Here is a 45,556-nt window from a genome sequence, read left to right on the forward strand (position 1 = left end):
TGCTTTACTGGGTGATCGAGTTCTCGGGTATCGACTAATACTTCATCGCCGTCACTCAAAGTGTCTTCCATTGAGTCGCCGTGGCAAATGATGATACGAGCATCTTCTTCTGTCAGGCCGAAACGTTTTAGCCATAAGCATGGTAGGAATTCAGTTCTAAGTTGGTACTCGGTATCGTTTTGAGCACCAAACCCACAAGACGCATAAACGTTGTACACAGGTACAGCACACATATCGCCTATTTGAGAAGTCGCTTTCACAGACTTAACATTCGAAATCTCTGTGACATTGTCATCGATGACGTGATGAGATTCACTTAACCAATTGTTTCTCATGGTTTTATCATTCCAACAGAAAATGGACTTAGCAATAGCCTGTCTCCACAAACTCACAACCCTGTCTCCTTAAAGAGACTAAAGCGCACATTAAAGCGTATCACCCTAGTAACGAAGTCATCGCATAACAAACTATAGCCGCAGTTTAAGATCGGTATTGTATATGACTACCTGCGATAAACTGCAAACCGCTAAGAACTATAACACGCCATTACTGTGGTGGATATGATGCTAAGCCTTTGAATATTAGACATGTGTTAGACGCTGCATTTAATTTTCAATATTTTAGCTCTCTAAGCAATATTTGAGAATTAAGCTCACAGCAATCACAGCCAGAATAAATGCCGCTAAAGTCACACTGAACACTGTTTCGATTCGTAAAAAACAGAAGCGAACAGAGTGGTAAACATCTTTCTAAAAATAGCCAGCCTCTGCTGGCTATTTTTTTACCCGCTATTCAGAGATTTAAGGTAACATTCCCTCACTATTTCTATCTAAGACACCCTATCAATGGCTCTCAAACCAACAATCTATAAGTTTCACTAAAATACGTCACTCCCCGCCCTACCTAGTAATAGCCACATACACCATTATTTTCAAACACTTAATATAAATAACAACCTAGAAGAACTTTCATAAACTGCTATAATCTCTGAACCTTGGTACACCTTTTGTACCCCTCAAATCACCCTTTTGGTACACCTCAGAGGCACACGTTCATGGCATCTTATAGTATTGAAAAGCGAACTCTAGCGAGCGGTGAATCTCGCTATAAAGCCACCATTACCGTGAAACATCGAAGCAAAATTGCTCAACGTTTTTCCAAAACTCATAAGAAGAAAACGCTCGCTACTGCCTGGGCAAAAAATGAAGTACGAAAGATAGAAGAAGGTGAAACCCAAGATCGTTCTGTACCCATTGGCCAGCTGCTAGACATGTTCATTGAAAACAATAACCTCTGGGACAATACAGGCCGATCTAAACAAACCGTATTAAAAATGTTGCGTGATTGCGACATAGCAAAAATCTATTCCGATGAGCTAACCACTAAAGACTTGATTGTGCACTGCCAAAATAGATGCAGTACGGGAACCAAGCCCTCTACCGTTTATTCCGACATCTATTTTTTACGTTCGGTATTCAAACGAGCTAACCCTGTGTTCAACGTTGCCGCGAACGTGAACACATTCTTAGAAGCAACACCCATTCTGTATGAAATGAAGCTCATCGGTAAATCAGAGAAACGAACAAGGCGCCCTACCACCGATGAAATAGACCTGTTAAAAGAAGCACTAGAAGAACGTGAGCAACGTAGAGAAAACAAAATCCCCTACTCTATACTTTTAGACTTCAGTATCCTGAGCTGTATGAGGGTAAGCGAAGTGTGTGGTATTCGTTGGGAAGACTTAAACGAAGAACTTAAAACAGTGATCGTACGCGACCGAAAAGACCCACGTAAGAAAGAAGGCAACCACATGGTCGTTCCTCTACTTGGTGAAGCGTTTGATATTGTAATGAGGCAAGAGCGTAAAGGTGAGTTGATATTTCCATATAACCCACGCTCGGTTGGCCGAGGCTTCGTTGAAGTGTGTCAAAAGATTGGGATTGATAACCTGCGCTATCATGACCTACGCCGTGAAGGTGCAAGCCGTTTGTTCGAGAAAGGCTTTACGATTGAGGAAGTTGCTCAGGTAACTGGTCATAGGAACCTAAATACCTTGTGGCAGGTTTATACCCAATTGTTCCCGCATAAATTACACGACCGTAAAATATAAAAGTGATTAATGGTTTGTAGTGAATATAAAAATATTGACTCGAAGGGACCTATTTGTGCTCACAAATAGAATCCCTTCCCAGTGGTGAACAAAAGCTATTCAACCTATCAAGGTCCTGGACAGAAGCAATTTAGGAAATCACCTTAAATCGTGACTATCAGATTATTAAAAGTATCTTGAGACCCCAAGCTCTTGTTATATTTTGGAGCCAAATGGTACTAAATACGGAGCATAATCGAAGTATTCAGGGTGCGTGACCTTAAGGGTATCACCGTTATACATAGAGGATGCCCTTTCACTTGATACGCTTTTGAACACTTTCCCCTTATAAAAATAGAGAAGGCGGTAATCTGCTTTAACAAGTAATATATCTTTATCCTTTGCATATCTGTAAGGGGTTGCGTCGTAACGTTCATTGCGAACATCTATCCGCCTAGGGCTTTTTCCATTCTCACATTTCCAATAAATCATGCCATTTTTATATACTGAGTATTGGGGATTATATTCGGTTGATGTCGGAACAGCACCCCGAGAGATCTGAGCCTTCGTAAGGGTACGACATTTGCTTATATCTTTGGTATTCATATCGCCAATTTCAATTTCAGTATGATAAAAAGCACAGTATGATTGTGGTTTTTCATTGTATAACTCAACGATACCATCCTTAGACTCTTGGTAACTAAATGACCTCTCTATAGAGCCTTGAATAGCATGGCAAACGCTCAGTTTTTCTTGCTTAGACAGCTCATAAGCAACAACTTGATCAAATCGTAGAGCTTCTCTTTCTTCCTTTTTTTGCATCTGCCCAATAATTAGGAGCACAATGAAAAATAAAAGGTAATTCAACCATTTTTTGATAGTCCCACTCCTTCTGCTCGGTAAAAGTATCAACAATTCAACCTAAATATACCACGTAAGACTTAAGTTCCATGTAGCAAATATGTAGCCTTTGAATTTTGCTTACTCGTTCCCCTTTTTGCTTTCAAGCTCGCTTTTGGACAGAAACGTGCTAGAGATTTGAGATATAACGCGCTCGATATCGATTAGAAAAAGTATCTTGAAGTCTTAAATGCTTGTTAGCTTTGTTTCCTAGCAGTGACACCATAGTTATAAGCGTCAAAAAACACTAGTCCAAGATTTGAAATACTATATCGCTCAACGTGAGTCCTTTGCGGGTTTTCTGTTCTAGCTAAAAGAGGAGTAAAAATCATACTGTAGACTTTTTTCTCTATAAGTTCGGTGAGAGTTAAATCGACGATGCCGAAGCCTGTTGAAAGAAAGCTCTCTAAATCTGTAGTGTAAGATTTATCGATAACTTCCAAAGTGACTTTGAATTCTTCAACAGTTAGGTAACCTTCAATATAACCAATAAATAAATTTGCAATTATAGTAGGCTTTTTGTTATCACTAACCTTATCTAAAACGTTAATTAACTTCTCAGATACTTCATTTGCATCACAGCTTAGTGCGAATTTTTTTATTTTATTTAAATCCCGTTCACTAACATCTTTTATGCTTAAAAAAAACTGCTCCAACTTCTTAGCAAACAACCCATCTCTAATAGATGTCGCTACCGATAAAATATTGAAAATATTATCTAATACAGGTATTTCTCTAATCCATTCATTTTCTGAAATGTGATCTAACAAAACCTCTGTATTATCTTTGATTATGGCCAACCCACTATCTTTCATTTTAAGCCTCCAAAAAGCCAAGCATTAGGAGTCACTCTTAAATGCTTGCATGCCTATATATCGCTAAGCTCACGCCTCATTTGGTAAAGAAGAGAGTTAGACTGTTTTTTTATCTGTGCAGCTAAATCTGACGCTTTTTTTTGAAACGCTTCGGTTTCACCATGCTTTTGATTCAATACAATATCGGTGAAATTGCTCATGTAATCATTTGAACAATCCATGGACTCTTGTGTTAAGCCCTCCAATTTGTCGAATGTCTGAAGCATCTCATCTGTTGCTATCAACTTTAAACGATTTGACTCACTTTTAAGTATTAGAACATCCTTTAGCCCTTCTTGCATCAGCGCAGATACTTGCGAGCTAAGCCAACCAATGACTTGATGTTCTCTCTCTTTATCTCCCGCTTGAGTTGCGGCCAAGTAGCTTTGTAAATACTCATCGAAAATCGGCTGCATACGTTTTGGAAGTTCTATCTCGTTTTTACGTCCAAAATTGTCCAAGTCAGTCACATACTTTGCATATTCACGTGCTTTTAAGTCGAAAATTTTTAATCGTCTGTCAGCCTTATACCGAAGGTCTTGCTCTAGTTGCTTCAGGTTTCGCTCGTGTCTTTGCTTATTGAAGTATACAAACAAAGCCCAAAGCACATTTATGATGCCAAAGACCCACGCATAGAATTCGGGATTTTCTTGTATTACTTCGTAAATTGACTCCATAAGTCTCCTTTAGGCATAACGCAACATAGACGGAACTCTTCCTTCTATGTTGCTGCCATTTATTATGAAACTCAACTGCTATCAACCTGTTGTGTTAATAGATATAGAATTAAGCGGGAGAAATACGGGAAAAGTCCGCGTAGGAGACCAAAGTACGGATTAGATTAACTTGGTCTATTGGTGTTCTGACTAGGTCGCCCTATTGCTGGTTCTGAGAAGCTTTGGGGCACAAACGTTCTAGCTGTCATGTTCACGTTGATCGTATTGGCACATATCTGGACAGCTTAATAGCGCTTTTCTTACAGTTCAGTATTGATTGTGTAAGTTGCTTTGGAGATTTACCTGTTTCTTATATCAAACCAGTGACATAGTTAACAGATTGATATTGATTAATATACCTAATAAAAACGCGGAGTTATCATTCACCGATTACTTTACGTATTTCAGTAGGACATTCTCATGAAGTTAAATTTGGTTCTTAACCACACAAATCAAGTCGAGCGATCAAAGTTTGTAAATTGCATCGATAAGCTATGCCAAGACAGCAAAGGAGATTCTGATTTAACCAAACAACTCGAGAAAATCGATGGCCAACTTAAAGCAGCATCAGGCAATGAAATCACGCAATTATTTAGTCTAATTCAGACTCTTTTCCAAAAGCACCTAAAAGAACAAATCGCTATCGGCGGACCTCAAGTGTCTTTACTTATCAATATCCTAGTCAGAGATGGGAATTGCATTGCTACCATTCCTTGGATTGAAAATCTTTATGCCAAAGAATATACCGAAATTGATGAGCTAAGCCAAAGCCTCATCAAAGAGATTGAAGAAAATGACTCAAGCGACTTTGAGCGATTGAATCGCCTAGATATATACCGTGAGTGCATGAAAACAGCATTTAACAACGATTTAAGGTCTAATCGCACCGCAAAGATATCTGAAGATGAACGAAGCATCTTAAATGTCTTAGCTGAACGTCTAGCGCTTTCAAGAGAGGAAATTCATGCGATTGAACACTCTGTCGACCCAATTCCAGAACTAGGTATTGAAAGTGCATTAGAGTACCTTCGAGAAAACGGTGTCATCCTTATCAACCGCCGTCGCTCTGAAATTATGATTGCCGATGAAGTTATCGAATCTCTTCATGACGTTCTTGGCAAAGAGCTGCATGATAAATATGTCCTTCGCATTCTAAGGTCACTTTCTGATGCTGATCTTTCCAATATACTCAAAAACCACGGCTACAAAATTCGTGGCATTGAAAGACAAGACAAAATAACCACAATTTCGCACTCTGGCTTATCAATCAGAAGTATTTTAATGACAGATCTTCACGCTGAAGATGCCACTCAAAATCAGAGAAAAGAACGAATCAAGCAACTCATTGAAGATATGGACCTCGATATTTCAAGAATAGGGACAAGGCTACAAGACCGCATTGATGTTTTAATTGAACACCTAAGGTCCTCAGAAGAAGAAGAGTTTAACGTACTTAGTGTAAGTGGCTATAAAGAACTACTCGAAGCACTGTCTCAAAACGAATTAAATGTTGAAGATAGGATTCGAGCAGACTTCGAAATTGAGAACAAAGAGACGCTCGACCCTGAACGCCTCAAAGCACTAAGTATCACACCATTGGATATCCTTTATCTCTATAGTAATGATGAGATTAAGACTATCCGCAATGATATGAATTTGCCTCGACGTGGCAACCCTAGAAGCCAAATTATCGAGAGCTTTGCCAGTGCCAATGATCGACTCATCGAAAACTATCATCTTTTGGCCTGTCGTGACCTTCAAGGACTTCAATCAGCAGGTATTGATATCAAAGAAGCAGATATCGGTGTGAAATTTGAGGAGGCGACTCGTTCGATTCTAGAGCAACTAGGCATGACTGTTGATGAGGATTTGAGAAAAGATATCAACACAGCTAAAGACAAGGCTGACATCATCATTTCGTTAGAAAATGATGATGTTATCGTTGGTGAAGCAAAGTCATTTAAGAATGGACAATTTTCCAAATACTCTTCAACGTCTAGACAAGTTAAAGCATATGTTAAGCGCTGTGAAGCCAACGGGCATCGGGTCGCTCAAGTACTTATTGTTGCACCTGCATTTTCTGATGACTTTGTTGACGCAGCTGATATGGATACAGAGATAAACATTTCTTTACTAGAAGCTGAGGGATTACAGAAAATTCTAGCCGCATTTAAACAGCGTAGAAACCCCAATTTTTCACCTAAATTATTGACTAAAGGTGGGCTACTGAAAGCTGACTTGATCTCCAAATCAATCTAAACACTGTTTATTGTCCGTTGAGACCTAGGGGTTACCGCTAGGTCTTTAATTTCTCTATCATTTTAAATCCTTGATGAACTAGAGCCAGATAGTTCACCTTCGTTAAGTCTAATATTGAGGTATAGGCAGGCCTGAAAAAGCTAGACATTCTACTGGCATGAGGAAAAGTCAGTCAAATGACGCTAAGCAGAAGTATACGGTCAACCCGTCGTAAGAAGGTTTGGGGCACTTTCGTGCTAGAAAGTACCACGGGTAGAAATTCAACCTGAGCAGTTTTCTGGACAATTCCGTTTTAGAAAAATAGGTAATTTAGCAAAGCGTGAATTATTAAACATATGGAAAAAGTCGCTTAGCTTTGTGTCCAGGTTGATTGGAGCAGATCAATGCAGTGCAATCCTCTCATAAATTCGGTGTTGGTATTTTTAAAACACTAAGCTAACTGAATAAGTTATCTATTTGAGGAGTTATCAATAGCTGCTTTTAAGTCGGCAATATCACTCTTTAGGTCAGAGATTTCATTGCGAAGATTTGTGATCACATGCGTGTCTTGCTTTTCAGTGTCTTCTTCTAAGAACCAAGATGCGACAAAACCTGTAAACGTGCCGAATAAGCCTACCCCTGCAGTCATAAGGACAGCCGCAACAATTCTTCCTTCATAGGTCACCGGATAGAAATCGCCATAACCTACTGTCGTAATCGTAACGAAAGCCCACCAAAGCGCATCACCAGCATTATGGATGTTAGAACCATCGGTACCTTTCTCAAGCTGAAGCATGGCGATAGCACCAAAGATAACAAGTATTACTGACACCGCGGACACTAAAGAAAAAGTACCCTGAGTCTTGTTGCGAAATAAATAGTAAATAATCATTTTCGTTGATCGAACAGCCCTTAATAACCGAAGGACTCTCACCACTCTTACAATTCTTCCGTAACGGAACATGTCAAGCATTGGGATACTAGATAGCAGATCTATCCACCCCCATTTCATAAAAAGTTTTTTACTTTCAGCCCTCTTTAGCCGAATGAAGAAATCAGCAAGAAACACCAAACATATAATGTTGTCGGTAATTGCAAATATTTCAGTCACATAGTGTGGTAGCTTGAATATGCTCTCAGCAAACAATGCCACTAATACGTATATTGAGAGAACCAAAGTAAAGAATTGAAAGGGACCAAAATCAATGGCCTCCTTTTCTATTGATTTATTTATCATTTGCTTAACCAATAAAAAAGGCGACCCTGAGGTCGCCTTTGCTTTTCTAAATCACCGCCTTCATGACGGTGGTAATAACTTTCCCGATTACCGCGAACTCGTCTAGTTTCTCCTCATTCACGATAAACGAATCATATTCTTCTTTGTTGTCTGAGATGACGTTATAGCCCTCGGCCATGATGTCGTACTTCAGGCGTTTTATATAAACGTGCTTACCAATGCGAACAACATAGACACCATGCTTTACTGGGTGATCGAGTTCTCGGGTATCGACTAATACTTCATCGCCGTCACTCAAAGTATCTTCCATTGAGTCACCGTGGCAAATGATGATACGAGCATCTTCTTCTGTCAGGCCGAAACGTCTTAACCATAAGCAAGGCAGGAATTCGGTTCTAAGTTGGTATTCGGTATCGTTTTGAGCACCAAACCCACAAGACGCATAAACGTTGTACACAGGTACAGCGCACATATCGCCTATTTGAGAAGTGGCTTTCACAGACTTAACATTCGAAATCTCTGTGACATTGCCATCGGTATTGCGAGAAGCTCGACTAGCAACTTGCTGGCTAGTTTGGCTGCTACCAATATCAACGCGCCCTACTGACGTCGAAGTTTCGCTAGGTGTTGATGCAGTTAATAGATATTCCGCTTCATCAAGATCCGTGACGTATTTCTCAATCAGCTGTTTTTTTACATCTGGGTGGAAATTAGAAATATGGTATTCAAATACTTTGCTAGAAGTAGCACTTTGTCTTGATAACCAATTGTTACGTCTACCTTTTTGGGAGACGCCAGTCACTGATTTAGGCATTCCATCCAAACCCACTAAATCCGAACTTAGAAACCACTCTTTCACATAAACACCAATAAACACCGATAATCACTTGACATAGTCACTATCTGGGCGCACCATTCACATAAACACGAACAAACAAGATGTTTATCTAACACATTCGCCAAGAACAAAGATAAACACCAATTAACTAAGAACTATAACACGTCAGTGCTGTAGTGAGAATGAGGATAACTATATGAGCATGGATATTCACTACGGGCTTCAAGCAATGTTTGGTAAGCCGATTGTTCAATTAAGCGAAGTTTCAGAATCATTTTTCGGAATGAAGTATGCGACGGCTAAAGCCAAAGTTAGCAGCCATGAATTCCCTATTCCTGCCTTTCGTCTCCATGAAGAAAGTGAAGCTAACAAAGGTACGAAAGTTCCGTTGTTGATTCGAGTTAACGACCTTGCTGATTACGTTGTAAGAAAACACGAGGAAGAGCGAGCAAGGATGGAATCCATCTACGGAAAGTCTCACCGTCATTAAATCACCTTCGAAGCTAACCACTTTTCTTATGTTTCATAGTGAGTATCAGACATGGAAGTGAACCAGACAATGTGCGTCTTTTTAGCGGATGTACAAGAACAGTACAACGAAGCATGTAGCTTGTTTCGAGCACGACACCGAAACGAGCTAACAGACATAGCCAAAGCTTGTGGCCTTCGTTCAAACATGTTGCGTAACAAGCTGAATATCGAGCAACCGCACGTACTTTCTTTACCTGAAATGATGGCAATTTCTAAAGCTACGGATGACTACGTAATTTTAGAAGTTGTACTTCGCCAGTTAGGGCTAGTGACCGCTCATATTCCTGAGGGTGAAAGAGAAACGTTTATTAAACGTGCTCTAGACAACTCTGTGATTGCAGGAGAAATCTCTCAACTAGCGTTAGACACTGCAGGCCAAAGAGCCCTGCCTCGCTCAACTCGAAACTCAATTATCAAAACGGCACAAGCTGGCATTAACAACTTGGTGCTGCTCATTAACGACCTAGAAGACCGCACAAGTGGTGCACACCCTTTCTTATGTATGGGTGTGGACTTGATAGCCAACGGTGCGCCTTTACCCGGTCTTACTTAATTACGGGGTGTAATTATGAAAAAACCATTTATCGCGATTCAAATCAACTCATTGGAAGAAGCACTCAACATCGAGAATGTTGCGGCACTCACTATCACTAAGTATCAAGAGAACGACGTAGAAGGCCAAGAGCAACTTCAGAATAACTTGATCGCAATGTGGCGCGGCATTCACAAGCAAGCGGGTGACGCTCTCGACCAGTTCAAGGTTTGCCAGAAGGAATCAGTATGAAAACTCTACTCAAAACCATCATTTCAGGTGAAGACAAGATTTATGTCTACGAGGCTGGATATGTCGATGGCGTGAAAGCTGCTGAAGCTTATTTAGCAGGCCCTGACGGATGGGGAGCTTCTATGTACTTCCCTTTGTATAAGGTCGAAGACTTCGCTCAAAACCAAGCTCAGATTGCCAAGTTCCTTGAGCTTGCCAAAGAGAAACTCGGGATGGGGAAAGAACCATGCAATACGTAGCGGTTGCACTGAACAGCGGTGGCGGCGTGGTTCGTGATGATGAAACTAGCGAAGTTAAGAATCTTCTTATCGGTGAGTTTGATTCACCAGAGCCAGCAATCGAAGCGGCTTGTGAACACCTCAACTGTCAGCACGTTATGAACGGCGTGATCATCAGAGGTAATTACACTGGCGGTCACATGATTATGGACACACAGGAGTTTAGCGAATTATGAGTTTTTACAAGCAAGCGCAAAAACAAGCAGTAGCGATAAAAATTGGTGATCGCTTCTTCTGTGATTTTGGGAAGAAGCAGCGAGTTCAAACAGCTTGGAGCCTTGCAGGAGCAAGCCTGTATTTGAGTGTTTATGACGACAAGGTAAAAGAGATTCTCGCTACGTTAGAAGAAAAGAAGAAGAAACCAGAAGTGATATTTGTTGAGGTGGCAGCATGAGTGATGTGACTTTTAGACCTGCTAAATCGACGGCTGACTTGCCTATCACTTCTCCAATACATAAGCCCTGCCCTGATATGGCGGGAATGGAGAATCCAGATCCAAAGAAACGAGAGCGAGCGCGCTTTTTAGTGTCGAAGTTGCGCGAAAAACACGGCATTAAAAAGCGTGTTAAGGGCAACTCTCAGCCAATGAATTATGTGTGTAGTGAAAACGGGTGCGCTGAACCTTGGGGCTCGGTAAGTAATGCGAATCCAGGGGATGTGAAGCAATAAGCGATGAAGATTGAAACTCTGTACCATGTGGCCGGAGCCGTCCGGCCTATTGATGAAGTTAAATTTGCTAATGCCAGCTATGAAGCTGGTTTTTTAGGTTCCAAAATTCCTCACTACACAGAATACGAGCAACAATTGCTCGATTCTGGCGTAGTTAAATCTCTTCCTGTTTACGACCGCGTTTTTAATCAAAAATCAAAACACGTAACAGATGTTAAGTTAGCAACTGAACATTTCAAAAGGCTAAATTCACACTCCAAACCCAACCGCGAAGCGGCGGCCGAAAGGCCGGAGACACTAGGCTTGTCCAAGGGCGCAAAAGTCCGACACGAGAAAAAGCGCTTAAAGTTGGCTCGAATCAACAAGCGTGTGAAGGTTATTGGGCAGCCCATTGGCACCAAGACAGAGCTTGATAGCCGAATGGGCCATGAAAGCTTTGATGCGTTATACGCAAGCACAGAGCGAAATACCGCGCGAGTTTTGCCACTGAAACATGAGAAAAGGCCCCCTTTCGAGAGGAAGCTCTCCCCTATCTCTCTTCAACTGCAAAAACGAGATTGGTCTGGGCAAATGCGCGCTCAAATTGTTACCCAGACGCCTGCAGGAAATGCACCCGAGGCTAATTCGGGTACTCGTTATACGGAAAAGCTAACACCAAAGAGCGTTTCTAACATGTTCGAGAGCGGTGCATATGTTGCTCAATGCCATGAAGGGTTTACTACATTTCTAACTTTGACTTTTACACCGGCACAACGTCACGCCATTTTTGGCGCAATGGACGAAGGCATCGATGCTGACGGCCCGTTCACTCCAGTAGAGTTTGAACGAGATAACGGTGATCTTATTCCTGGCAAAGACGGCCTGTATACACAATTACCTAAACAACCATTCAAAATCATTAAACCACTCGATACCAGTATTGGGCGAGAAACTTCCCGCTTTCTCGATGGCAGCAAAAAGATGTTTCACCGAGGTTGGTACACGGAAGATGGTGACTACGTTCCTGGGCAGTTCAAAGCGAAACCTTCACCCTTTGGCCCTGATAGAGAGAAAGCTGATTTTCATTATATGTGGGTAGCCGAAAGCCCAATGAATGAAGATGGCGAACCCAACCCACACGTTCACTTATTGTTGAAATGGACGGTCGATAAAGAGCATTTCAAAGATTGGGCTAAACGTTTGGAATCGCTCTGGGGTCATGGTATGGCTCACATCGAAAGAATTAGACAGCCCAAAGCAGCCAGTACTTATCTCATCAAAGCGGTTGGCTATGCGGCCAAAGGTAATAACGCAGACCAGGGTTTAATTAAGGGGAATCGCTACAGCATAGCGAGGGTCTCACGCGCACCAAGTTGGGAAACTCTTGCCTCGTTTGAAGCTGACAATATTACGGCTGTTATCCGTGAATTGGGTTACAAGCTTGAGCAGTGGAAAAAGCCTTTGCTGCGAACTATCTCACGTATCAATAAGCAAAAAGCTCAAACCGTGAAAGCGTCGAGTATCGCCAAGCAACAAGGCAAGCCTGAAGACCACCTCAAAAAACTGCAGTCACGAATTATTCGCTTAGAACATGCGGCTAAGAAAACAACGCAAGAAATGAAGTCTCGCCAAATGCATGCTTCTAGTGGTAACCGGTTCTCGATAACTTTTGACGGCGATGAAGCCAAAGAACGAATGGATAACTTCTTGATGTGGGCAGCTGGAGCCAGAGGTTGGTCGATGACTTGTCGTGATATCGATTGTAGCGATTTAAAGCAAGAAGCAGATGAAACTTATCAAGCACAATATCACCACTTCTTAGAACGGCGGGCTTATTGGCGATCGGTTCTTGGTGAACCTTACATACCCGAAGAACCCGATGAGGATGAAGTGAGTTATTGGCAAAGTGCCAAAGCAGATTATTTAGAAGGGAGATTACAATAATGCTAGTGACATGCCCCAAATGTGAAAGCAAAACTCGTATTGCGACCTCGCGTTCCATCAGTTCAGAAACGCGAGAGCTGTACTGCCAATGTTTAAACCTGAATTGCGGAAAAGTGTTTGTAGCGCATACGTCGTTCTCGCACTTCATCGAACCGACGGGCCAAAAGCCAAGCTCAGAACTACAGCCCGAGCTGTGCAAAGGTGATTTGAACCAAATCGATATATTTGAATCAGAACAGCCAAGCACTTAAAACAAGCAGTCTAGACTACGGATACTTTGAATAAATGAACCTTATTCCTAAAAAGCGCCTTGATGCTCTGCTTAAAGTGATCTCAAAAAGAGATATACCAGAACAAACTCGCAAAGCCGTGAAGCTGGTGTTCGAGTCTGGTTATTCATACGAGCTGGCTTCACTAAGAACTGGCGTATCAAGCAAGCGCGTTTCATTGGCCGTGCGCAAGCTGAACCAAATGGATGAGATTTTACTGAAGGCATATAGGGTGTGATGATGAATAGAAAAAGTTGATGTAATAGTAGTATGGCTTATCTAAAAAAGTGAGAAAATCTCGAATTTTCAATTGTGTATAGTTTTTTTTATCTATAAATTACAGAACACTAGGTTAATACAAAATTAAGAATATAGATGGATAATGAACAAGAGTGGTCACTGACCGGGTTTTTAGATGAACTTAAACGTATTCACGAAACTATGCCTGACCGCCGTTTTGTCTTCATATTAGGTGCTGGTGCTTCTATTGAGTCTAATGTTAAAGGAGCTGCTTCTCTTGCCAAGGAATGGATGAAGATTATCTTTCGCCGTAATAACAATGAAGATGAGTATGATAATTGGTTGCAGGGTAACCCATTACAGATAAAGGGCTGGGACGCAAATAATTTAGCTGCTCATTATCCACAAATATTCAGTTTCTGCTTTAATGGTGATCATGAGTCAGGATACGCAGAGTTAGAAAAAGCAATTGATCAGGGCAGCCCTAGTTTTGGCTATGCAGTGTTAGCTTGGGTACTCGCTCAAGACCGTCATAATATGGTAGTAACTACCAATTTTGATAACCTAGTGGCTGATTCTATGTATATCTATGGAGGTAAAACACCGCTAGTTATAGGACATGAAAGCTTGGCAAGCTACCTAAAGCCTATGTCGCGTCGCCCTATGATTGCAAAAATCCATAGAGATCTTTTTACAGACCCAATCAATGATGAGAAAGGTGTTGGGGAGTTAAAATCTGATTGGGTAGATGCATTGAAGAATATATTCAGCTTCTATACTCCCGTCTTTATTGGCTATGGTGGTAATGATGGTAGCTTGATGAACTTCCTAAGCGACCTCGAAACTAACGATATTAGCGGCCGCCCATTTTGGTGTTATTACGAAAAAGGTGACAAACCAAACGGGGATATCAAAGAATTGATGGTAAAACATAAGGGTGTACTAGTTCCTACCCCTGGTTTTGATCAACTTATGTTTAAGATTGGTTCTACGTGGGGTTATGAAAGAGGTACACAACGTGGAGCAGTAGCAGCTCATACAACAAAAATGCTGGACACTCTAGACCAAAAGATCCAAGAAGTTTATAACGATAGTCCGACAGAAGTACGAGAGAAGCTAAGAGAAGTAAACTCTCAAGAAGAAAAAAGTTGGTTAGACTGGGAGTTTGAAGCTGCCGAAAAGAAATCTGACCAAGAAAAATTAGAAGTTTATAAGCAAGCTCTACTTATACTCCCTACCTCTTACCAACTGTTGTATAACTACGCTAATTTACTTATGGATCTCGACATGGATGACGAGGCTGAGAAAAGTTTTTCCGACGCACTAAAGGTGGAGCCCGAAAACACTTGGATACTAGGCAATTATGCAGGTTTGCTAGAAAAATTAAACAGAGATGAAGAAGCTGAGAAATATTACAAAAATTCACTAGCTGCTGATTCTGTACATATCAACACTATTGGGAATTACGCAAATTTACTCCACAAGTTAGATAGACTTGACGAAGCTGAACAATATTATAAAAAAGCACTAGAGATTGACCCTAATAACTCCAATATCCTTGGAAATTACGCTAACTTTCTGGACCTGTGCGGTAGAGTTGAAGAAGCCCAAAAATATTATCTAAATAGCTTAGAAATCGATCCTGACAGCCCGTATCATTCGGAAAATTATAATAACTTTTTAGCAAGGCTGAACAAAGACACATAACGAACAAAAACGATCTCGGACGATCTCTAAATCCCCTATCTAAAACAGCCCTCGGTGTAGATACATCGGGGGCTGTGTTCCAATACAACTACCGAAATGAAATGCGGTTCTAAGATCGCATAATTGCAGTGTGGAATTTTGGTGTGGAGGGGTGGGTGAGTCCGAACAGGGCCTGAGCGCCCTACTCCATCACTCATTTTATTCTCGCTGCCTAATTCTGATTTTCTTCTGTAGTTGGTGGCTTTTTGATGTGGGAACGACAGTACGAGCACGCTAGATGGAATGGGCTTAAGCTCAACATCCTCTCGATCGCCTTTGATGGTGGTAAGCGCTTGCAAGTAAGCGAAATCCCGTACGCAGAGCTACCACACGTCAAAGTTATGGGAACGAAAGCCCGTACCTACACGATTGAAGCTGTGTTCGTTGGCTCTAGTTCTCTGGCCGATGCAAATGCCCTCATTGAAAACCTAGAAGCAACACCAACAGGCGAGCTAGAACATCCTTGGTTGGGTGAGCTGCCGCTTGTCTTTGAAGATGTATCGCAAAGCATCAGTACCAAGAAAGGATTGGTCACGCTGAGCCTGAAGTTTGCTCGCGCTGGCTCTTCCCCTTCAATCACTGCACCGACATCCGTTCGCACAAAAACGCAGGCCAACATGGTCGAGAGCTTATCGAAACGTTCTTTCGCAAAACAAGTTAAAGGCTTGGATGTATCGAACATTCACCGGGTTCAAAATCATGCCATCAGCGCCCTGAACGTGTTGGTCGACATCACCAACCGCTTAAAGCTTGAAGATGAAAGCCTTCAAGACATTAACCACACCATTAATAAAGCATTCTCGGCAGTGAGTAGTCTCAGCACCAACCCAACTGAGTTCGCTGATCTGTTTTCTACGTCAGTGGATGCGGTAGCCGATGGTGTTCAAGCTGAGCCAAGCTCTGGCAATGAAGCGGTAGACAACTCGCGCAGTGCTCAAGCTTTACTACTAGGTGAAGTGAAACCGGACACGCCAACTCAGCACCATAATGTGCAGATGGTGACGGGCGCAGTGAAGATGAACAAAGACATCACACACTTAGAAAAAGGCGACCGCTTTGATATTACGAAGTCGGCTAAGCAGCCTGAAACCATTAAGAATGATCTGTCGACTTTGATTGTCGGTATCGATGAACGCATCAAAGACACCACCAAAGTGTCGACGCTTGAAAGCATTGAGTTGTTCGACGCAGTCACGACATTGAAAAGCAATGTGAAGGTTCAGCAAGATAAGGTGGTCAGCGGTACCGCACCCCATAGAACGGTGCAGTCACCACGCTTTCAACCTGCGCTGGCGATTGCGCACGATGAGTTCACTCAAGAAAAAGTCATCACCAAAATGAATGCACTGCAGCACCCGCTCTTCATTCGTGGTGACATTGCCGTAAGGGATGTCTCATGAACACGCTAACGATGCACATTGATGGCAAGCCGCGCACCTTCTATCAAGCGAATCTCAACTACTCCATAGAACAGCTGGCCCACACGTTCAGTTGCTCAATTGAGCCTATGAGTATTGAAAGCCCATTGTCGGTTGAGTTCTTCCTTAACGACAAGCCGATTCTGACTGGTCAGATTGATGGTGTGGATTCAAACACCGATTCAAGCACTCACGCTGTTTCCATTTCAGGCCGTTCAAAGAGTGCCAACATGATTGATTCACGCATCACGATGGATGCGCTTTATAACTTGAACGTAGAAGAGCTGCTTCGCCATGTCGCCAAGCCATTTGGTTTGAAAGTGAAAAGCCTAGTGAAGAGTATGCCGGTCATCCCTGAGTTTCAGATAAATGCGGAATCACCTGTAGAGAACGTGGCGCAACTGATTCGAGAGCAAGGTTTTATGTTGGTTGAACGCAGTGGCGTGTTGACCATTGAAAACACCGCGCATGCAACTATCAGCAACATCGGCCTAGAAACGGGCAATAACATCGACAGCCTGAACATCAAGCGCACCTTCAATCAGCAATTTCACACCATTGATGTACAAGGCCAGTGGGATGACGCAAGCGCACAGGTCATCAATCCAAACGTCGAGAGCTCACGCACCATAGTGATCACCTGTGACCAATTACAAAACCGTGAAGCTTGCCTGTCTCGTGCTAAATATGAGCGCAACCTTGCCATTGCTCAAAGTCTGACAGCATCAAGCATGATTGCCGACATCTTCCCCGAATTGGCCATTGATGGTTTAAACCGCGTGATTCGAGTGGCAGACCAAGAGCAAAGCTTTAGTGAAATGTTGGTGATCAAGTCGCTTGGCCTATCAGTGTCTGAAAGCTCTACGGAAACTTCGATTGAGTTGTTTAGACCGTTTAAGGAGCAAAGCTATGTCTAGTGCTCTGCAGCAACAACAGCGATTAATGGCCAGAATCAAAAACGTGATTGGCACCGGTACTGTCACGGGTGCAACCACAGGCCGATTACAAATCAAAACCGCGACAGGCCGAACCAACGACAAGATAAAACGCGTGCACAACTACGGGTTTATGAGCCATCCATTACCAGGGGCGAAAACTTACAACCTGTTCATTGGTGGAACCACATCTCGCGGCATCACCGTGAACGTTGAAGACGAACGTCACCAAATAGAGTTGCAGCCTGGTGAAGTCGCGATACTTGATGACAAAGGCAACCTTGTTCATTTCACGCAACAAGGCATCAAGATAAACGCCTGCGCAAAGTTAGAAGTCATATCGGCACAAGAGACCACAGTGAACGCAACGGCCGTGAACGTTACTGCACCTAAGTCCAAGTTTTCTGGTGATGTAGAAATCGGCGGTAATCTGAAAGTAACAAAGAACGTTGATGTCACCGGTTCTGTGGGTGGTTCATCCGGTACGTTCGGCGGAGTGAAAGTCGAGAAACACGACCACGACTACAAAGACGACGGGACAAACAGAACAACCAAGGGGCCAAATAAAGGATGAGTCATTTCAATTTAACCGCCCTGACAGCACCACTCAGCTCTAAAGAAGGATTAACCCATGCTGTGCTTCAGAGTGTTTACAACTATGCCGAATCGACTCAAAACGATCGCGCCCGTATGGCAAGCAATGAGCGTGGCGGCACTTGGAGCAATGAGTTGATAAACGTGGTCGGCTCTCGTGACTGGACACTCAAGCGAGCAAAGCTCACCGACGAAACATTAAGCCTTGCTAAACGGTTTTGTGAAGAGTCACTCGCTTGGCTCATTACCGACGGCCACGCCAAAGCAGTTGAAGTTTCAGTATGGCGAGAGAAGCCAACCCAAATGGGTCGCAATGTGATGATCACCCTAACCGATGGCTCTCAGTTCGATGTTCCACTTTCAAAGGTTAACCAATGAGTACACAACGAAGCCTAGATGATTTGATAGCTCGCGCAGAAGCCAATCTGGTGTCTGCGACAGGGCAAAACAACCCAGCAACCAAAGGGATAGCCGCTGCCATTGCGGGTGTCAGCTATGGGCAATATGGTTATCAAGATTTGCTGTTCAGGCAGCTGCATCCAGAGACTTGCTCTGAAGAGTGGTTATACCTACACGCCAATCGCCATAAAGCCCCTCGACTACTGCCAACATTCGCAACGGGTCGAGTGCAGTTCACAGAGCTTGGCGGAACGGTGGTGATCAAAAAAGGCACCCGCTTAACGCATGCCAATCACGAGTATGAAACCACCAAAGAACAATACAGCAATGCTCCGGTCGAAGTCATCGCGCTTAAATCGGGTATTGATAGCAACTTACCTGCAGGCGCAATACTGACGCTAAGCAAAGGGCTCAGCGGAATTGATCCAAACCGTGTGGTTTCACAAGGCGTGACAGGTGGCGCGAACATTGAAGAACTCAAGCACTGGCGTTCAAGAGTGATCGTAGCGTTTGAGAAGAACGAGCTCATCGGTAAATCAGAAGATTACCAAGCCTGGGCCGTGTCTGCTCACTCCGATGTGGACTTTGCCTGGGCGCTCGACAACACCCCACAGCGAGGCATGGTGGAAGTGTATATCGGTGCGCGAGAAAACAACCCGACCTTAAGCGCAGGAGTGGTCAAGTTAGTGCAAGACACCTTTGAGCGAAATCGACTGGCAGGTTGTCACCCAATCGCTCATCTACCGAACCAAGTGCCACTCAACATCGAGATACAAGGCATTCAAGACCAAGCCAGACGTAATGATGTAGTCACCGCACTGGAGAATCTTGTGAAAGGGAAAATGGGCAAAATCGACCCGGTAACCCAAAAGCCGGAATCGATCACCAACACTGAAATTGTATTAACCACTTCAACCGTGACCAACAACTTCATTGTTCGATCCCCTATTGGTGAGGTCGCCATTGATAAAAACCAGATACATGTACTAGGAGGCGTAACGTGGACACCGCCGACTTAATTATTAACTACAGTGCCGGTGATTTTGAAAACGCCTACCGTGGGCTATTACCTAAAGGCGAATATTGGCAAGACACCGAGAACGTCGAGCTGGCCAACACCATCAAAGGCATGGCCAAAGACTTCAAGCAAACCCATGACGATATTGAACTGTCGCTATTAACCGAGTTTGAAGAGCAGCAGTTTGGTTGGAAGATTTCAGACTATCAACGGCTCTTGATGACGATGGGCTCCCAAGGTGTGGTGTTTGATGAAAGAGCGAATCCAAACCTCATCAAGATAAACCTGTTCAGTTACAACAATGACGCAGCTTTTAAAGCGCTAGAAGAAAAACGACTGCCGCACACCGAGTTTCATTGGATTTATCCGTTTGATGCAAAGACACAATTTGAACTGGCTACGGCCTTAACCATGAAGCCAGAGTTTAGCTCTCAGCTTGAATTAGATGCTGAAGCCCCTTTTCTGTGCTGCACCGCCATAACTTGGCAACTTGAAATAGGAGACATCGTATGAGCACGCTGCAAGGTATCCCAACTCAGCACGGGATCAGCATTCTCAAAAGTAACCTAAAACAGACCGCGAAAAAGTTTCAGCTGATTGGAGCATTAACCCACAACGCGCCAACTGCGAGCTTGTCCGTTTTCCATACAGACACAATCGAAGCCAGTTATTACGATGACAATGGCGTACTGACGTTTGTGTTCAACCTACCGATTGAAACGCACTTCAATGAGTACCTCTATCAAATCAAGATTATAGATACCTCAGACCAATCAATCGTGGATTGCCAAACCCCAGTGATTGCCTTGGCAAGAGGCATCGGCGGCATGGTCACGCTAAAAGCTGCGGTTTCGGGGCAAGCTGGGCAGGTCATTTTTAAGCACAATCAGTACGTGACAGAAACGGAGTTGTTAGGGCTTCACTTTTCCAAGCTCAAAAAGGAGCTGCTAGCGCTGCGTTGCGGTGAAACTTTATTATTTGACGACCCAAACCCAAGGCCGGGGTGGGTTGATTTGGATGGAGCGCCATTATCCAGAACGACCGATGCGTTGCTTTGGGCTCATGCTCAACGAACGGGCTTGTTGATAAGCCAAGCTACGAAAGATTCAGATAAGAAAAAATACGCAGCGTATTGGGGAACTGGAGATGGTTCAACCACATTCACCAGACCTAACCCCCACTTAGTCGGAGCTTACACGCGTGCCACTCCTGCAGGTGTGGCGCATGGTGAGTATCAAGGCGATGCAATTCGGAATTTTACTGGTTCAACTTCTGCGTTTTATCGAGCTGCTGTAGTGGGTTCAAAAGGTATCTTTGGTTCGCCTATTTACGGTAACACGCCAGCTAAGATCGGCACTCCAGGTACAGACCCTGGCGCTAATTATGGTTTAGACATTGATGCATCGAGACAACTCCCGACAGCACATGAAAACCGACCACACTCACTCAACTACGCAGCTAAAATTCACAGAGGATGGATGTAATGAAAACAGCCTATTTCTACGATTGCGATACATTTGAATACATCGGTCAGCGTCCAGTCCATAAAATTGATGGCTATGACGATTATCTATTGCCGCAGCTAGCCACGTTCATTGAGGTTCCTGAGTTCGATTCAGAAACCGAACAAGCTAAGTTTGATGAGCAAAGCCAAACGTGGACGGTAGAACCTAAGTTTGTTGAGGTTACGGCTTATCATAAGCAAACTCACGACCCCAAAGACTTTGATGATGCGTCTTTAATCACAGACGACTACACAAAAGACGAGCCAACCACACAATGGGACGAGTGGACTAACAACGTATGGGTAACCAACCAAAGCAACAAGTACGTTGCCGAATACAACCAAACTGACGAGATAAGACGACAGCTTTATTCTCGTATGTGTGATCCGTTAATTGCAGAAGCTCAAATAAAACGATTAAGCGGCAACAAAGCAGAGGCCGACATTAGCGAGGCTCAAGCCTTAGCTGCGAGAGCAAAGATCCAAACAGAGCACCCTTGGCCGACACCGCTAGCCAACTAAGCCCAACCCTATTCAAACCCAGCTACTGCGCTGGGTTTTCTACATTTTCCATCTAGAATTCGCCCCAATATCCGCCACTTAACCACCACGGTAAACTAAGCCTAGTTCATTACATTAGGTCGCCAGTATGGAAACGTTAGCCACAACACTGATTAAGAAACATGAAGGTCTTCGGCTTAAGCCGTATCGATGCAGCATGGGAAAACTCACCATCGGTTATGGCCGTAACCTTAGTGACAACGGCATTACCCTAGAAGAAGCCGAACAGCTACTTCAACACAATATTGACGAAGTGATTCAACAGGCTCAAACCTTACCTTTCTTCAGTGCATTGAATGAAGTTCGCCAAGCTGTGATTGTCGACATGATCTTCAATATGGGCTTGCCACGTTTTCAGAAGTTCAAAAAGACCATTGCTCTCATTGAACAACAAGCTTGGCAGGCGGCCGCTAATGAAATGTTAAATAGTCGCTGGGCAAGACAGGTGGGTAACCGCTCTCAAACGCTCAGTGAAATGATGCGTTATGGAACTGAACCAACACAAAAGTAAGGAATGGTTATGAACTTTATTACCGGAATTTTAGGTAAAACCCTGTGGGAAGTGCTGAAAGGCTTAATCTTACAAGTCGCATGGAAAGTGATTCTTGAGCGCTTCGCCTCTCGTCTTGTAATTTGGGGCCTAGAAAAGCTAAAAACCCTCACAACGAACGATGTCACACAAGAAACAGTGAATGACATTATCCATTCACTGAAAGGTAAAAAACTCAAAGAGGTCGAACAATGGGAATGACAATAGATCCGAACTGGCTTAACGCAGTGATAGCGTTTTGTACCTTTGTCACCCTTATCCTTAGCTTGCTGATTGGTTATCTGTTTCGACTATCGAAAGAGCTTGGCGAGCACAAGACTCACGTAGCGGAAACCTACGCTACCAAAGATGATGTCAAAGAGCTAGGCGACAGAATAGAACGCAGCATGGTGAAAGAGTTCGACCGCCTACACACCTTACTCCAAGGTAAGGAAGCCGCATAAAAAATACCGCCTCACTATGGGCGGTATTTTTGTTTGTACTTCGCGTTATTCTTGCGGTTATGCCGCATCCAACTTTTTATACTCATTCGGCATAATCACCTCACTATCCACAACATCATTCAACTCTTGCATCATATCAATCAACGGTAGCAGTTCGTTCTTGTGGAACAGCCAATCTACCTTGTTCAAATCGAGTGACGTAATACTCTCGCGTCGAATGCTCATTAACTCGATTGGTACACGGTGAACTGAAAGCACCTCGTTCATGGTTTGGTTCTTCACTTCTTTGTAAGAGTCTTTGGCTTCAACTTGACCAATCGGCTTGAGCTCTGGTGCTTTGGTGTCTTTACCTTTGGCATTCACAAACAAGTTTTTAAATGCCATACCTTCTTGAGCTTGCAGCTGCTTCTTGATCGCATTCTCTTGCGTGTCTGTCATCGAAGGCTCGTTCATATACAGCAAGTAACCTGCATGATTACCGTTACGGTAGTACTGGCGACGAAACAAGGTAGAATCATCGCTCAGCCAAATGGAGGTCAAAGAGCTAATGTGACTCGGCAAACCATACAGCTCTTGAGCAACGTCATAATCACCCAAATAGAACACTTGGTTATGTTTGTAGTCGATACGGCCATCATCATCGTAAGCTCTTGGCTTATACGACCAACCCAAGTCTTCACGCCTACGCATGTAAAGTGTCGGTAAGTGCTTGAGCTTAACGACTTCACCTAAACCTCTATAATCACGAATCACCTGAAGGTGAGCCCCACCAAAAGTGAGGTAGTCTTGAATAAAGCGCTTTGCATCTTGGCGTGAGAGCAATCCACTCAACGCAATGGCATGCAGTAAAGTATTGCGCTTAAATTCAATCGCACTCGAATGCATCGGGTTGGTGCGCAGTGCTTTGGCTAGCGTATCTAAGGCGATCGGTGGTTCGTATAAACCATCAACCAACGCCACTTCTAAATAACTGAGAATGTCGCTGTTCATCACGCTCACGGGTTTAGAAAATTCAATCTCTATCACTTGGTCTCTCCAAAAATTAGGCTAGAAGAACTCGACAGTGGTGTCGGTGTCGTTATTAATATCAATCGGCTCCCAACGCAGAACGTGCATAGACGCCCAGGCTAAATCCGCATGAGAGCCAATTTTGCTGCGGTTGGAAGTAAAGGTAATTTGGTTACTTACTTTGGTGGTTTGCTGGCGAATCATTAAGAACGAGTGAACGAGGTCATCCCACTCCGCTTCAAACTGTAAGCGGCCACTGTTAATGATTTCTCGTGATTTGTACGCCATCAATCGTTTCACTTCGGGCGAGTAATCCAACTCAACCAAAGCGGGATAAAACTTGCGAACAAGCTCTGCAACCGCAGAGCCTACACCACTGGTATCCATAGCCATGTACACCACATTGTATTTATCGGTAATGCTTCGAATCGTGTCAGCCTGTTGCTCATAGCTAGAACCTTTAAGGCGCACTCGCTCAATCAGTCGGAACACGCCGCCTTTTCGTTTAGGTTTCAACGCTACAACGAGGCCTGCATCATCGGCACTTTCACCCGTTCCGCCTCCTCTTGGGTCATAACCAACCAAAACTTCTGCGTTGCCCACGGGTCTTGCTTTGTCGTGGTCGACATCTTTCCACAGTGACGTATCGGCTTTACAGGCCAGTAGTGCTTTCAATGAGAAGAATGAAGCGCTGTCATCCAAAAACTTACAACGCAGTAGGTTGTCGAAAATCTCTTTAACCGGATACTTACGCTTAAGCTTATCCATGCTGAAGAAGGTCGCGCCCTTCTTAATCGCATCATCAACCGTGATCATTTGACGGAAGATAAAATCACCACCTAAAGCGCCGGCTTTAAGTGCCTTGTGGCTGATATCAATGCCGTGCTCTTTCTTGCCTTGCCATTTCGGGTAGGCTTCATGTGCCATGGTGGAAGGTGTTGAAATGTAAGTGGTGCGAAACTGCGCCTGAATCGACATACCGCCTGCATAATCATCCAATTCAGCAAAGCGAGGGATCCAAAACACTTCATCCCAATACATGTGGCCGTTAAAGCCTTGAGAGGTCGCAACATTGGTCGACATAAAACCAAGCTTTGCGCCGTTGCTTAACTCGATGTCGTCCTTACCTTTTAGGTCAACTTCGCCAATCTCTAGCGCAAATTTACGAATGTAGTTCTTGAATATATACGACTGCTTTTTCGACGCAGAGATAAACACCTGGTTGTCGCCAGTCAGCACCGCATCTTCAAACGCCTCAAAGGCAAAATAGAACGTAAGACCAATCTGACGCGACTTAAGATAAAAGCGAGTTTCATTGATCTCATCGTTTTGTTTATGGCCGTGAATTTCCTTTTGATATTCGAAAAAGGTTTTCTCGCGATACTCATCCAACATCTCTTTGGTGATGTGGGAAACATCGTTCTTCACCTTATTCGACTTACGCCCACGCTTTTGCTCACCATCACTTCGGCCAGCTGGTCGGTTGCGTCTTTGCTCAGCTTCATCACGTTTGAATTGCTGTTCGAGCAACATCTTGAGCTCACGCTCTTGGCTCTCAAGCTTTTGGTCAACCCACATCAAGTAAGCAATGCGCTGTCTCATCATTAATTCGACAGGCGCGTCATCCCTCAACGTTTTCCAATCAAACTGAGTTATCCATTTTTGAACCGTGCGTGTGGCTACGCTAACCGCTTCTGCAATTTCAGCAGGCTTACGTTGGCGTAAAAACAGTCCCAAAGCTTTCGTTTGGTCGGCGGTATATAGCGGTTCGCTAACAACATTATTTTCCATGTTTGCATAGTGCTACAGCGCTTGTGATTACTCAGCTTGAACGATTTCTATATCAAGCGTTTAGAACTAGGACAAATACAAAAAGGCGGAGGCATTGGGTAAATTGGAATCATCGAATTTAGGAGAGTTTAGGCATGTTCCAATCAGAGCTAATTTGTATTTTACAGGCAGGAGCAACCATTGATGGTCGAGTCATTGAGCAAAAAATCATTGATGAGATTGCAGAAACTTACAACCCAGAAGTCTATACAGCTCGAATCAATGCAGACCACTACCCGTGGAGCAACAAGTATGGCTCAGTCCTATATGTAGAAAAGAAAGAAGACAAGCTATTCGCAGTACTGAAACCAAACTCAATGCTTTTGCGTATGGCTGAGCAAGGCCAGCTTTTACATACCTCATGTGAGTTCTATGAAAAGTTTGCAGACACAGGGAAAGCCTACCTGACCGGATTGGCCCTCACTGATGAGCCTGCATCGTTAGGTACGACACAGATTCAATTATCGGCTAACAGCAAAGATAAAGCGTGTGTCCCAACGAGCTTTCAAATCACCTTGGAACAACTCTCTAAAAGCACCGAGGAAGAAGAAGCCTCGATGTTCAATACATTTAAACGCTGGCTTAAGGGCGAAAGTGAACTTGAGCAGCTCTCACAACAACAGGAAGACGACGACATGAGTAAAGAACTTGAAGAGCTACTCAAGCAAAGCATTGAGCAAGGCAAAGAGAATCAGAAGCAACTAAGCCAGCTAAGTGAGCAAGTTGAAAAGCTCAACACCAATGGTCAGCCGCAAGAACCTGAAGCCGAAGAAGGTGCTGAAGTGACTGAACTGAAAGGTCAAGTCGAGACTCTTTCGTCACAGGTAGAAAGCCTAACAGGTAAAATCGAAAAGCTCAGCAAGCTAACCGATGAAGATCAGCGCCAGTTAGCAGGTCAAGACGGCGAAGAAGAGCAATACCTATAAGGCATTCTTGCTCACCCATTTACGAATTCAAATAGGCAGAACAATGGAAAGAAATACAGAAGTAAAACTGAGTGCTTACATCAAGAAAGTCGGTGAACAAAATGATGTTACTGATGCGACTCAAAAGTTCAATGTCACACCCAATGGCGCACAAAAGATTATTGCGCAAATCCGAGAGGGAAGTTGGTTCTTAGGAAAGGTCAACATCGTACCGGTTAAGCACCAAAAAGGTGAAGCAATTGGCCTTGGTGTAACAGGCATGATTGCTAGCCGTACCGATACCTCAGGTGATGGTGAGCGTAAACCTCAAGATCATTCAAGTACTGACTCAATGCCATACATGTGTGAACAAACCAATTTTGATACTGCAGTTCGTTACGAGAAGGTTGACGCTTGGGCGCATGATAAAAACTTCAGCAGAATCCTGTCCACTGAGACTCGTAAGCAAATTGATTCAAATAAAGTCACCATTGGTTGGTATGGCGAACGAGTCGAGAAGACAACCAACCGTAAGACATCCCCACATGGTGAAGACGTTAATATTGGCTGGTATCAAGCCATGCGTGCTCACAATGCAGCTCGTCTGATTTCAGAAATCGTTGATGGCTCTAGCGTCATTCGTATCGGTGAAGGCGGTGATGGTTCAGTAGGTAAAGAGAAAGGCGATTTCGTTAACCTTGATCTAGCGGTATTGAATGTAAAAACGCTGCTTCACCCTGCTTGTGAAGATGACAGTAACTTAGTCGCAATCATTGGCTCTGACTTACTTGGCTATGACAAAGCCAAGTTCTACGAAGCGCACGGCAATACGCCAAGCGAAAAAGGCAAAATCCAAGAGCTGCAAGTCATTGGCTCTTATGGCGGTCTGCCTGCTGTGAAAGTACCAGGCTTTCCTTCAACGGGCATCATGGTCACCAGTTACGACAATCTATCCATCTACATTCAAACAGATTCTATTCGTCGCTCTGTTGGTAAGAAGAACGACGCCAAAGACCAAATTGAAAACTTTGAGTCGATGAATATGGCTTACGTGATTGAAGAGCTAGGTAAAGCCGCCGCGATCGAATTCAAAAACGTGAAGCTTTGGATTAACAATGCCTGGCATTAAGCCAAGCGCTAAACACTAACACCCCCTCAATGCAGGCTCTATTGCTATTTCAGGTGCGCTTTGGTGCTAACTGTTATTCGCGATTGTCGGCCTGCATTCCCTAACCCAACAAGGATAAATCATGGAATTTGTCGGCAACAAAAACAAAACGTATCAATCTCAGTTGCCAGCAACGAGCAAATACCCAGTACTGAACATTTCAGAGTTTCAGTCTCTGTACCATTTCCAAAGCAATGAGACAGAGGCAGGCATTCTGCATCACGCGAAGGTGTCACGCATCAAAGTGCATTCCGAGCTTAAAGACACCTTAGTGCCTTTTGCTAGTTTGACGGCGTTATCCCAAAAGCGCTTTGGTGATAATGACTCGGCCGAAACACTTTACAAGCAGGCTGTGTTCGCATTAACCGCCGCTCAACTGATTAGCGTGCAAATGAGTGGTGATGCCACCGCCGATGCGGCAGACAGACAAGAAGCGCTCACCAGTAAGAAAGAAGAGTGCGAAGTCCAGTACCGCCAAGCGGTAGACATACTAATTCACGCAGAAGAAACCTACTGCTTCGAGAGAGTGTAATGAAAGCACTGCAAAGCTTAACGGATTTATTCAAAAGCCATGTGACAGATGCGGCCAAAATGGATGTGTGGGCAGAGGATGGCGCTTTATTTTGTGGACAAGGTGCTTTTGTCGATGGGTTTGAAATTGAATACACCGCAATCGTTTTTTTGCAAAGCGCCAAGTTAGAGCCGCAAGTTTTGTTTATGCATTTAGTCAGCTGGCTTAATAAGTTCGACCCAGAGCGAGCAGAAAAAGGCTTACCCATGCCGACGTTCGCGCTAGAGCCTCTCGACAACGGTGTGTTTGACCTCAAGCTGAAAATTGATGTACGCGAAGAGTTCGACCTTCAAGAAAGCGAACAAGGAAATTGGAAGCAAGGTGATACCCGTTATGAATGTGTCAGTGGTTTTGAAGCGCGAGCCGATGAAGACCAACTCGGTGAATTGGTCCACTTTGTCGGCCACTTAGATGATTTGCCATGAGTGAATTAACACTCGCGACGCCTGAACAACTGACTCAAGTTGTGGAAAGTTTAGTGCTTACGGCCAGTGATAAGTTTGAGCTGAATAAACGAATGGCCAACCGAGCACGGCAGTTCTTTCGTCAGCAAATTCGCGCTCAACGAGATATAGACAACAACCCGTACCAAAGCCGAACGCGGCGAAAGACAACCCAACTATGGGATGGCACCCAAGCGCAGAACACCGTTAACAATAAAAACATGCTGCTCGGTTTTGGTAAGGCATTAAGAACTCACGTAACAGAAGATAGCTTTGAGATTGGCCTAAAAGGTGTCGCGGGTCGCATCGGCCAAGAGCACAACCAAGGCTCTCAAGTGTCATTCACGACTCGCGTTAATGGCCACTACAACAGCAAAACAGGTCAATGGACAGGCGGCATGAGAACCAAGCGCAATTATCAAATGCCCAAACGAACCTTCATTGGTTGGACGCCTGCTCTAGAGCGAGAGCTACTCGCCATGGCAGCGGAACACTTTGCACTAGAGGATGCAGCTTAATGGATAAACAAGTAGAGAAACCCAAAGTACCCACCTTCAAGATTAAGCCCGCAACTAAAGGTTTAATCGTGAAAGACCCGATTACCCGAGAGCCACTGAAAGCTGCAGGTGAAGAAAAGCCTCGTAACGCTTACTGGCTACGTCGACTCGCTGAAGAAAGTGTCGAGGATATCGACAAAACAGCCAAGCCCACAGCCAAGAAGGAAAATAAATAATGACTATTGGTTTTGCTGAAGTACCAAGCACCACTCGCGTTCCAGGTGTCTACATTGAAATTGATAATAGCCTGGCAAACAGTGCAGAAGACTTGCAAGTTGTCTTGGTGATCGGTAATGCGGTCAGTGGTGCAAAGGTCGCTCACAATAAAGTCACGCTTTGTATGGATGAGACAAAAGCGGCAGACTCGTTTGGTGCTAATAGTGACATCGTGGAAATGATCACCTACTTCCGCAAGCAAGATAAAACCATGCCTATCTTTGCAATTAGTGTTGACAGTGGTGATACAGCAAGCGCTTTAGCCGCATTGGGTGATGTTCAGTATCACCACATCATGTGCTCATTGAATGACAGCACCACCATTCGTGAGCTAGGTACTTTCCTTGAAAATCGATACAGCGCATTAGAGCAAGTACCAGGCATCGCGTATCTGCCGAAGAAAGGCACACACGCAGAGCTCATCACCTTTGCACCAACAAGCAATTGCGCGTTAATCAACTTCCTGCCAATCAACAACTTTGGTGACTCTAAAGACCAAGCGTTATCAGATGCAAAAGCGATTGGTGCATGGGTAGGTCAAATCGCCCCGTCATTGGCTATCGACCCTTGCAGACCGCTACAAACACTCAAGTTAAACGGTGTTTACTCACTGGCAACACAGGAGTGGGATTGGGCTGAACGCAACCTCTTTTTGTATGAAGGCTTGAGTACCTACACGGTGAACTCAGCGAATGAAGTGTTAATTGAACGTGCCGTGACGGCTTACACCGAAAACGCAGCTGGCGTAACAGACAACAGTTACCTCGATGTCATGACACCTGCAACCGCCATGTACTTCCGTCAGAAACAGCGCTCGTTGATCTTAAGTACCTACCCTCGTCATAAAGTTGCGAAAGACGGTACCAAATTCGCCAAAGGTCAGCCGATTGTCACGCCGACCATGATCAAGGGCAAGCTGTTGACCTTGTATCGAGATCTGGAATACCAAGGCATCGTGCAAGATTTCGATGGCTACAAAAAGTCGCTCATTGTCGAGCTTGATAAAACCAACAAGCAGCGCGTCAACTACCAAGATTCACCACAGTTCGTGAACGGTTTGATTATCGTTGCGGGTAAAATTCAATTTAGGAAGTAAGTCATGGGAACAAAAATTACTAGCCGTGCCGTCCTTAACGCAGGCTCATTGGGTCGCCTTCCCCTTAAAGAAGGCGCTGAATTCGGTATGGGCAACATGAAGCGCGAAACCATCATGGGTGACGATGGCGTATTGGGTTTCTCTGAACAGTTCTCAGATGCGCCTTTCATCAAGTGCACCATCATTCACGCTCAAGACACCGATGAGAAAGCCATTGCTGATTTTGTGGGTGAGGACATCACCCTAGAAACGAACACGAGCCGCGCATACACCTTGAAAGGCGCATGGACAGTCGACCCACTTAGCGTAGCGGTAAAAGATGGTCAGCTTGAAGTGGTCTTCAACGGTGACGAGCTCATCCCGCAGTAAGGAGCAATACCATGATATCCATACTGATGAAACGAGAGGCTCTGAAGGACAAACCATTAACGGTTGAAACCTTTGAAGCTACCGACAGTGTCGACCTTCTCAACGACGTTGGCGAAATGAACGGGGCAACATTAAGCCAATCCGTTCGCACTGCTTTTGCTGATAAGCCCTGGGAAGAAACACAGAACGTGTTTAAGCAAGACCAAAGCCGCTTGCGTACTTTGTCTGGCTCGAAAGAGAAGGACCCATACAAACAAGAGCTCATTAACAAGTACCGCCCGCTGGTTGAAAAGCTACTGGTTACCCACAAAGGCGACTATGGCAACCTCGATGTGATGTGGTGCTTTTATATGTGGCACTTTGACCTTGGCCAGTTTGAAGAGATCCACGATGACTTTCGAGCGGCCATCAATGGCGGATTAGAAACACCGGCTAATTTCAAAGTGAATGGTCAAACGGGCTTCTGTGATTACGTGTTTAAGTACACGCACAAAGCGCACACCGACAAAAAAGAGTACAAGCGCGAATACCTGCTTAAAGCCGTGAATGATTTACTGGCGGGTGAGATTGCTACCAACGCTCCACTTAAAGTGAAAATGTTCCGCCTAGTCGGTGACTGGCACCTTGAAGCTGGCGAAAAAGAAAAGGCGCACAACCTGTTTGAGATAGTGATGAAACTAGACCCACAGAAAGGCGGCGTGAAGAAGAAACTAGAAGCATTACAAAAGGAGCTTGGTTATGACCAACCCCATTAAAGACGAGTCACAAATCAAGGTCGCTGAACTGGCCTCGCCTATTGAAAAAGACGGCAAAGCGCTTACGCATATTGATATCAGTAAGCCACACTCTGGGCATTTGCGAGGGTTGAGCTTGATAGATGTGTGCGGAATGAAGTTTGAAGCAGGACAAACCCTATTGCCTCGAATCTCTTGCTTGAACGAGCGTGACATTATCAACATGCCCCCAGAGAACTGGGCGCCATTGCTCACGACGCTTGCCTCTTTTTTCGTCGCGACGGAATAGTTATAGATCGAGTTGAAGACTATTACGCAGATATCGCCCTTGTGTTCCATTGGCCGCCAAGCGAAATAGACAAACTCAGCTACGACGATCTATTACTGTTTCGAGAGCTGGCCAGACAAAGGCACGAACAAACACCACAAGAGAGCGAATAAGCTCTCTTTTTTGTATCAACAAAAGGCTATCCAGAATGAAAATGAAACTGTCTGTTCTCATGGACATGAAAGATAAAACTTCGGCCGTTCTCAAAGGGATGAATGGCGAGAGTGATCATTACGCCAAGTCCATTAAGAAAGTACAGAAGACACAGGCTGATGACTCTGCCGCAATGGGGATGATTGACTCGTTCAAAAGCTCACGGAAAGCAATGAATAAGAATGCCATTGCTGTTGCTGCGGTCAGCGAAAAGCTTGAAGAGTTAAAAGTCAAAGCGGCAGGCGTTGAATCCCCAAGTGCGGCTCTAACAGAGAAAATTACAAAGCAACAAGCTAAGTTGAGCAAGCTGAACACCGAGCAAGAGGGTTACAAATCCCATTTAGAGAAGCTCGATACCCAGTTAAAAAAGACAGGCGTGAATACGGGAAATCTCGATGGTGAGTACGACCGACTGAATCGAAGTTATAAGAAACACGGTAAGGAGATAGGAAGACTCAGTAAGCGTTATACCACCTTACAAGGAGTCATGAGCCCGATTCAAAAGCTGAACCGTTCCATCAAGTTTCCAAAAGTCGGCACTGCAGCGGCAGGAAAAGGGGCCGTGCTGTTAAGTGGTTTAAGCTTTGCTGGGTTAGTGACGCAAGTGAATGGTGCTGCAGGTGAAATGGACAACCTGGCAAAGACATCGGCGACCCTAAAATTACCTATTGAAGAACTTCAAGCAATGCAGTCCCAGGCTGAACATGCGGGGGTAAGCTCTGACGCATTGTCTAACTCAATGCTTCGCTTTACCAAACGACTTGGCGTGCTGCAAAAAACGGGGTCAGGTGCGTTAGGCTCTTACCTAAAGAAAAGTGAGAACGCGCTGCATAAAGACTTACAGGGAGCGCAAGACACCAAGCAGGCTTACGAGATGCTCCTTGAAGAGTTCTCTCAGCTTGAAACGCCTCAAGAGCAAATGGCCTTTGCCGATGCGGCCTTTGGACAAGACGGTCGTAAAATGCTGATCATGTTGCGTGAAGGCACTGAAGGACTAACGGCAGCAAGAAAAGAGCTCTATGAATTGGGTGGCGGTGCGACTGCAGAAGATGCGGCAAAAGCTGAAGCCTACAACGATTCTCTGCAAAAAATCGAAGAAAGCGTTCGCTCTATGAAATTTGCAGCACTTGCCCCCATCATGGAAAAAGCAACCCAAGCATTCACCCAGTTTTCTGAGAAGTTTAAGAACACAGCCTGGCGAACCGATTTTATCGAAAAGCTTATCCAAACCGTAGACGGTCTTTATCAAGGCTTTGAACTGTTAGGTAAAGGGCTTATTTGGTTAGCGCAAAACTTCAAGGGGATTCTGGCGACGGTCGCCATTCTAAAGGTAGCGTTGATTGCTTTAAATGCGGCTGTTCTGGCAAACCCAATCGGACTTATGGTGGCCGCAGTTGCCGCTGCAGTAATCGCGATTACTTATTTAATCGATAAGTTCATTGGCTTAGATAAAGTCATTAAATGGATTGGTGATGGCGTTGGTTGGTTATGGGATAAATTCAAAGCCCTAATCAACAAGCTGCCGGATGCGCTTATCCCCGATGGGTGGAAAATTCAAACTGATGAAGCTGGCCAAGAAGTCGATAACTTAGCCGCTAAACTCAACCGTATTGAAGACAAGAGCGCGACGCTTGGCATTACGACCAATGAAACCCAAAACCGAATTGAGCGAACCCAAACCGAGCAAGGTTATTATGCTTATCAAGCAGGTCGCGTTGAGCCTGTTATTGCAGACGCAACGTATGATTCGTTGGGTAATCAAATCGAACAAGGGCCCCATGCTTATCAAACTGGCGGATTCGAATCTACCAAGAAAAATGCAGCATATAGCCCATTGGGCAACCAAACCATTAAAAGTAAATCTGAAGTATCACTGACCATCAAGTCAGATAAACCAGTCGCGATCGAGAAAGCGCAAAGTGAAAAAGGCACAGATTTGAACTTAGATGTGGGGAATATGGTGGCGAGTTTTTAGCTTTCTGTGTTGAACTTCTTGCTCACGCCCAATGGTAGGGCGTGAACTATGAGTTCATGTTTGGGCTATACGATAAAACCGCTCGGTGATCTCAACAAGAGAGCATCTATTCATAATAGATAAATGCCCACAATACGAGTTAAACCATATATTGTGATGATAAAACTGAGTCGACTCTCTTTTAGAAATCAATAAAAGTTCTCAAAGGGTGTCCAAAGTTAACTACCCAACACATTATTCTAATAGTGTGAGCTGTCTTGCATTGTATAAAACTAATGGCACACATTACCCACAAGCAGTGCTTTTAAAAATCATATTAGGCTATGAATTTGCTACATTCCATGCCTACTGACCATGTGTCGACTTTAATATAAAATTAATTTTAATTGTATTTGGATAGGCTTAATAATGTCAAAAAATAAATATTGCTCTTGGTGCTATAGACTTACAGAGCATGAATTGACTGAAAGAAATTTATTATCTAGAAACTCTTTCCGCTGTGTGAGTTGCGGAAATGGGACTATAGAGTGTCGTTATTGCAACCATATGGCAAAAGGCTCCCCGAGTGATGAGACGCTTGAGCAAATAAAGAAGTCTAGATTATTCGGAAATAACGAGAGTAAGCCTCTAAAGCTAGTCGGAAAACTAAACAGCGCGTTAGCCAATATTGATCAAACTTGGAATAATGAACTCTGTGCTGAACATGATGGCACAATAGCTTCATTTAAGTCTTTAACAAAGCGTCTCAATAATATTGCGGATTATGAGTCTCTATTTGAGCGGGAGCAGTTGAATATAGCTAAACCAGCTAAACACGCTGCTTACGCAGGTGTGGGAATCATCGGTATTGGCTCAATGCTAGCCACAGGTGGCGGGTCTGGAGCAGTAGCTGCTGCTTTAGGAAACACAGGGTTACTCGGCGCAGCAGGGTCAGGAGCGACTATAGCTGGATTGAATGGAGCTGCATTAACGAGTGCATCTCTGGCTGCTATAGGCGGTTCTGTTGCTGCTGGCACCACATTAATTACAGCGAGTGGAGGAGCTTTAGGTGGTGTTCTAGGTGGTGTGCTGGCTAATAAATTTCATGGCGACGATGATAGCTTTGGTATAAGGAGTCTTAAGGAAATACCTACAGCAGATAAAACTATTTTTATTAATGGTTTTACCCAAAAAAATGAAATCGATTTCCATGATTGGCAAATGGAACACCTGTTTGCAGGGTATCGACACGATACCTTCGGTGTGAACTGGGATTCTAAAAGTAATGCTCGGCTAGGAGTGGCGTTTGCTGATGGTATAACTAAAAATGCAGCTGTTGGCATGCTTGCAGCGATAGGAAAACAAGGGAGTATACAAGCAGCAAAAAAATTAACACCTATCGGTTGGGCTAGCCTAGTTTCAGATCTTGTATCAAACCCTTGGCATTCTGCAATGCTAAGAGCTGCACAAGCTGGTGCTCAATTAGCTGAATGTATTTCTCGAACAGATAATCAAAAATTCAACTTAGTGGGACACTCCCTTGGTTGTAGAGTTATATTTTATACACTAATGGCATTGGGAACTAAGAAAGAGCGCTACATTAATGATGTTACTTTATTAGGAGGCGCAGTTGGTAAAGATGACTCTGAAAGTTGGCAAATTGTTCTAAATACTATTGATGGAAAGCTATATAACTGTTACAGCGAACAAGATATGGTTTTAAAACGTCTTTATGAATGTGCTAACGCAAAGCTATCGAAGCCAATCGGCTATTATCCGATACTGGCCCCTGAAGATAATCGTTTAATAAATACAGACTGTTCAGATCTAGTTGATTCTCACATGTCATGGAAGAAAAATTATTCAAGAGTTCTTGAACGCATCCATGCTAAACAACCTGAACGAAGGGACTCCAAAGAAGCTGCTATTTAGAATTAGGCACCGCCTAGTGGCAATAATGTAACTTGCTTAAACAAAAGCCCTTATTCATTTGAATAAGGGCTTTGTATTTGTAAAGGCTCGTTATTTGTTAAGTCACTCGGCTCCCCAAACAGATGTGCTTGCGAATTTTTCAATGCCCATAAGAATGAAGCTAAATTAATAAGGGGAGCTAGAATGGTCGTTAACCCACCAGAATTAGAACCGTTTTTCCATTTCGTTCGTGTATCTATTGTCAGTGCACTAGGTGGCGATGAAGAGTCATACAGTTCGAACGAAGCACTAGAGCAATATATAAACGCAACCAATAGCAATATCACTCCGTTACTCTACGACTTCTTCGTAAAATTCGATTACTTGTACGCGCTGCAGCAAGCAAACGCGCCACTAAGTACTGAAGAATCCGAAGTGCTACTTTCAGCCCAAGACTTGATTGACGAAGTACACCTTACTGTCATGTGGTCCCTTTCTTGTTAGTTCGCCATAAGTGCTTAAAATAATTGGGGTGTACCAAAAGTCTCATCTTGCTAGCTAACTGCCCCACTTCGTTTATACTAAGCGCAACTTATCTATAGGCTGTGATTTCAAAAAACGCATTGGTACACCTATAGTACACCTCATCCGATTGGAACCCTTTAATAACATGGCTCTCAAACCCACAATCTATAAGTTTCGTATTTCTTTAACCGATATGAATCGCGACTATTACGACTCTTTTAATCTAACGGTTGCTCAACACCCTTCTGAAACAGAACAGCGTATGATGGCTCGTATCATTGCTTTCTGTATCAATGCATCTCCTGAACTTGAGTTCACTAAAGGGTTGTCTAGCATTGAAGAACCCGATTTATGGCAGAAGTCGTTAGATGACCAAATCTTAGAGTGGATTGATGTTGGTGAACCCGATCCAGAACGTGTTAAGAAAGCGACTCGCCTATCCAAGTCAGTGAGCGTGTTCAGCTTCAACACAAAATCGAACGTTTGGTGGGAGCAGAACAAAGGTAAATTCGGTTACCTGAAAGCTCAGATCGTTCGTCTAGACAACGATGGTATTGAGCAACTAGCAGCGATGACACAACGTACTATGGATCTTTCAGTGATGCTGTCGGGTAACTCTGCGTTCGTAAACAGCGACACGCAATCTGCAGAAGTAACGTGGGAAGAGCTACAGAGTAATGACTGAGACCCAAACTCAGACTGAACCTCAGCGCCAAACTAAGCTCGAAGCGTGTTTGCAGCTCGCAGGTCTCGATTCAGTCAAAGCGCTGACGACTGGCTATGAAAAAGAGTTAAAGTCATTTATTGATGAAAACCATGCTCTGTTTAGACACGCTTGCGAGAACAAGCCGGACAACTCTGCACGTCAGACGTTGCTTGGCCTGTTAACCAAGGTACATATCGATGCAAGCTATCGCTTTGAAAGCAATAAAGAAGCGAATGAGGCAATGCAAAATGTATTCGATACTACAGTGGGCACTGAGCACAGCGACAAGTTTCAAAATTCTAACGCTCAGCAGTTAAAGTTAATCACTCATTTGTGGTTGTTCATTCAAGGACGACTAGGAATGGATTACAGCCTTGCTAATGATCATGCTGCTGTAGCCGCTACTCTGTTGTCTCGCATATCGAGAAGCAGTGATGATGAGATTCGCATAGAGTTTATGGCCAGTTTTTATGATGGTTTAAACCTCTATCAAGCTGAGAATAAGCCGTCCGGTTTTGTTCACCACTTTAAGCGTTTGTTTAATCTTACTTAAGCATTCCACCAGCTGCTGTACCCAAATTTGCGCTTTATAGATTCTGTAGAGCGCATCTAATTTCCGGTCCAACCAACCCACATCGAAAATGCAGATTCCCTATTACGCTCGTTCCTCACTTTAGGGAATGACAAAAGTTAACGAGTCTCTCATTCTGCAAGATCAGCAGCGTTTTTCTCTGAAAAGCTGTCGATAAAATACACACTGAACCCTCACACGCCGTCATCCCCGAGAAGGAGGAACGACTGAGTTGGGGATCTCATACCAAGTCAGAAACTACACAGACAAACAGATTCCCTATTACACTCGTTCCTCGCTTTAGAGAATGACGACATTCTCAGTCATTGCAGTTTACTTCATTGCAAGCACAAAAAAGCCCCCACAAGATACCGCGCTTCAGCACTGTTGTTTATCCGATTGCAACCCAAAAACCATACGTTAGAAACGAACAAAGTCTTGTTGTGATAATGATACTTCTCATAACACGACGAATTAAAGCTACGTATATGGCAAGGTTACTTTGCAACTATAACTTATCAATTTATTCAAAAAGTGCATATTTTTCAGATAATTATTCTCAAATGGAAATGTCAGTTATGTGACGGGCAGAAGCATTTTCTCTTGTGATGATAAGTACACTTAATTTTATAAAATGATAATAAAAAACCTGCAAATACAACTAACGTTAACTTTAAATTATCTTGTTTTATAAGCGGAGAATTAAAATGAAAATATGGTCTGTATCCTTTCTTGCAACTGCAGTAGCTGTCGCTCTAAGCAGTAATGCGATAGCTTGTACTGGGCTTATTGTTGGTAAAGAAGCGTCGAGCGACGGTAGCATTATGATTGCTCGTAATGAAGATTTTAGCATTAACAACTGGAACAAATACCTAAAGTATCGACCTGCGCAAGATAACCAAGAAGGTGACTGGCAGTTAGGTAACGGGTTAATTGTTCCGATGCCAAAGCACTTCTTTGCTTACTCTGCGATACCAGACTGGGATGCGGATACCGTTAATCGCGACGGAAAGTTTTATGAAGAACGTGGGATTAATGAACACAACGTTGCCATTTCAGCAACAACCAGCGCAGAAATAAACGACAAAGTCGCCAAGGTAGATCCTTTAATCGACAATGGCGTAATCGAAGCCATTATACCTACGTTAATCCTTCCTCAGGCAGAAAACGCAAAACAAGCCGTAGAGTTACTCGGTCATTACATCGAAACCTATGGTGCTGGTGAAGGAAACAGTCTCTATATTGCAGACACCAATGAGGCGTGGTTATTTGAAATTGGTTCAGGCCACCATTGGATTGCTGTAAAAGTACCAGATGACAGTTACGCCATGATTGCAAATGGCTTACGTGTACATGGTGTGAACTTGGCACACAAAGAGGTACTGCATTCAAAAGACATATTCGAGTTTGTAGAACAAAACAAACTGCTTGATAACGCAGATGAAAAATCTTTCAATTTTGCTAAAGCATTCGGAGTTATTGGTGATGAGTATAATATCGATCGTGAATGGTTAGGCCAAAAAATACTGACACCTTCGCTGCATCAACAAAGTCGCATGACGCAATACCCTTTGTTTATGAAACCTGATACAAAAATCTCAGTTGAAAATGTGGCAGAGGTACTTAGCGCGACTTATAAAGACACGGTTTTGGAAGGAAAATCGAAACGACCAATTAGAGTTGAACGTCAACTAGAGTCGCATATTATTCAGCTTCGCCCTGAGATGCCAGAAGAGCTTCAAGGTATTATTTGGCAAAGCTTCGGCGTGTTACCAGAATCTGTTTTAGTGCCGTTATACTCAACCCTACAAGATTACCCAAAAGCGTACCAAGTAGGCGATGATAACTACAGTGATGACTCTGCTTATTGGCAGTTCCGTAGTTTAACCGCCCTCGCTTCTACAAACCCAGATAAGTATTTACCAGTACTAAAAGCAACTTGGGACAAAGAAGAAACTCAACTATACAAGCAGGTCGCACACTTAGATAAAACGTTAACAGACATGTATAAAGTAGATAAACAAGCGGCTCTGAACATGGCTGCCGACTACTCATACGGACAGCTTAAGCGTACCTTAGATATGGCAACTGAGCTTAGATACAAAATGATTACAGATTTGACTAAAAGCACAGAGAAGAAATACTCAGAGGAAGAGTTTAAGAAAATAGTAAATCTGTAGGCTTATGAAGCAACCAATAAAAACGGAGCATAATGCTCCGTTTTTTTATCTGAATAGGTTTAGTTCTAACGCAGGCCGTGTAAGAACTCATGGCGCGTTGCTGGGTTTGATCTAAAAATACCCCCCAGAGCTGTTGTTGTTGTTTCGCTGGTTGCGTCCATTACACCACGAGATTTCACGCAGTAATGAACCGCATCCATGGTTACAGCAACATCATCCGTTTCTAGTAGCGTTTGCAATGCTACAAGGATTTGCTGTGTCATGCGCTCTTGAACTTGAGGACGTTGAGCAAAGAAACGAACGATTCGGTTGATCTTCGAAAGACCAATGATCTTACCTTGAGGAATGTAAGCGACTGCGGTTTTACCATCAATGGTGACTAAGTGATGCTCACATGTGCTGGTGACGGTAATGTCTTTTACACGAACCATTTCACGAACACCCATCTTGTTTTCGATCACGGTGATTTTAGGGAAATTGGCGTAATCCAAACCAGAGAAAATCTCATCCACATACATTTTTGCAATACGTTGCGGCGTTTCTTCCAGACTGTCATCTGCAAGATCAAGTTCAAGGAGAGTTAGAATCTCACGCATATGGTGTTCGATTCGTTCCTTTTTCTCTTCTCGGCTAACCTGGTTAGGACGCATTGGTGTCTCTAATCCGCGGCTTGCTAGCGCATCTTTAACCAACTTCGCTGATTCGCTAAGACCTGACATTGAACTTCCTCTTTTAATACCCCTTCTGGATGGCAAACAAGGATACTCGGAATTTTGATTAAATACACCCATATTTTAAGGGAGGTCATTATTTACGGGGCTTAAACTATGCTAAAGTGGCTGCAATTTCGTTGGCGAACAACCGTGATTTGATAATTATCGAGCCACCATTGTCAACCACTAAATCAAAATAATAACGACCAAAGGATTTCAATTATGGGCTGTTGCGACGCTCCGGGCTTAATGCCAATTGAAGAAGCACTAGATAAGCTGCTATCACCAATCAAACCAATCCAAACGACTTTTTCTCTACCTCTTGCTGAAGCATTAGGTTATGTCCTTGCTGAAGATATTCTTTCCCCTATTTTCGTACCTCCTTTTGATAACTCAGCAATGGATGGCTATGCACTGCGCTTAGCAGACCTAGAGAACGGTAAAGTACTACCATTAGCAGGCAAATCTTTTGCAGGCCAACCGTTCGAAGGTGAATGGCCAAGCAACACCTGTATTCGCATTATGACTGGCGCAAAGATCCCTGAGGGCTGTGACGCCGTAATCATGCAAGAAAATACGGCCGAAACTGAGGCTGGGATTGAGATTCAACAAGACGACATCAAGCTGAACAATAACATTCGCCCTACTGGTGATGACATCAAACAAGGTGATATCGTTCTTAGCCGCGGTGAACGTTTAACACCTCGTGACATTCCAATGATTGCTTCGCTGGGTGTGAGCCACGTGACAGTGTTACAGAAGCCTAAAGTCGCGTTCTTCTCTACCGGCGATGAGTTAAAACCACTAGGTCAACCTCTTGAAGACGGTCAGATCTACGACAGCAACCGCTACGGCATTAAACCACTAATTGAAGCGTTTGGTTGTGAAGCTATAGACCTAGGCATCATCCCAGATTGCACTGCAACGCTTAAAGAGACGTTCGAGAAAGCACAGCAAATAGCAGACGTGGTTGTGACTTCTGGCGGCGTAAGCGTTGGCGAAGCAGATTACACCAAAGATATTTTGGAAGAACTCGGTCAAATCGGCTTCTGGAAGCTAGCTATCAAGCCCGGTAAACCGTTCGCATTTGGTGAATTGGATAACGCATGGTTCTGTGGCTTACCGGGTAACCCAGTGTCGGCAATGATGACCATGTATGTTTTGGTTCAGCCTATGCTTGCTAAATTGGCTGGTCACACAGCGTGGACAGCGCCGGAATCTATTCCTGCTATCACCAAGTCTGCATTCAAAAAAGGCCCAGGCCGTACTGATTACCAGCGTGGCATCTACTCGATTGAAAACGGTCAGTTTGTGGTAGAAACAACAGGTAACCAAAGCTCTGGCGCTTTCCGCTCAATGAGTTTAGCAAACTGCTTTGTGGTACTAGAGCGCGAACGCGGCCGTGTTGAAGTCGGTGAAACGGTTCAGATCCAACTGTTTAACTCGACGCTTTACTAACGAGGCTTACTGATGGAAATACTGTCTGACGCAGAGATACTTCGCTACAATCGTCAAATCATTCTTAAGCAGTTTGATTTTGAAGGCCAAGAAGCACTAAAGCAGAGCTCAATCTTAGTATTAGGGGCTGGAGGCTTAGGTTGTGCCTCCGCTCAATACCTTGCGACTGCGGGCATTGGTAAGCTAACACTGATCGATGATGATATTGTCGAGCTTTCTAACTTGCAACGACAAGTCCTTCACACCGATGCTGACATTGGTAAGAAGAAGGTCGATTCTGCCGCTGAGTCGCTGCAGGTATTGAACCCTCATCTGACAATTGAAACTGTCGACCACAGGCTTGATGACCAAGCTCTTGGCAAGTTGATTGAAACTCACTCGCTTGTTCTCGACGCAAGTGACAACGTAGAAACACGTAATCAGTTGAACCGCTTGTGCTACGCATCGAAAACGCCATTAGTTTCAGGTGCTGCGATTCGCATGGAAGGTCAGATTAGCGTATTCACTTATCAAGACGCCGACGCGCCGTGTTATCAGTGCTTGAGTGCTCTATTCGGCAACGCTGCACTAAGCTGTGTTGAAGCCGGTGTGATGGCACCGGTAGTTGGCATGGTGGGCGCAGCTCAGGCTTTGGAAGCTATCAAAGTTATTGCTAAGTTTGGACAACCAAAGCAAGGCAAACTTTTAATTCTCGATGCCATGTCTCACAGCTGGCGTGAAATGAATTTAATGAAGATGCCTAATTGCTCGGTGTGCGGATAGACTAAGCATATCCCCCCCCTAATCGACAACCTAAGCCTTGACTAAAAGTCAGGGCTTTTTTAGGTCTCAACATCAGCTTCTCAAATCGATTTATCAATTTGAAATGATCTATAAAAGATTAGTTTCATTTGAATTCTCATTTTGAGAATATATTGCACATCTCAGTAATTTAGAATATAAACAATAAAAATCAACAACTTAAAAGTGGCACGTAACTTGTAAAAGTATCTAGACCTTCTATGACAAGGATGTAGATATGAGAATTACAACGTTAAGTTTGCTATTAAGTGCGCCTTTGGTCGCCAACGCAGCGCCATTCGATACCTGTCCGAGCCAGGCTTACCTATTCCAATCGACACCCGTACAAGTTTGGGGCGTGAACCTAGTGACAGGCTCAACCACCCTGTTAGAAGACGATACGGGCATGAACGCCAATATCAATGGTGTTGGTTTCGACTTTCAAGACAGATATATTTATGGCTATGACACTACCAACAAACGCTTGGTGCGCCTTGGACAGGATTTCCAAGCAGAAGTGATCAATACCAGTGGATTACCAACCGATCACACTTTCTATGTCGGCGATGTCTATGACCATGTGTATTACCTTTACCGTACAGGAAAAGGCTTGTTCACCGTTGATCTATCGCCGTTAGACGCCGACCCAAACGCAACTGTTACAGTTAACAAAATAGCTGGTAGCCCGGCAACCGTAAAACTGACTGATTTCGCTTTCCACCCAAGTGATGGTTCTTTATATGGTATCGATAATAACTCCGGAGGCTTATACAGCTTCAATCCTACAACCGGTGCCGAAACTTACATCGGTGATACTGGTGAGTTAGGTACATTCGGAGCGGGTTATTTTGATGTAAACGGCTATTACTACGTATCTCGAAATCAAGACGGGAAAATCTACCGTATCAATCTGTCTCCAGACAACGCGAGCAATATCGCAGCAGGAATTGTTCCAGCCGTTGAATTTGTATCGAATGGGCCTTCTTCTAATCAAAATGATGGCGCTCGTTGTGCGAATGCGCCAGTTGTGGATGAAGATTCCAACATCGACTTTGGTGATGCGCCAGACAGCTACCTAACCCTACTCGCCAGCAATGGTCCTCGACATGAACTTGATGGTGTGACTTGGTTAGGCACTGATGCACCCGATGCCGACCTTGATGGCTACGTAACTCCACAATCGGATGAAAGTGTTGGCATTGATGACGAGTGGGCAAACGGTGGTATCGGTTTTGTTACGGCGCTTGAAGCCGGGCTTGATTCAAAAGTGGTGATTGAAGCTTCAACAACCGGTTACCTTTCGGCGTGGATTGACTGGAACCAAGATGGCAGCTTCGATGGTGCTAACGAGCAAGTATTTACCGACTACCAACTGGATGCTGGTGAAAACGATCTGTTCCTAAATGTCGATATCAACGCACTAACGGGGACTACTTGGGCTCGCTTCAGATTCAGCCAACAAACCAACCTGAGCTACTTTGGTGGTTCGACATCTGGTGAGGTAGTTGATATTCAAGTTGATGTTCTTAACGACGGCGCTACAGCCCGTTACTTCCCAAGTGCTTCTGGTTACGCAACCTTGGCGTATGAAGATAACTGGCCTTATAAAGCTGATTACGACATGAATGATGCTGTGATTATGTATCGCATCACAGAGATCTTAAAAGACGGAAAAGTGGTTAAATCCACCATCGATGGACGTCTTGCTGCAGTAGGTGCTTCGTACAGAAATGGTTTTGCGGTTCGACTTCCTAATCTAGACCCAAGCTTAGTGAGTAGCGGAAGTTCTTACATGAAGCACAATGGTGTGTTCACTGATTTAGACTTGGAGCAAGGACGTAGCGAGGCAATCTTTGTTATTGCTAACGACCTTACAGAGAAAATCAGTACTAGTTGTACCTTCTACCGCACCATCAGCTCTTGTAAAGAAGATGAGCAATTCGCTTTCCAAATCGGGATTACTTTAGCTGGCGATGGAGTGAGTACTGACAGTTGGACTGACATGCCTTACGACCCGTTCATCTTCGCAACGCCTGGGTATTATCATGGTGAAAACCTACCTCTACATCCAGGGCGCAGCTGGGAGGTGCATTTGCCAGACCAAGCTCCAACCGAGGCATTTGATACCGCTAATCTCTTTGAAACAGGACTAGGCGTTGATGACAGTAATCCATCAACAGGCAAATATTTCAAAACCGCAGACAACCACCCTTGGGCACTGCTGATTACTTCAGACACGGAATGGCAATGGCCACTGGAATATGTAGATATCGTCACCGCCTATCCAAACTTTGCGAACTTTGCTGAATCCGGCGGTACTCAATCCACCGATTGGTTCCAAACACCTGCCGCTGACCAATGTTACTTGCCTTAGGAGAATGATTATGAATATGCCAATTAAACAGACAGTAACAAACGGTCGCCGGAACTTTAACAATGCTATCTTATCTAGTCTGTCGAATGCTGCACTTAAGAAAAATACGGCTCAGTCGCAGTCAATACGTATTCCATTACTAATCGCATCACTAACGTTGGTAGGGTGTGGTGGCGGAGGCGGCGATGGAGGAGCATCAACTCCTAACCCATCGCCTTCAACACCAGCGGTGACAGTACCAGTGACGTCAACACCAGTGACGTCAACACCAG

52 protein-coding genes and 2 pseudogenes are annotated in these 45,556 nt (G+C 44.0%); 45 read left to right on the top strand and 9 right to left on the bottom strand.

What is annotated here, in order from left to right; all coding sequences use genetic code 11:
- Positions 1 to 335, bottom strand: a pseudogene (locus tag AB4232_RS08080) (helix-turn-helix transcriptional regulator); the annotation flags it as partial.
- Positions 336 to 1,054: 719 nt separating this feature from the next.
- Here AB4232_RS08080 and AB4232_RS08085 point away from each other — a divergent pair.
- Positions 1,055 to 2,110 (top strand): tyrosine-type recombinase/integrase, encoded by a 1,056-nt coding sequence (locus AB4232_RS08085; protein ID WP_372086883.1) that lies wholly within the window; start codon positions 1,055 to 1,057, stop codon positions 2,108 to 2,110.
- A 195-nt stretch (positions 2,111 to 2,305) separates the two neighbouring features.
- Here the strand turns inward: AB4232_RS08085 and AB4232_RS08090 are convergent, their stop codons facing one another.
- From AB4232_RS08090 to AB4232_RS08100, 3 genes are all read right to left on the bottom strand, one after another.
- Positions 2,306 to 2,911 carry a hypothetical protein gene (locus tag AB4232_RS08090; RefSeq protein ID WP_372086884.1) on the bottom strand — a complete coding sequence of 202 codons (606 nt, stop codon included), beginning with the start codon at positions 2,909 to 2,911 and terminating at the stop codon, positions 2,306 to 2,308.
- Between the two features lie 275 nt (positions 2,912 to 3,186).
- Positions 3,187 to 3,804: a hypothetical protein gene (locus tag AB4232_RS08095; RefSeq protein WP_372086885.1), complete on the bottom strand. Its 618-nt coding sequence runs from the start codon at positions 3,802 to 3,804 to the stop codon at positions 3,187 to 3,189.
- A gap of 53 nt (positions 3,805 to 3,857) precedes the next feature.
- Positions 3,858 to 4,520: a hypothetical protein gene (locus AB4232_RS08100; protein ID WP_123924952.1), complete on the bottom strand. Its 663-nt coding sequence runs from the start codon at positions 4,518 to 4,520 to the stop codon at positions 3,858 to 3,860.
- Positions 4,521 to 5,216: 696 nt separating this feature from the next.
- Between AB4232_RS08100 and AB4232_RS08105 the strand changes: the two genes are divergently transcribed.
- Positions 5,217 to 6,818, top strand: coding sequence for a hypothetical protein (locus AB4232_RS08105; RefSeq protein WP_371710826.1), 1,602 nt, complete (start codon positions 5,217 to 5,219; stop codon positions 6,816 to 6,818).
- 448 nt (positions 6,819 to 7,266) lie between these two features.
- Here the strand turns inward: AB4232_RS08105 and AB4232_RS08110 are convergent, their stop codons facing one another.
- A complete protein-coding gene (locus tag AB4232_RS08110; RefSeq protein ID WP_108086276.1) occupies positions 7,267 to 8,034 on the bottom strand; it encodes a potassium channel family protein in 768 nt (255 codons plus the stop codon).
- 46 nt (positions 8,035 to 8,080) lie between these two features.
- Positions 8,081 to 8,893: a S24 family peptidase gene (locus tag AB4232_RS08115; RefSeq protein WP_372086886.1), complete on the bottom strand. Its 813-nt coding sequence runs from the start codon at positions 8,891 to 8,893 to the stop codon at positions 8,081 to 8,083.
- A 175-nt stretch (positions 8,894 to 9,068) separates the two neighbouring features.
- On the opposite strand from AB4232_RS08115, the gene AB4232_RS08120 reads away from it, so the two are divergent.
- From AB4232_RS08120 to AB4232_RS08225, 22 genes are all read left to right on the top strand, one after another.
- Positions 9,069 to 9,362 (top strand): pyocin activator PrtN family protein, encoded by a 294-nt coding sequence (locus tag AB4232_RS08120; RefSeq protein WP_102291321.1) that lies wholly within the window; start codon positions 9,069 to 9,071, stop codon positions 9,360 to 9,362.
- Positions 9,363 to 9,413: 51 nt separating this feature from the next.
- Positions 9,414 to 9,956, top strand: coding sequence for a phage regulatory CII family protein (locus AB4232_RS08125; protein ID WP_372086887.1), 543 nt, complete (start codon positions 9,414 to 9,416; stop codon positions 9,954 to 9,956).
- A gap of 15 nt (positions 9,957 to 9,971) precedes the next feature.
- The gene (locus AB4232_RS08130) at positions 9,972 to 10,187 is read left to right on the top strand and encodes a hypothetical protein (protein WP_372086888.1); all 216 of its coding nucleotides are present in this window, start codon (positions 9,972 to 9,974) and stop codon (positions 10,185 to 10,187) included.
- Complete coding sequence (locus AB4232_RS08135; RefSeq protein ID WP_372086889.1) at positions 10,184 to 10,426, top strand: hypothetical protein; 243 nt, start codon at positions 10,184 to 10,186, stop codon at positions 10,424 to 10,426. The genes AB4232_RS08130 and AB4232_RS08135 overlap by 4 nt, the downstream gene beginning before the upstream one ends.
- Positions 10,414 to 10,641 (top strand): hypothetical protein, encoded by a 228-nt coding sequence (locus tag AB4232_RS08140; protein WP_372086890.1) that lies wholly within the window; start codon positions 10,414 to 10,416, stop codon positions 10,639 to 10,641. Before AB4232_RS08135 ends, AB4232_RS08140 begins: the two co-directional genes overlap by 13 nt.
- Positions 10,638 to 10,859, top strand: coding sequence for a hypothetical protein (locus tag AB4232_RS08145; RefSeq protein WP_372086891.1), 222 nt, complete (start codon positions 10,638 to 10,640; stop codon positions 10,857 to 10,859). The genes AB4232_RS08140 and AB4232_RS08145 overlap by 4 nt, the downstream gene beginning before the upstream one ends.
- Positions 10,856 to 11,134 (top strand): hypothetical protein, encoded by a 279-nt coding sequence (locus AB4232_RS08150; protein WP_016785360.1) that lies wholly within the window; start codon positions 10,856 to 10,858, stop codon positions 11,132 to 11,134. The genes AB4232_RS08145 and AB4232_RS08150 overlap by 4 nt, the downstream gene beginning before the upstream one ends.
- 3 nt (positions 11,135 to 11,137) lie before the next feature.
- Entirely contained in the window at positions 11,138 to 13,057 is a 1,920-nt protein-coding gene (locus tag AB4232_RS08155) for a hypothetical protein (protein ID WP_372086892.1), read from the top strand.
- Complete coding sequence (locus AB4232_RS08160; protein ID WP_372086893.1) at positions 13,057 to 13,308, top strand: ogr/Delta-like zinc finger family protein; 252 nt, start codon at positions 13,057 to 13,059, stop codon at positions 13,306 to 13,308. The genes AB4232_RS08155 and AB4232_RS08160 overlap by 1 nt, the downstream gene beginning before the upstream one ends.
- Positions 13,309 to 13,342: 34 nt before the next feature.
- Complete coding sequence (locus tag AB4232_RS08165) at positions 13,343 to 13,564, top strand: hypothetical protein (protein WP_372086894.1); 222 nt, start codon at positions 13,343 to 13,345, stop codon at positions 13,562 to 13,564.
- Positions 13,565 to 13,701: 137 nt separating this feature from the next.
- Positions 13,702 to 15,273 (top strand): tetratricopeptide repeat protein, encoded by a 1,572-nt coding sequence (locus AB4232_RS08170; RefSeq protein WP_372086895.1) that lies wholly within the window; start codon positions 13,702 to 13,704, stop codon positions 15,271 to 15,273.
- 248 nt (positions 15,274 to 15,521) lie between these two features.
- Positions 15,522 to 16,712 carry a DNA circularization N-terminal domain-containing protein gene (locus tag AB4232_RS08175; RefSeq protein ID WP_372086896.1) on the top strand — a complete coding sequence of 397 codons (1,191 nt, stop codon included), beginning with the start codon at positions 15,522 to 15,524 and terminating at the stop codon, positions 16,710 to 16,712.
- The gene (locus AB4232_RS08180) at positions 16,709 to 17,647 is read left to right on the top strand and encodes a phage tail protein (protein ID WP_372086897.1); all 939 of its coding nucleotides are present in this window, start codon (positions 16,709 to 16,711) and stop codon (positions 17,645 to 17,647) included. The genes AB4232_RS08175 and AB4232_RS08180 overlap by 4 nt, the downstream gene beginning before the upstream one ends.
- Positions 17,640 to 18,239, top strand: a complete 600-nt coding sequence (locus tag AB4232_RS08185; RefSeq protein WP_372065511.1) for a phage baseplate assembly protein V — start codon at positions 17,640 to 17,642, stop codon at positions 18,237 to 18,239. Before AB4232_RS08180 ends, AB4232_RS08185 begins: the two co-directional genes overlap by 8 nt.
- Complete coding sequence (locus tag AB4232_RS08190) at positions 18,236 to 18,637, top strand: phage GP46 family protein (RefSeq protein WP_102561718.1); 402 nt, start codon at positions 18,236 to 18,238, stop codon at positions 18,635 to 18,637. Before AB4232_RS08185 ends, AB4232_RS08190 begins: the two co-directional genes overlap by 4 nt.
- On the top strand, positions 18,634 to 19,677 hold the full coding sequence (locus AB4232_RS08195; RefSeq protein WP_372086898.1) for a baseplate J/gp47 family protein: 1,044 nt from the start codon (positions 18,634 to 18,636) through the stop codon (positions 19,675 to 19,677). The genes AB4232_RS08190 and AB4232_RS08195 overlap by 4 nt, the downstream gene beginning before the upstream one ends.
- Positions 19,659 to 20,189 (top strand): hypothetical protein, encoded by a 531-nt coding sequence (locus AB4232_RS08200; protein ID WP_372086899.1) that lies wholly within the window; start codon positions 19,659 to 19,661, stop codon positions 20,187 to 20,189. Before AB4232_RS08195 ends, AB4232_RS08200 begins: the two co-directional genes overlap by 19 nt.
- On the top strand, positions 20,186 to 21,160 hold the full coding sequence (locus tag AB4232_RS08205; protein WP_372086900.1) for a hypothetical protein: 975 nt from the start codon (positions 20,186 to 20,188) through the stop codon (positions 21,158 to 21,160). The genes AB4232_RS08200 and AB4232_RS08205 overlap by 4 nt, the downstream gene beginning before the upstream one ends.
- A complete protein-coding gene (locus AB4232_RS08210; protein ID WP_372086901.1) occupies positions 21,160 to 21,702 on the top strand; it encodes a hypothetical protein in 543 nt (180 codons plus the stop codon). The genes AB4232_RS08205 and AB4232_RS08210 overlap by 1 nt, the downstream gene beginning before the upstream one ends.
- Before the next feature lie 127 nt (positions 21,703 to 21,829).
- Entirely contained in the window at positions 21,830 to 22,252 is a 423-nt protein-coding gene (locus AB4232_RS08215; RefSeq protein WP_016785372.1) for a glycoside hydrolase family protein, read from the top strand.
- Positions 22,253 to 22,261: 9 nt separating this feature from the next.
- Positions 22,262 to 22,492 (top strand): hypothetical protein, encoded by a 231-nt coding sequence (locus tag AB4232_RS08220; protein WP_102561736.1) that lies wholly within the window; start codon positions 22,262 to 22,264, stop codon positions 22,490 to 22,492.
- Positions 22,483 to 22,734 (top strand): hypothetical protein, encoded by a 252-nt coding sequence (locus AB4232_RS08225; RefSeq protein WP_016785374.1) that lies wholly within the window; start codon positions 22,483 to 22,485, stop codon positions 22,732 to 22,734. The genes AB4232_RS08220 and AB4232_RS08225 overlap by 10 nt, the downstream gene beginning before the upstream one ends.
- 57 nt (positions 22,735 to 22,791) lie before the next feature.
- Here AB4232_RS08225 and AB4232_RS08230 read toward each other — a convergent pair whose 3' ends face one another.
- Both AB4232_RS08230 and AB4232_RS08235 read right to left on the bottom strand, forming a co-directional pair.
- The gene (locus tag AB4232_RS08230) at positions 22,792 to 23,760 is read right to left on the bottom strand and encodes a phage portal protein (RefSeq protein WP_372086902.1); all 969 of its coding nucleotides are present in this window, start codon (positions 23,758 to 23,760) and stop codon (positions 22,792 to 22,794) included.
- Between the two features lie 21 nt (positions 23,761 to 23,781).
- Entirely contained in the window at positions 23,782 to 25,533 is a 1,752-nt protein-coding gene (locus tag AB4232_RS08235) for a terminase large subunit domain-containing protein (RefSeq protein ID WP_372086903.1), read from the bottom strand.
- A 134-nt stretch (positions 25,534 to 25,667) separates the two neighbouring features.
- On the opposite strand from AB4232_RS08235, the gene AB4232_RS08240 reads away from it, so the two are divergent.
- The 17 genes from AB4232_RS08240 (at position 25,668) to AB4232_RS08320 (ending at position 39,959) form a co-directional block, all read left to right on the top strand.
- A complete protein-coding gene (locus tag AB4232_RS08240) occupies positions 25,668 to 26,498 on the top strand; it encodes a GPO family capsid scaffolding protein (RefSeq protein WP_372086904.1) in 831 nt (276 codons plus the stop codon).
- Between the two features lie 43 nt (positions 26,499 to 26,541).
- Positions 26,542 to 27,606 (top strand): phage major capsid protein, P2 family, encoded by a 1,065-nt coding sequence (locus AB4232_RS08245; RefSeq protein WP_372086905.1) that lies wholly within the window; start codon positions 26,542 to 26,544, stop codon positions 27,604 to 27,606.
- A 121-nt stretch (positions 27,607 to 27,727) separates the two neighbouring features.
- Complete coding sequence (locus AB4232_RS08250; RefSeq protein ID WP_372086906.1) at positions 27,728 to 28,177, top strand: head completion/stabilization protein; 450 nt, start codon at positions 27,728 to 27,730, stop codon at positions 28,175 to 28,177.
- Positions 28,177 to 28,641 carry a phage tail protein gene (locus tag AB4232_RS08255; protein ID WP_372086907.1) on the top strand — a complete coding sequence of 155 codons (465 nt, stop codon included), beginning with the start codon at positions 28,177 to 28,179 and terminating at the stop codon, positions 28,639 to 28,641. The genes AB4232_RS08250 and AB4232_RS08255 overlap by 1 nt, the downstream gene beginning before the upstream one ends.
- The gene (locus AB4232_RS08260; protein ID WP_372086908.1) at positions 28,638 to 29,177 is read left to right on the top strand and encodes a phage virion morphogenesis protein; all 540 of its coding nucleotides are present in this window, start codon (positions 28,638 to 28,640) and stop codon (positions 29,175 to 29,177) included. Before AB4232_RS08255 ends, AB4232_RS08260 begins: the two co-directional genes overlap by 4 nt.
- Entirely contained in the window at positions 29,177 to 29,392 is a 216-nt protein-coding gene (locus AB4232_RS08265; protein ID WP_372086909.1) for a DUF2635 domain-containing protein, read from the top strand. Before AB4232_RS08260 ends, AB4232_RS08265 begins: the two co-directional genes overlap by 1 nt.
- A complete protein-coding gene (locus AB4232_RS08270; protein WP_372086910.1) occupies positions 29,392 to 30,528 on the top strand; it encodes a phage tail sheath subtilisin-like domain-containing protein in 1,137 nt (378 codons plus the stop codon). The genes AB4232_RS08265 and AB4232_RS08270 overlap by 1 nt, the downstream gene beginning before the upstream one ends.
- Positions 30,529 to 30,531: 3 nt before the next feature.
- Positions 30,532 to 30,897 (top strand): phage tail tube protein, encoded by a 366-nt coding sequence (locus AB4232_RS08275; protein WP_065105953.1) that lies wholly within the window; start codon positions 30,532 to 30,534, stop codon positions 30,895 to 30,897.
- An 11-nt stretch (positions 30,898 to 30,908) separates the two neighbouring features.
- Positions 30,909 to 31,652: a phage terminase small subunit gene (gpM, locus tag AB4232_RS08280; protein ID WP_372086911.1), complete on the top strand. Its 744-nt coding sequence runs from the start codon at positions 30,909 to 30,911 to the stop codon at positions 31,650 to 31,652.
- A complete protein-coding gene (locus tag AB4232_RS08285) occupies positions 31,636 to 31,920 on the top strand; it encodes a phage tail assembly protein (RefSeq protein ID WP_102258091.1) in 285 nt (94 codons plus the stop codon). The genes gpM and AB4232_RS08285 overlap by 17 nt, the downstream gene beginning before the upstream one ends.
- Positions 31,921 to 31,952: 32 nt before the next feature.
- Positions 31,953 to 32,072 carry a GpE family phage tail protein gene (locus AB4232_RS08290; RefSeq protein WP_258182968.1) on the top strand — a complete coding sequence of 40 codons (120 nt, stop codon included), beginning with the start codon at positions 31,953 to 31,955 and terminating at the stop codon, positions 32,070 to 32,072.
- 35 nt (positions 32,073 to 32,107) lie between these two features.
- Positions 32,108 to 34,087, top strand: coding sequence for a hypothetical protein (locus AB4232_RS08295; protein ID WP_372086912.1), 1,980 nt, complete (start codon positions 32,108 to 32,110; stop codon positions 34,085 to 34,087).
- Between the two features lie 408 nt (positions 34,088 to 34,495).
- Positions 34,496 to 35,998, top strand: a complete 1,503-nt coding sequence (locus tag AB4232_RS08300; RefSeq protein WP_372086913.1) for a DUF726 domain-containing protein — start codon at positions 34,496 to 34,498, stop codon at positions 35,996 to 35,998.
- Between the two features lie 183 nt (positions 35,999 to 36,181).
- On the top strand, positions 36,182 to 36,481 hold the full coding sequence (locus AB4232_RS08305; protein ID WP_372086914.1) for a hypothetical protein: 300 nt from the start codon (positions 36,182 to 36,184) through the stop codon (positions 36,479 to 36,481).
- Between the two features lie 166 nt (positions 36,482 to 36,647).
- Entirely contained in the window at positions 36,648 to 37,187 is a 540-nt protein-coding gene (locus AB4232_RS08310; protein ID WP_004731545.1) for a YaeQ family protein, read from the top strand.
- Positions 37,180 to 37,761, top strand: coding sequence for a hypothetical protein (locus tag AB4232_RS08315; RefSeq protein WP_372086915.1), 582 nt, complete (start codon positions 37,180 to 37,182; stop codon positions 37,759 to 37,761). The genes AB4232_RS08310 and AB4232_RS08315 overlap by 8 nt, the downstream gene beginning before the upstream one ends.
- Before the next feature lie 725 nt (positions 37,762 to 38,486).
- The gene (locus AB4232_RS08320) at positions 38,487 to 39,959 is read left to right on the top strand and encodes a C69 family dipeptidase (protein WP_135383752.1); all 1,473 of its coding nucleotides are present in this window, start codon (positions 38,487 to 38,489) and stop codon (positions 39,957 to 39,959) included.
- A gap of 65 nt (positions 39,960 to 40,024) precedes the next feature.
- Here the strand turns inward: AB4232_RS08320 and folE are convergent, their stop codons facing one another.
- Entirely contained in the window at positions 40,025 to 40,678 is a 654-nt protein-coding gene (gene folE, locus AB4232_RS08325; protein WP_004731548.1) for a GTP cyclohydrolase I FolE, read from the bottom strand.
- Between the two features lie 216 nt (positions 40,679 to 40,894).
- On the opposite strand from folE, the gene moeA reads away from it, so the two are divergent.
- The 4 genes and pseudogenes from moeA to AB4232_RS08345 all read left to right on the top strand — a co-directional run.
- On the top strand, positions 40,895 to 42,130 hold the full coding sequence (moeA, locus tag AB4232_RS08330; RefSeq protein ID WP_135383751.1) for a molybdopterin molybdotransferase MoeA: 1,236 nt from the start codon (positions 40,895 to 40,897) through the stop codon (positions 42,128 to 42,130).
- A gap of 12 nt (positions 42,131 to 42,142) precedes the next feature.
- Positions 42,143 to 42,892, top strand: a complete 750-nt coding sequence (gene moeB, locus AB4232_RS08335; RefSeq protein WP_135383750.1) for a molybdopterin-synthase adenylyltransferase MoeB — start codon at positions 42,143 to 42,145, stop codon at positions 42,890 to 42,892.
- A gap of 256 nt (positions 42,893 to 43,148) precedes the next feature.
- The gene (locus AB4232_RS08340) at positions 43,149 to 45,284 is read left to right on the top strand and encodes an LruC domain-containing protein (RefSeq protein WP_135383749.1); all 2,136 of its coding nucleotides are present in this window, start codon (positions 43,149 to 43,151) and stop codon (positions 45,282 to 45,284) included.
- Positions 45,285 to 45,294: 10 nt separating this feature from the next.
- Positions 45,295 to 45,556 (top strand): annotated as a pseudogene (locus AB4232_RS08345) (hypothetical protein); the annotation flags it as partial.

Origin of the sequence: Vibrio sp. 10N.286.46.A8 (assembly GCF_041470165.1) — a bacterium.
Taxonomy (GTDB): domain Bacteria; phylum Pseudomonadota; class Gammaproteobacteria; order Enterobacterales; family Vibrionaceae; genus Vibrio; species Vibrio tasmaniensis_A.

Coding starts and splice junctions, on each gene's coding strand:
- AB4232_RS08085 (WP_372086883.1), top strand. CDS start 1,055: ATGGCATCTTATAGTATTGAAAAGCGAACTCTAGCGAGCGGTGAATCT.
- AB4232_RS08090 (WP_372086884.1), bottom strand. CDS start 2,911: ATGCAAAAAAAGGAAGAAAGAGAAGCTCTACGATTTGATCAAGTTGTT.
- AB4232_RS08095 (WP_372086885.1), bottom strand. CDS start 3,804: ATGAAAGATAGTGGGTTGGCCATAATCAAAGATAATACAGAGGTTTTG.
- AB4232_RS08100 (WP_123924952.1), bottom strand. CDS start 4,520: ATGGAGTCAATTTACGAAGTAATACAAGAAAATCCCGAATTCTATGCG.
- AB4232_RS08110 (WP_108086276.1), bottom strand. CDS start 8,034: ATGATAAATAAATCAATAGAAAAGGAGGCCATTGATTTTGGTCCCTTT.
- AB4232_RS08120 (WP_102291321.1), top strand. CDS start 9,069: ATGAGCATGGATATTCACTACGGGCTTCAAGCAATGTTTGGTAAGCCG.
- AB4232_RS08125 (WP_372086887.1), top strand. CDS start 9,414: ATGGAAGTGAACCAGACAATGTGCGTCTTTTTAGCGGATGTACAAGAA.
- AB4232_RS08130 (WP_372086888.1), top strand. CDS start 9,972: ATGAAAAAACCATTTATCGCGATTCAAATCAACTCATTGGAAGAAGCA.
- AB4232_RS08135 (WP_372086889.1), top strand. CDS start 10,184: ATGAAAACTCTACTCAAAACCATCATTTCAGGTGAAGACAAGATTTAT.
- AB4232_RS08140 (WP_372086890.1), top strand. CDS start 10,414: ATGCAATACGTAGCGGTTGCACTGAACAGCGGTGGCGGCGTGGTTCGT.
- AB4232_RS08145 (WP_372086891.1), top strand. CDS start 10,638: ATGAGTTTTTACAAGCAAGCGCAAAAACAAGCAGTAGCGATAAAAATT.
- AB4232_RS08150 (WP_016785360.1), top strand. CDS start 10,856: ATGAGTGATGTGACTTTTAGACCTGCTAAATCGACGGCTGACTTGCCT.
- AB4232_RS08155 (WP_372086892.1), top strand. CDS start 11,138: ATGAAGATTGAAACTCTGTACCATGTGGCCGGAGCCGTCCGGCCTATT.
- AB4232_RS08160 (WP_372086893.1), top strand. CDS start 13,057: ATGCTAGTGACATGCCCCAAATGTGAAAGCAAAACTCGTATTGCGACC.
- AB4232_RS08165 (WP_372086894.1), top strand. CDS start 13,343: ATGAACCTTATTCCTAAAAAGCGCCTTGATGCTCTGCTTAAAGTGATC.
- AB4232_RS08170 (WP_372086895.1), top strand. CDS start 13,702: ATGGATAATGAACAAGAGTGGTCACTGACCGGGTTTTTAGATGAACTT.
- AB4232_RS08175 (WP_372086896.1), top strand. CDS start 15,522: ATGTGGGAACGACAGTACGAGCACGCTAGATGGAATGGGCTTAAGCTC.
- AB4232_RS08180 (WP_372086897.1), top strand. CDS start 16,709: ATGAACACGCTAACGATGCACATTGATGGCAAGCCGCGCACCTTCTAT.
- AB4232_RS08185 (WP_372065511.1), top strand. CDS start 17,640: ATGTCTAGTGCTCTGCAGCAACAACAGCGATTAATGGCCAGAATCAAA.
- AB4232_RS08190 (WP_102561718.1), top strand. CDS start 18,236: ATGAGTCATTTCAATTTAACCGCCCTGACAGCACCACTCAGCTCTAAA.
- AB4232_RS08195 (WP_372086898.1), top strand. CDS start 18,634: ATGAGTACACAACGAAGCCTAGATGATTTGATAGCTCGCGCAGAAGCC.
- AB4232_RS08205 (WP_372086900.1), top strand. CDS start 20,186: ATGAGCACGCTGCAAGGTATCCCAACTCAGCACGGGATCAGCATTCTC.
- AB4232_RS08210 (WP_372086901.1), top strand. CDS start 21,160: ATGAAAACAGCCTATTTCTACGATTGCGATACATTTGAATACATCGGT.
- AB4232_RS08215 (WP_016785372.1), top strand. CDS start 21,830: ATGGAAACGTTAGCCACAACACTGATTAAGAAACATGAAGGTCTTCGG.
- AB4232_RS08220 (WP_102561736.1), top strand. CDS start 22,262: ATGAACTTTATTACCGGAATTTTAGGTAAAACCCTGTGGGAAGTGCTG.
- AB4232_RS08225 (WP_016785374.1), top strand. CDS start 22,483: ATGGGAATGACAATAGATCCGAACTGGCTTAACGCAGTGATAGCGTTT.
- AB4232_RS08235 (WP_372086903.1), bottom strand. CDS start 25,533: ATGGAAAATAATGTTGTTAGCGAACCGCTATATACCGCCGACCAAACG.
- AB4232_RS08240 (WP_372086904.1), top strand. CDS start 25,668: ATGTTCCAATCAGAGCTAATTTGTATTTTACAGGCAGGAGCAACCATT.
- AB4232_RS08245 (WP_372086905.1), top strand. CDS start 26,542: ATGGAAAGAAATACAGAAGTAAAACTGAGTGCTTACATCAAGAAAGTC.
- AB4232_RS08250 (WP_372086906.1), top strand. CDS start 27,728: ATGGAATTTGTCGGCAACAAAAACAAAACGTATCAATCTCAGTTGCCA.
- AB4232_RS08255 (WP_372086907.1), top strand. CDS start 28,177: ATGAAAGCACTGCAAAGCTTAACGGATTTATTCAAAAGCCATGTGACA.
- AB4232_RS08260 (WP_372086908.1), top strand. CDS start 28,638: ATGAGTGAATTAACACTCGCGACGCCTGAACAACTGACTCAAGTTGTG.
- AB4232_RS08265 (WP_372086909.1), top strand. CDS start 29,177: ATGGATAAACAAGTAGAGAAACCCAAAGTACCCACCTTCAAGATTAAG.
- AB4232_RS08270 (WP_372086910.1), top strand. CDS start 29,392: ATGACTATTGGTTTTGCTGAAGTACCAAGCACCACTCGCGTTCCAGGT.
- AB4232_RS08275 (WP_065105953.1), top strand. CDS start 30,532: ATGGGAACAAAAATTACTAGCCGTGCCGTCCTTAACGCAGGCTCATTG.
- gpM (WP_372086911.1), top strand. CDS start 30,909: ATGATATCCATACTGATGAAACGAGAGGCTCTGAAGGACAAACCATTA.
- AB4232_RS08285 (WP_102258091.1), top strand. CDS start 31,636: ATGACCAACCCCATTAAAGACGAGTCACAAATCAAGGTCGCTGAACTG.
- AB4232_RS08295 (WP_372086912.1), top strand. CDS start 32,108: ATGAAAATGAAACTGTCTGTTCTCATGGACATGAAAGATAAAACTTCG.
- AB4232_RS08300 (WP_372086913.1), top strand. CDS start 34,496: ATGTCAAAAAATAAATATTGCTCTTGGTGCTATAGACTTACAGAGCAT.
- AB4232_RS08305 (WP_372086914.1), top strand. CDS start 36,182: ATGGTCGTTAACCCACCAGAATTAGAACCGTTTTTCCATTTCGTTCGT.
- AB4232_RS08310 (WP_004731545.1), top strand. CDS start 36,648: ATGGCTCTCAAACCCACAATCTATAAGTTTCGTATTTCTTTAACCGAT.
- AB4232_RS08315 (WP_372086915.1), top strand. CDS start 37,180: ATGACTGAGACCCAAACTCAGACTGAACCTCAGCGCCAAACTAAGCTC.
- AB4232_RS08320 (WP_135383752.1), top strand. CDS start 38,487: ATGAAAATATGGTCTGTATCCTTTCTTGCAACTGCAGTAGCTGTCGCT.
- folE (WP_004731548.1), bottom strand. CDS start 40,678: ATGTCAGGTCTTAGCGAATCAGCGAAGTTGGTTAAAGATGCGCTAGCA.
- moeA (WP_135383751.1), top strand. CDS start 40,895: ATGGGCTGTTGCGACGCTCCGGGCTTAATGCCAATTGAAGAAGCACTA.
- moeB (WP_135383750.1), top strand. CDS start 42,143: ATGGAAATACTGTCTGACGCAGAGATACTTCGCTACAATCGTCAAATC.
- AB4232_RS08340 (WP_135383749.1), top strand. CDS start 43,149: ATGAGAATTACAACGTTAAGTTTGCTATTAAGTGCGCCTTTGGTCGCC.